Raw genomic sequence first — 57,671 nt, 5'->3', positions numbered from 1 at the left:
AAATTTAATCAAATAAAGGAAGGGAGTGATATAAGATGGAGGCGTGGTTAAGTGTAAGCATCCGGCGAACTCCATTTGGCGCAAGCGTCCGCTTGTGCCATCCATCTAAAAGCGTCCGCTTTCAGAGTTTTTTAATCCCGGATGCTATAAATTATAAGTCTATGCTATGCAAATATCTCTATCTTTAAGTTGTATAAGTATTTATCCTATGAGCCGAAAATATTAATTCCGGGATAATAGCAAGTTGTATTTCGTAAGCTTTGCTGTCATCAACTGGATTGATGTCTTTATTCGCAATGAGTATAAAGAAATTTTATTGGGTAGTTTACGGTATTGCCAGAAGCATAAAGAGTTGGAACTGTATGCCTGGTGCTTAATGACCAGCCATGTTCATTTGATCATGGGGAGCCGTGGAAATCCAATGCACAATATTCTGCGTGATTTTAAAAGTTATACCTCCACCCAATTGAGGGCAACGATTAGCCAGCATCAACAGGAAAGCCGAAAGGAATGGATGTTATGGATGATGGAAAGAGCCGGAAAGAAAAATCCGAATAACAGGGATTTTCAATTCTGGCAACAGAACAATGAACCGATAGAATTAAACACGAATGCGCTCTTAAATAATACGCTTCATTATACGCACTACAATCCTGTTGAATCCGGGTTTGTCAGTAAACCCGAAGATTGGATTTATAGCAGTGCAAGAGATTATGCCGGTGAAAAAGGACCGCTGGATCTTATTTTGTTGGATTATTATATTTCGTAAGCGGACGCTTACTGATAGCAGGCACAAGCGGACGCTTGCGCCAAACGGAGAACCTGCCTTCAGTACATTGATAAGGTGCAAAATTGAATTCTTTTTGAGAAATAAGATTACCATTTATGTCTAACTTCATTATCCAGGTAGTTTCATTGAATATATTCTGATCTTTTAATCCTGATGCAATAATATGGTTCTCTGCATCTTCAAAAATCTCAACACCCAAATCATAAAGCCCACCTCCGTATGTGATAGCAGGCACAAGCGGACGCTTGCGCCAAACGGAGAGATAATTTGAACAATTGGTTGCAAACGCATTAATAAATTGCCAAATAAGTCATTATCTTTCGAGATCGATATAGTTTACACCAAGTTCTTAGGATCTCAATTAAATATTTTCAAAATGAAAAAACTACTTCTACTAATTGTTAACAGCCTAATGCTGATTACTTACTCGAGTTTGGCCCAGCTTCCACCAAGATGTAGCACAATGGAATACTTACAAATGTTTATTGAAAAAGATCCATCACTTCAGCAGAAACTCGATGAAAATGAAAGTAAGCTTCAGCAATGGATATTTGATCATCAAAATATTACTACAAGAGATGTTATTACAATTCCAGTAGTTGTACATGTGGTATACAAGACTGAGGAGGAGAATATTACTGACGTACAAATTCAATCACAAATTGATGTTTTGAATGAAGATTTTTCACACACAAACTTAGACGCTTATAAAACTCCTTTAGTTTGGCAAACTATTGCTGCGAATACCAACATTCAATTTTGCTTAGCCAAGCGTGATCCTTTTGGTAACTCTACGTCGGGGATTACAAGATCTCAAACAACTTTGTCTGAATTTACAAAAGAATTGAATAATGTTAAGAGCTCAAGTGATGGAGGAAAAGATGCATGGCCAACTTCTGACTATTTAAACATTTGGGTTTGTAATTTAGAAGAACCACTTGCAGGATATGCTCAATTTCCTGATTTATTAGGCTCTCAACCTTTAACTGATGGTGTAGTAGTTGACTATAAATGTTTCGGCAGAACCGGCAATCTTTATGATTATACTAATAAGGGCAGAACTACAACACACGAAGTGGGGCATTGGTTAAATCTGATACACATTTGGGGGGATGATCAAGATTTATTCGTTAGTTGTGTGAAAGGAGATAAAGTGGGTGATACTCCAAATCAAGATACGATGACATACTTTTATCAAAGTTTCCCTCTTACCGATATTTGTTCCCCGGAATCTCCTGGCATAATGTTTATGAATTATATGGACTACACTCCAGACACTATACGGAACATGTTTACTAATAAACAAGCAGAAAGAATGACCGCAACCCTAAACACCACCCGTTTAAGTTTGCAAAGTTCAATGGGTTGTGTTGAAGTGCCACCCGTTAATTCTTCGATTGTTTGGCAGAAGAGTTACGGTGGTAGCAATGATGATTGGATTTCTTCTATTAAACAAACATCTGACGGGGGTTATGCTGGAGTAGGCTATTCTAATTCTGTTAATGGGGATATCTCTGACCACAGAGGCGGAACAGATCTTTGGATGTTAAGATTAAATATAAATGGAGAGTTGTTATGGCAAAAATCAGTAGGAGGATATGGAGATGAATATAGTGGATACGATAAAGCGATTGATCAAACTAGTGATGGTGGATTTATCATTGCGGGATCTTCAAACTCTAATGACAGTTACATTTCTGGCAATCATGGAGCAAGTGATTACTTGATTATTAAAATGGATGAGAGTGGTGAAATAGAGTGGCAGAAATGTCTTGGAGGATCAGGCTATGATGGAGCAAACGCCATTGTACAAACATCTGATGGTGGTTATATAGTTGCAGGATATTCAAACTCAAACGATGGTGATGTTTCTGGTAATCATTCGGGTTACGATTACTGGATTGTAAAATTAGATGCATTTGGCAATTTAGTATGGCAAAAATCCTTAGGAGGCTATGGAGAAGATATTGCAAGTTCAATTGATCAAACTTCTGATGGGGGATATATCGTTGCAGGACATTCCTGGTCGAATGCCGGAGGAGATATCACCGGAAATCATGGAGGAACAGATTATTGGATAGTAAAATTGAGTACGGACGGCAATCTCATATGGCAAAAGTCTTTAGGCGGCAGTGCTAATGATGTTTGTTTTTCGATTGAAGATGCAGACGATGGTGGATTTCTCATGGCGGGTTTCTCTGCATCAAACAATAATGATGTGTCAGGTAATCATGGGGGTGGAGATTATTGGATCGTAAAATTAAATATGGATGGTGCTTTAGTCTGGGAAAAAACTTTAGGAGGGAGTAGCCAAGAAAACGCTTTCTCAATAAAGAAGTCACATGATGGTATAGGCTATCTAGTTGGTGGAACAGCGTACTCAAATGATGGTGATGTTTCTGGAAACTTTAGCGAACCACCCAACTCTTGGATTATTAAAATAGATTTAAGTGGAAATTTAATATGGCAAAAGTCTTTTGGTGGTAACCTAGATGATGCAGTGTGGTCAATTGAGCCACTAAATGATGGTGGATTTGTTGTAGGGGGATACTCAAATTCAAATGACGGTGATGTTTCTGGAAATCATGGAGGCTACGATTATTGGATAGCAAACATTTCGGAAAGTGATTGTGAAAATAATTTCTTCATTAATATACTTGATGGTTCAGACACCTTTTGCACAGGAAGCAGTGCAATTTTAAAAATGCCTATACCTAATGTTTCATATCAATGGTTAAAGAACGGGGTGATTATTGCCGGAGCAACACAAGAAACGTACAATGTCACCAAAACCGGAGATTATTCCTGTATTGGTTCAAACTCAATTTGCTCAGGCACATCCAATATCATTCACATCACTGTCAATAAAAATCCCTCTGCCAGTATTTCTCCAAGCGGAACCGTAACAATGTGTGCAGGAAATTCAACTGTTCTAACTGCATCTTCAACTTCAACTGATGTTACCTACCAATGGTACAAGGGCAATAATCCAATTGCAGGAGCTACAAATGCTACCTACTCTGCTACCAAAGATGCAAAGTATAAGTGTAAGATCACAAAAACATCTACCGGCTGCAGTGCCTACACAAATAAAACAACTGTTAGCATTACCTGCCGAGTAGGAAACGAAAGTATTTTAGCTCTTTATCCCAATCCGGCTAAAGATAAAATTACAATGGAGCTCAACTATATTGAGAATGTCAGTATTCAGATTACCGATATTACTGGCAAACAACTCCAAAAAATTGAGGCAACAGATTTAACAATTGAGTTTTCCGTTGCGGATCTGGCTCAGGGTTTATATTTTGTAAATGTGATAGAAGATAATAAATTGCTTCAAGTGAAAAAGCTTGTGAAACAGTAAGGTTTCAGTAAAGGATTGCAATGAAAATATGAGTCATAAACTATTCGCTTGAACATTGAATTAATGGGTGTTCGGCTTACAATTATCAAGCCTTCACGAACACTATTGTCTTTTTCGCGGCAACCCTTATGAAATATGTAAATGTATTGATATCTTGTTGGTTACATACCAGTCATTTAAAACATCTTTTACATGAAAACATCAATTCTACTTGTAGGGAGCATTTTCGCGCTTTCTTATTCAGGTTTAGCACAAACTCACCATAGATGCGGTACTGCTGAATATATGCAAATGATGCTTGATCAAGATTCTTCGTAAGCATCCGGCCAACCACGTATTTTCCGATTAAAATAAGCTCATCAGATTTGCGCAAAACATTTTCATGCGCAATTTATCGGAAAAATATTTTCCCATTGTAGAAAGATTTCACCACAGCAATCTTAGTACGAAGGTTTTCAGTGAACGTAACGGGATCAAAAAAAGCACCCTGGAATACTGGAAGAATAAGTACCGCGACAAAGGAGCTTGAACTTTTAAATAAAATCCAATTGGTTGAAATGCTAGCTGAGAGGTTTTTGAATAAAGGAGCAAGGGGTTCTAATAAGAAAAGGAAAGGGAGTAAATAGAAAAAGCAATCGGATCATAACTCTGGATTCGGTTGTTTAATGTGTTACCATCACCTTCTCGCTCCATTTGGCGCAAGCGTCCGCTTGTGCCATCCATCTAAAAGCGTTCGCTTTCAGAGTTTTTTAATCCCGGATGCTATAAATTATAAGTCTATGCTATGCAAATATCTCTATCTTTAAGTTGTATAAGTATTTATCCTATGAGCCGAAAATATTAATTCCGGGATAATAGCAAGTTGTATTTCGTAAGCTTTGCTGTCATCAACTGGATTGATGTCTTTATTCGCAATGAGTATAAAGAAATTTTATTGGGTAGTTTACGGTATTGCCAGAAGCATAAAGAGTTGGAACTGTATGCCTGGTGCTTAATGACCAGCCATGTTCATTTGATCATGGGGAGCCGTGGAAATCCAATGCACAATATTCTGCGTGATTTTAAAAGTTATACCTCCACCCAATTGAGGGCAACGATTAGCCAGCATCAACAGGAAAGCCGAAAGGAATGGATGTTATGGATGATGGAAAGAGCCGGAAAGAAAAATCCGAATAACAGGGATTTTCAATTCTGGCAACAGAACAATGAACCGATAGAATTAAACACGAATGCGCTCTTAAATAATACGCTTCATTATACGCACTACAATCCTGTTGAATCCGGGTTTGTCAGTAAACCCGAAGATTGGATTTATAGCAGTGCAAGAGATTATGCCGGTGAAAAAGGACCGCTGGATCTTATTTTGTTGGATTATTATATTTCGTAAGCGGACGCTTACTGATAGCAGGCACAAGCGGACGCTTGCGCCAAACGGAGAAATAATTTTAATAGCGGCAGAGGAGTAAATTCAGGATTCCGGAACAGCGTGCATCGCAATTCTTCATGTGAGACATTAAATACCACAACGTCTCCATTACCTTACAATTATATTGATTTAGTCGTTGTGCGTAGTAATCTCCTTGCAACGCAAAATTCCCTAGTAAAATAACCTCCCGTCAATCCGGAAGCCCGAACCGGCAAGCCCTGCGACGTGGCACATTTCCATTCTATTTTTTTTCTATATTAGTTGCCCTGTAAGCTTCTGTTTGCACGGTGCGGATTCTTCTTTTCAAAACATCCTGCCCATTGTGAGAATAAAATGGCTCCTGCGCTTATTCATCTTTATGCTCTGCTGTTTCCACGCAGCGGCACAGGACCTCCTCTACCTCGATGGTAGCGGTGCAACGCCGAATCTTACGATACAAAACGGTGCGAAGGTGTATGTGCAGGGCGGCTTCACCGCCAATGCCGGCAATACGCAGGCCGATATCAGCGGTGAACTTCATCTTACCGACGGCATAAGCTCCTCATCCTCCGCATTCAAGGATAATACGGCTGCCGGCTGTATCATGGCAGGCAGCATGGGAACGGTTTTCCTGGAAAGCAGCCAGCTCCAGAATGTGAGCGCCGCCAACACCGTTTTTTATGATCTGTATGTCAACAACAGCAGTGTAAATACGGACGGTGTGCGCATGCTCAGCGATATCAGTGTTGCACATCAGTTGACCTTTCAGGATGGGCTGATGTATGCCAATGCGAAAACCCTGCTGATCACCGCCACAGCAGCAAGTGCCGTTACGTTTGCCGCGCCGAATAACAGCCACTATACGCAAAGCTGGCTGGCTGCGCTGTATCCTTCCGGCAGCCTGCATCGTGAAGTGGTAAACAGCAATACCGTCTATGCCTTCCCGGTAGGCAATACCACGCAGGCACAACTGCTGGAGGTGACGCCGGTTGCTGTGTTGGGCATATCACGCATTAGCGCTTCCTGGGAAAATACGGTGACGGGAACTTCCCCAGTATCTATTGCCGAATGTGGCACCTCGTATATGCTGGTAAGCAGTGGCGGCGAATGGCATCTGCGGCCGGCCAACGGAGGTGTACCCGGCACAGGCAGTTTCTCCGGCGGACAAATGACGGTCAGCGGCTACAACCTGTCGGCTTTCCCGGGCCTGATCGACAACCAGTTTGCATTGCTTTCCCGGCCGGAGGGCAGCACTTCGGCTGCGGCCTGGACGATACCATCGCCATCCTGCACATCGCTGGCACCGTATAATGCCGCCGGCAGAACCGTTGCCTCCGACTATGCCACACGCATCAATCTAACAGCATGGAACGACAACCTGAGCCAGTTGGGCATGGGAACCACCAATATTCCGTTGCCGATCGAACTGCTCTCCCTGCTTGCATGGAATGCAGGACCGGTGAACGAGCTTTCGTGGATCACTGCGTCAGAAATCAATAGTGATCAGTTTGGCATTGAGCGAAGCAGTGACGGGAAAAGTTTTGAGTGGATTGGCACGGAAAAAGCCGCGGGCACCTCGTTTAAATCACTGCAATATTTCTACACGGATCATTCTCCGCTTTCCGGCCTGAACTATTACCGGCTGAAGATGATGGATAAGGATGCATCCTTCACCTATTCAAATGTAGCAATCGTTGACCGGCAACCGGAAAGCGTTGCCGGAGTTATCATCTATCCAAATCCGGGCACTGGTGACATCACCCTGCAGGTTACATCGCAACAGGATGAAACAGCGGAAGTCAGGCTGACCGATGCACTCGGCCGCCTGCTGAATACGATGACGGTTCACCTGCACAGCGGCATCAACCGGTTGGTGTTGCCAACGGCACAGCTGTCAGCGGCTGTGTATTATGTGCAGGTGATTGACGGCAGGGATGATGCTTCCGGCATTATTAAGTTTTTGAAAGCAGATTGAAAAGACTGCTTACTATCATTGTCTGCTAAGCAACTCCAATAAATTTACCGTCAAACCTTATTTTTTCAAACTCCCTTGTATATCTTTGCACCGCCATTTGGCAAACCCCCTTAGTTTTCCCGTAATGTCACGTCGAGTTGTTCATAAGTTGCTGTTGTCCATCGTGTTAGTGATTGGTTTTACTGCCAGCCTGTTGGCTGAAGCGCCTGCAGCACCTGCTTCAGCATCACATGAAGAAGCCACCGTTGCAACATCCGCAACGGAAGGCCATGAAGCAGCTGAAAGCGCTGCTGAAGAAGGTTTTAATCCGGGAAAGGTTATCATCGAGCATATCAGCGACAGCCATGAGTGGCATTTCTTCTCGTTTAAAAAATCAGACGGTTCAGCGTTCGATGCCGTAATTAATCTGCCGGTGCTGCTTTTTTCTCCTTCCAAAGGGCTGAGCCTGTTTTCATACGCCCGTTTTGAGCATGGCCATGCCGCATACAAAGGGTATAAATCAGAAGAAGGTGTTATCACCGCTACGGACGGCAGCCCGGTTTATGATCTTTCCTTCACCAGGAATGTGATACAGATGATGATCGGCGTTGGGCTGATGCTTTTGATTTTCCTCTCCGTAGCCCGTAATTTCAGGAAATATGGAACGAAAGCACCGAGGGGCCTGCACTCTGTGGTAGAGGTCTTGGTGATATTCATCCGCGATCAGGTGGCCAAACCGCTGTTAGGTGAAAAGGCCGGTAAGTACCTGCCCTACCTACTTACCTTATTCTTCTTTATCTGGATCAACAACCTGCTGGGACTTTTCCCCGGCGCTGCGAATGTAACCGGCAACATAGCCGTAACCATGACGCTGGCGGTATTCACGTTCATACTGATGATGGTTGGCTCGAGTCGCAATTACTGGTCACACATGGCTGCACCTCCCGGCGTTCCCGGTGCCGTGTTGCCTATCCTGGTGCCGATTGAATTCATCAGCAATCTTGTGGTGAAGCCTTTCGCATTAATGATCCGGTTGTTCGCGAATATGCTGGCCGGCCACCTCATAGTGCTGTCTTTCCTGATGCTGATCTTCATCTTTTCGGCCATGAGCATCTTTGCCGGCCTTGGTGCCTCGGTTTTCTCGGTGGCCTTCGCCATATTCATTTACCTGCTCGAATTGCTGGTGTGTGCCCTGCAGGCATACATCTTTACCATATTAACTGCCCTGTTCATCAGCGAAGCCATTGCTACCGGCGGGCACGATCACAAAGAATCTCATCATTAACATTTTTTTCAACTCAATTAAACTCAATTAACTATGATGCATTTACTGAGCATTCTCTTTTTAGCGCTTGACGGATACGCACAAATGGGTGCCGGTATCGGAGCAGGTCTTGCTGCCATCGGCGCAGGTATTGGTGTAGGTTTGATCGGTGCCAACGCGCTGCAATCCATTGCCCGTCAACCGGAAGCCACCAACGACATCCGTACCAATATGTTTATCACCGCCGCTTTGGTGGAAGGGGTAGCATTGTTCGGTATCGTTGTGTGCGTTCTGATCCTTTTCCTCTAAGCTATCCGTTTAAATCCGGCATCACCGGAAAGCAACATGGCATCAGGCACAACCTGTTGTTTGACCTGTTGACGCTTTCCTTCACCGCCCGGATTTATGGTTGCTTACCGGTTAAGCAAATTATTTCAGCACAAACAGAAACAGCATACACATGCAACTCTTACAACCTTCCCTGGGACTGATCTTCTGGACAGCAGTCATTTTCCTGCTCGTACTTTTCATCCTTAAAAAATATGCGTGGAAACCGATCCTGCAAGCTCTCGACGACCGTGAACACACGATAGATGATGCCTTGAAAACGGCGGAGCGTACCAAGCAGGAAATGCTCGGCATGAAAAGCGAACATGAAGCCATGCTGCAACAGGCAAAACAGGAACGTATTCAGATTCTGAAAGAGGCCAAGGAGGTGAAGGAGCAGATTATCGGCGAAGCAAGGGAAAAAGCGAAGGAGGAAGCCGCCAAAATCATGGAGGAAACCCGCCGCGACATTGAAAACCGCCGCAAAGAGGCCATCATTGATGTGAAGAATCAGATTGGCAATATGGTGGTGGATGTTGCAGAGAAAGTGCTGCGCCGCGAGCTGAGTAATAAGAGTGAACAGGAAGCCTATGTGAGCCGCCTTGCCAATGACTTAACTTCCCCACAGAATAATTAACCTGTCTATGCGTAACCCACGAGTAGCATTCCGATACGCCAAAGCCCTGGTTGATTATGCCCTGGAAGGTAATCAGCTCGACCTCGTAAAAAAGGATGTCGACCTGCTGCGTGCCACCTCCACTCCTGAATTGAATGCGACCATCTCGTCGCCGGTGATCAGCGGAGACCGGAAAGCAAAAGTTTTCTCCGCCGTATTCCACGGCAGGGTGAGCAAGATCACGGAAGATTTTTTCTACCTGTTGTTCAAGAAAAACCGTGAATTCGTTTTGCGGGATATCGGCGAAGCATTCGACAAGCAATACAATATCATTAAGGGTATCGTGGTGGTTAAACTCACCTCCGCCATTGAACTCAGCCCTGCACTGCATGATGATATATTCAACCGGGTTTCAGCATTGCCGAGGTTCCACGATAAGACACTGCAGTTGCATGTGAAGATCGACCCGGAAATCATCGGCGGATTCATCCTCGAGTTAAATGATAATAAGTTTGATGCGAGCATCCGCCACGACCTGCATTTCATCAAGCAGGAGTTCATCAGTAACCTTTACGAAATGAAGTATTAACGATAATAAATTTTAAAGCATTATGACAGACATCAGACCGGAAGAAATCTCCGCCATTCTTCGTGAACAACTGAGCGGTTTTAATACTTCCGCACAGCTGGAAGAAGTGGGTACTGTATTGCAGATCGGCGACGGTATTGCCCGCGTGTACGGACTTACCAACGTGCAGGCAGGTGAGTTGGTGCAGTTTGAAGAAGGTACCCGCGCCATTGTATTGAACCTGGAAGAAGACAATGTAGGTATCGTATTGATGGGAAGCGGTGAAACAATCAAAGAAGGCGATACGGTTCGCCGTACGGGAAAAATCGCTTCCATCGGTGTTGGTGAGGGGATGGTGGGCCGCGTGGTAAATACCCTGGGCGATCCGCTGGACGGCAAGGGACCTATTGAGGGCACGCTGTATGAAATGCCGATTGAAAGAAAAGCACCGGGCGTTTTGTTCCGGCAGCCGGTGAAGGAACCACTGCAGACAGGTTTGAAAGCTATTGACGCCATGATACCGATTGGCCGCGGACAGCGTGAGCTTATCATCGGCGACCGGCAGACCGGTAAAACGGCCATTGCTATTGATACCATTATCAATCAGCGTGAGTTTTATGACCGCGGAGAACCGGTGTACTGCATCTATGTAGGAATCGGGCAGAAGGCCTCCACCGTAGCCAACGTGGCGAAAGTGCTCGAAGAAAGAGGCGCACTCGCCTATACAGTAATCGTTGCCGCATCCGCTTCAGATCCTGCACCGTTGCAGTTCTATGCACCGTTTGCAGGCTGTTGTATCGGTGAATATTTCCGTGATACGGGCAGGGCTGCTTTGATTATCTACGACGATTTAAGTAAACAGGCTGTTGCCTACCGTGAAGTTTCGCTGTTGCTGCGCCGTCCGCCGGGCCGCGAAGCATATCCGGGCGATATCTTCTACCTGCATTCCCGTTTGCTGGAACGTGCCGCTAAGATTATTGAGTCGGATGACGTGGCAAAAGACATGAATGACCTGCCGGAATCAATCCGCTCCATGGTAAAAGGTGGTGGCTCACTTACGGCATTGCCGATTATTGAGACACAGGCCGGTGACGTTTCCGCCTATATTCCAACCAACGTAATCTCTATCACTGACGGACAGATCTTCCTCGAGTCGAACCTCTTCAACTCCGGTGTGCGGCCTGCCATCAACGTAGGTATTTCAGTAAGCCGTGTGGGTGGTAATGCACAGATTAAATCAATGAAAAAAATTGCCGGTACGCTGAAGCTGGATCAGGCGCAATACCGTGAGCTGGAAGCATTCTCCAAATTCGGAGGCGACCTGGATGCCGCCACCAAGGCGGTTATTGACAAAGGCGCCCGCAACGTGGAAGTGCTGAAGCAAAAGCAGTTCGCACCGATGTCTGTTGAAAAACAAATTGCCATCATCTACCTCGGAACACAAGGCCTGCTCGGCAATATTCCGGTGAAGCGTGTGAAAGAATTTGAAGAAGCCTTCCTCGCGCTGCTCGAATCACATCATAAAGAAGTGCTGGAGGATTTCCGCAAAGGAAACCTGAGCGATACCAGCATTGCCACCATCAAGAAGGCAGCGAAGGATGTGGAAGTGGCCTATATCGAAAACAAACCCGGTACCATAAAAGCAAAATAACCCGCGAAAGGAAATTCATTTTCCGGCAGTCAACCATTTAACAAATGTCAGGTCAGCTTAAAGAAGTCAGGAACCGGATCAAAAGCGTACAGAATACGCAGCAGATCACCAAAGCCATGAAGATGGTGAGTGCTGCCAAACTGCGTAAGGCAACGGACCGCATCATTCAGATGCGCCCCTATGCCAACAAGCTCCAGGAGCTGATGAGTAACATCGCCTCTGATCCGGGTGTGATGATTGCCATGGCACAGGAACGCGAGATCAAAAATGTTTTACTGGTGGTGGTGACATCGGATCGGGGGCTTGCAGGCGGATTTAATTCATCCACGATCAAGCTGGCACTGCAGACTATTCATGAAAAATATGCGGAGCAGGCAAAGGCCGGTCGCATAACGGTGCTGCCGGTAGGTAAAAAAGCCAATGATGCCTTTAAGAAACAGCCCTACAAGATCAATTCAGATTATGCCCTGATGTTTTCAACGCTCGACTTTGAACATGCATCGGCGGCCGCTGAGTGGCTCATGGCGGCGTTTAAAAACAATGAATATGATATGATTGAGATTGTCTATTCTCAATTCAAGAATGCCGCTACACAGATTTTCCAGGTGGAACGTTTTCTGCCGGTGGCAAAAGCAACAAAAGGAAAAGGTACATCATCGGTTAACTTCATATTTGAACCTGACCAGGAAGAACTGGTGAATGAACTGATCCCGAAAATCCTGAAGACACAATTCTTTAAAGTATTGCTCGACAGCAATGCCTCTGAACACGGTGCCCGTATGACGGCGATGGATAAGGCAACAGACAATGCAAAAGAGCTGTTGAAAGACCTTGGCATCAAATACAACCGCGCGCGGCAGGCTGCCATCACTACAGAGCTCACGGAAATTGTCAGTGGCGCCGCAGCATTAACCGGCAATTAGAAGTTATCACAAAATACCTGGAGTCATCCTGTCTCGATTGATCGGGATCAGTATCTCTTTCATTCATTGACAGATGCCGAAATAAATCCGGCATGACCGCATTGATTGCCTGTTTTGAGATAGCTTCTGATTTTCACCACTTCATTTCGGAAAGATCTGGTAACCGGTAATATCACGATACGGATGCAATTATTCCTCTACCGTAAGGCTGATCACTTTCAACTCCTTTCCTTTCTGAATCCGGATAGCATTACTGCCGCATTGCGGGCAAGCACTGCTGTATCCCTCAATTGCAAAAACCAACGCGCATTGCAGGCAAGCTGCTTCGCCCGGAATAATTTCAATATTCAATACCGCATGCTTTAGCAACGTATCCTCCCGTATCACTGAAAAGGCAAATGTCAGTGCATCTGTTTCAATGCCGCTTAATGCACCTATCTGCAGGTTCACAGCCGAAACAGTACCGTCATTCGCAGCCGGCGCTGCCTTTTCAGCAATGGAGAGAACAGAGTTTGCTATGGATAGTTCATGCATAAAAGCTTTGTAAATTTTGCAGGGAAGGAAACAGTTGATGCTTCCCCTGCGGGTATTGTGCATCAAGCATTAAACCACGGTAAAAAAATGACCTCAGCATAATTACGTAATTCAAATTAATCCGTGGACTTGCTTTCATTTTCTTCCTTTGGTGCGGCAGTCTTTGTTGCAGCACGTCTTTTCTTTTCCGCTGCATAAGCGGCACGGCTTTCAATGGCTTCATCAAACAAGGCATTCCATCCGTTATTGATGTTCTCCTCTTTCACAGCCCATTTTGCCGGCTGCCCGGTTTGATATATGGCACCTTCTTTCGGACAGGCACGCACACATTCTCCGCAATAGATGCAGACGGCCCTGTTAAAATGATAGGTTTGTTTTCCCTCCAGGTCCTGTGAAAATACGATTGCGCCCGGCGGACAAACCATTTCGCAGCGGCGGCACCAGATGCAGAGATTTTCATCAAAACCAATCATGCCACGGTAATCATCAGGAATAAATGTTTTCTCCGCAGGATACCTGGTGGTTACCGGCTTTCTGAAGATGTTCATCAATGATTTAAAAAATGTGTTCATTTACCAGGTTCTTTTCAATCATTCACGATGCTTGTCGGGCAGCAGGTCATCTTGCAGTGCATGACAGGCAGGGATCATAAGATGCGATGATGGCAGGTGCACTGCCGTATTCATTTCCATTGAGAGCTTCCACCATGGCTGCCACATTGGAAAATGTTGGTGCTTTTATTTTCAGTCTTTCCAGGAACTGTGTCTTATTTCCTTTAGCGTAATAAAAAAGTTCGCCGCGCGGTGCTTCAATCCGCACGACTGCTTCACCGTCAGGAAATGCTTTCGTCTCCGTTACCAGCGCCGATTCCGGCAAGCCACGGATGATGTTTTCGATGATACGTTTTGAAATGTATATTTCGCGAAGCCTTACAATATTCCTTGCATACGCATCGCCGGATGATTCCGTTACCATTTCAAATCCCACTTCTTTCCAGGGCAACAACGCTTCCGTTTCATTGCGCACATCCACACCCAGGCCGGCAGCGCGTGCGAAGGGGCCAACCACATTCAGCCGCAAGGCATCTGCCTTTGTGATGGCTCCTGCATTCTTGTTTTTCAGTGAGAATGTCCAGCTATTCGAATAGATATCCAACAGTTCATCCAGTTGCGGGAGGAAGTTATTCAGCCGCTTTAAGATGATTTGTGCCACCTCCGGTTTCAGGTCGCGGGAGACACCACCCACAATGGAAAAGTCATATTGAATGCGGTTGCCGCAAACTGCTTCAAGCAATTCCATGGCAAACTCACGGTACTGCATTGTCTTCATGAACAGTGCTTCGTAGCCTGAATTCTCCGCCACATGACTCAGGCACAGCAGGTGAGAGTGAATGCGATCGAGTTCGATCACCAGCATACGGAGATATTTTGCACGCTTCGGCACCTCGATCTTTACCAGTTGTTCGGCCACCTGTGCATAGGCCGTTGAATGGGAGATGGAACACAAGCCACACACTCTTCCTACCACAAAGCTTACCTGCCTGAATTTGAATTTCGAACAACAGGCTGCCTCTATTCCACGGTGTACATAAAACAGGTTTGCTTCCGTGGCAATGATCTTTTCATTCTCGGTAGTGAATTTAAAATGCAGGGGCTCCAGCAACGAAACATGTTGTGCACCCAATGGTATTTCATATTGCCTGCCCATAATTATTTTTTCTTTCTTAATGGTCCGCTTTCACTATCCGGTTCCAGCACAAATCCCTGCTGCACCTGCTCAATCCTTATATTCATAAGATCTGCCAGCTCTGATTCCGCTACCCATGCAGAGGCAACGATGTCACGGACTGTTGGAATCGTACTATCCGCTGGAATGATGACATAAAAAACAGTAATGTCGCATGGTAAAGCATAATCGCAGAAGAACCACTGCACTTCAAGCTGCCCGCCAAGATCCACGGCATTCATTACCATAAAATGATGCAGTTCCGGCTGGTAAAATGTCCGGATATCGGTCTTTACAGTGTCGAGTGTGGTTACAATTTTTTTCATGGCTTAAGCCGTTTGCATGATTTTTCCAGCCACCTTTCTCCTGTTAAGCTGCGCGCCATCCATGACCGGTTGATTCCGCAATCGCACAGATGATTCCATGGCTGTTGTTTTTTGCTCAAGAATGGCCAGCGCCTGCACCACGCCGTCAATAATCTGTTCAGGTCTTGTGCCGCAACCACATACATACACATCCACAGGAATGAACTGATCTACGCCGCCTTCGCAGTTATACATGCCTCTGAACACACCACCAGTGCAGGCACAGGCACCGCAACTGATCACCACTTTAGGTTCCGGCATCTGCGCGTAAATTTCCACCAGCCGCTCGCGCGACCGTTTGGTAACGGGCCCGGTCACCAGCAGTATATCCGACTGTTTGGGATTGCCGGTATTGATGACGCCAAACCGTTCTATATCGTATTTAGGCGCAAGGCATGCAAGAATTTCAATATCACAGCCATTGCATCCGCCGGCATTGTAGTGCAGGATCCATGGAGATTTTTTTCTGAAGGCAGCAAGTTTCATGGTATCACAACGAGGATTAAATTAATGAAAGCAATGGAGAAAGCCACTGCCAGCGAGAAGCGAAGCATCTGCCGGTAATTCACTCTTGCTGTTGAATTGTCTAATGCATTGAGGTAAAGGAAAACGAAACTAATCAGGGTGATTCCCAACCATACATTATTCGCCGCAAAAAGATAAACCAATGTATAGCAGAAGACAGTGTCAAGCCATTTGGCAGTAAACACCGATTCATAGAACAGCCCCGAAAATTCAATGTCAACACCGCCGGTGATTTCCTGGTGCGCTTCGGCTACATCAAAGGGAGATTTTTTCAGCTTAACAGGCAGAATCAATAACAGTGCGATAAAGGCAAGCGGCATTTTAAACAGCAGCGGTTCCGGGTAACTGTAAACGGATGCAGCAGTAAAACTTCCTGTCAGCATAAAAACGGTGACGGCTATCACAATCAGCACCGGTTCATATGCGAGTACACTGACTGCCATGCGGCTGGCACCGAGATGACTGAAGATAGATCGTGTGCTGAAGCCTGCCATAATCAGTAAGGCCGTTGACAAGAGGTGAAGGAATATCACCAGGATCAAATCACCACCGAGCAGGAGGATGGCCACAGCGATCCATAAAGAAATAAAATGCATGATACCCAGAAAAGCATGCGCGGAATGCACTATCATTTGTCTTTTACCTGCCAGCTTAAGAAAATCATAGAAGGGTTGCAACAACGGCGGGCCTACCCTCCGCTGCATGCGAGCCCTGATGATCCGTTCCAGTCCATTGATCAGTCCGCCGATCAGCGGTGCCAGTGCGATAAGAAAAAACCGGATCAATAGATCATTCATGACAATGCATTTTTACATCAGCGCAACAATGATGAGCACGACAAAAAACATTATACCGGTAACGGAAAAGAATGCCGAAGCCTTTTCGGTGGTAAAATAGAAGGATGAGAAGGAATAGTTTACATCTTCGCCACACATGTATTCCTTCACCCTGTCTGCATGACGGAACCGGACAAAAAATGCAGCGGCAACAGAGCCGGGCAACAGCAAAAAGGTCAGCAGCAGCGGCAGCAACGGTAAGGTAATGTTACCCAGCTGCAGGTTCCATCCATGAAAGACAGCCACAACCGGTTGCCCGGAAATTTGTGCTGATGCCGGTACCAATCCATGCATCATAATCAGTGGAAGGCATACTGCACTGATGATCGTCAGTAACAGCAGGAACCATGTGGTAGAGCTGTAGATAAATCCTGTATGTTCGATCCTTATTTTATCCTTTTCACCGCTGCGCGCAATCAACAAACCCATCACTTTAAAATAAAGCAATGACAATACAGCGCCGCCACTGGCCACTGCCACGATGATGACAGCACCGAATATGCCGCTGTTTAAAGCAAAATCACCCAGCGTTTCAATACTCAGCCATTTGCCCATGAAGGCGCCAAACGGCGGCAACAACAACGACATAAAACCGATGGTAATAACCAGTGCTGTGAACGGGCCTGATTCAGCCAGCTTGTCCATGTCTGAAGACTGCCTGATGTGAAATACTCTTTCCAGGATGCCTGCATTCAGGAACAACATACTCTTGGAGATACCGTGAAACATCATGAGTGTTAATGCGGCTATGATGGTAACCGGTGAACCGACGGCAGCCATCATCATCATCAAGGCAAGTAAGGCGATGGTGGAATGCGCCAGTATTCTTTTGAAGTTATCCTGCGAGAGCGCTTCAATGCCGGCTGCCACAAATACGAATGCTGTCAGTGCCATAACAACCATCGCAACCGGCGTGTCTCTTAATACCGGCGAAAGCCTGAGTAACATGAACGGTGCAATCTTTACCATGGTGCTGGAATGCAGCAAAGCACTTACGGGAGTAGGTGCCACCATGGCACCGAGCAACCATTTGCTGAAAGGCATCTGTGCGCCTTTCACCAGCGCCGCAACCGTTAAGAGGGCAACGGGCAGCATGATGTCATCGTCCGCAGCATGGGCCAGCAGATTGGTGAAGGTGACGGCACCTATCGCATTTCGGGTCATGAAAAAGACCGATGCCAGGATCGCCAGTCCTCCCACCTGATTCATCCACAAGGCCGTGTAAGCATTGGTGACGGACACCTCATCCTTTCTGAATCCGATAAACAGGAAAGACGCCAGCGTGGTGAGTTCAAAAAACAAAAAGAAATATTCGAGGTTATCGGCTGCAACAGCCAGGTTCATGACTGCAATAAACCAGCACATCACCGAGAGAAAAAATTTCTTTCTGAATGGACTGCAATGCTCTCCGGCAATATACCGGATTGAATACACCGCAATCACGCCACTGATAATATTGATCAGCAGAAACATAAAGATGCTCAGCCGGTCTATCATAAACTGATCAGCGTTTTCAGCAGGTAAAATACCGATGAGATAAAGCAGTGTGGCCAGCTGCAGTAAGCTCAGCAGCAACACCCACAGGCTCTTTCTGCGCAGGCCCATCCACCCGAAATACAGTAACAGCAGCACATCGGCGGCAGTCACCATTTGATCAAACAACGCAGGCACAGAGAAGAAATAAGGTTCCCGCACATTTAAAAACAGGTACACTGCAAAAAATGCAAGCAGTAATGAGGTGAACACAACAAGCATCGAGGTGAAGCGGAGCGGAAGGATCAACAACAAACCGCTGACAAGCAAAGGAATCAGGAACAGACTATTTAGAACCGTTTGCATAACAAAGTTCTGTTGATTCAAAGCGAGGCAATACTATTGCAGGAATGAAGGTTGATAAATGATGGAGGTCACCACGAAACATGACATATATCATGTGATTATGTTATCCGTATTCCTGCAGAAAAGTAAGTTGCTGAATTGCTGCAACCACTATTGCAATACAGGATTTGGTTTTGGGAGCAATAGTATGCAACGCCCGGCGGATTGTTGAGCTGATGCGGTTGACAGTATTGTATTGAAGCTGTCCTGATTACAAATTACAACTGCGTTAGGCGAAGACCAAAAGCAACAAGGGGTTTGTTTCTTTCCGATGAAAAGGAAATGAATACAAACCCCTTGCATTGCTTTGGCTGCAAGCAGGACTTTGTACAATTAAATGACAGGCATTGGCTTTACAGTCCCTGATAACTTATTCTCCCAATGCCGTTTTCAATTTGGCGAGGTCAAGCTTTGTGGCAAAGGCAATCTCATCCTGTTCAGTGGCAAAGCCATCTGCCTTGATGGTAATCAATGTCTGGCTGAGCGGAATCTGAATTTCACTCGAGCGGATTTTTTTACTGTTACCGGCATCATCATACACATCATCCGTTTCAGATTTCAGGATGGCCCGCTGCGTACCGATTCGGATACTTTTATAATCCTGCCCCATCATGCTGGGATTGCTGAGGTACATGTTCATGCTGGCCAGCAAAGGTGAATTGGCAAGAATCTGCACTTCTGCATTATTGTCACGGTTCGACGGATGTTTATACTTCTGCGAAATCGTTAACCCGCCGCCGATTATTCCCATAGCGCCGGTACTGATGTCAGCATCTCCATCTTTTTTCAGTCCATTAACATCTTCCGGCAACGACTTCGCAATATCCTTCGCTATCAAAGTATTGAGGTCGTTAATAGCATCCTGGAGGCTGAGTTGTGCCTGTTTGTAATCCTTTTGGGCAAGATAACCCTGTGCTTCTTTGATAAATGTTTCCGCCTGGCTCTGGCCAAACAAGTTAAAGCTCAACAGGCATGCGAAAAGAAAAATAACATTTGCTTTCATTTTGATTGTTGATTTTTAATGCATGAAAAGAAATACAATTTTTAGACCTGACTATTGCTGACATTATTCATTACTGGTGAGTAACATCATTAACAGACATTTGCGTCAATCAAAATTACCAAATCAAATTTCCTAATTTGAAAAAAAATTATGACCGTGCCGGATGCTTCAGGCAATGCCTCCATCAAAGTGCATCACCTGATTTCCTCATGGGTCACCCAAATTTACAGATCAAACAGTTTTAGCAGCTGCTGCTGTACCTTTTTATCGATATAAAGTCTTGAGCTCAAGGTATTTGACAGATTGAATTGCAAAATGGAAATCATAGAAAAAGAGGCAAATCAGCATACTTTAATCATGTGCCGGCTTGATTTCCTTTTCACCTGGATTTTCTGGTTTAGTCTTTTATTATATTTTTCAATCTACACCAGTTTGAAGAAATAATAAAACTGGCAAGGCATACATTAAATAAATGAATTTTAATAGACGATAATTTTTTTGCAAAAGCATCTATTGCTCGCATAGAATGTACGATTCAGAATAATTCATCAAAACCCGAAGCTGTTATTCAAGATATACTGTACCGGCGTCTTTGTTGGTTCACTGAATTTTAACAACACTAAGCACGACAGCAAAACACTTCCCCGGGCACTCGGGCAATACGAACGGCTTACTGAAAACAAAGCAAAAAATATTTTGGTTGACCGCGGATATCGCGGACCAAAAACCACTAATGAAACCAACATCTGCGTACCGAAGCCGGATAACAAACTAACGAAAACAAAACGCAGACGAAACGGAAGAATAGCTGCCATTGAACCGGTGATCGGCCATTTAAAAAGTGATTACCGAACGGGAAAGAATTTTTTGAAGGGTGTGATGCACGATGAAATAAATGTGCTGCCTGCTGCGGCAGCCATGAATTTTAAGCGAGTCATGAACCTCTGGCTTAAAGAGGCAACCAACAGCTGGCAATTCGCTTGTAATTTTAATGCAACTGTTTACCGGTTTCAGATTACCCGACAATTAAAATCCACTTTTTGAGGGTAAACTAAATAATTTTTATTGAGGCACAAGGCGATACAAATAGGGGTTTCAATTTCAACAACTACTTTGTGTCATTCAAATTCTTAAGAAACAGAATTGATTGTGTCATGCCATTACCGGAAGTCGCTTTCAGTACATAGCTACCGGAAGAGAGGCCGGTCAAATGCAGCACCGTCTTATTACCAAATTCACCTTTGAATTCCATGACATTTCTTCCGGTACCATCGCTGATGCCGATATGGTTAAAAACCTGATCGGTGACTATCGTAATATATTCACCTGCAGGATTAGGATAGATCTGAAAATAAAAGGCGCTTACCATTTCTGCACTCACCACATCAGAGTATTTGAAATTGCCATTGAAATCTGTTTGCTTCAGTCGGTAATAATTCATGCCGTCCGCCGGATGCACATCGTATGCAACATAAGAATGGGGTACCAGGCTGCTTCCTGCACCATCCACGGTGTCAATCGGATTGAAAGAAATTTCCCGGGTTGATTTCTCTACCGTGAAATAGTCATTGTTGAATTCTGAATCAGTTGACCAATCCAGGACGACAACATTTTTTACCATATGTGCAGTAAAATAAAGCAAGGAAACAGGAAGCACATTGGTCACATTCACCGTTGTTGAACTCTGGCATCCGTTTGCATCCATAACGGTAATTGTATAAGTGCCTATGGCAAGGCAGTCGAAGGTATTGTTTGACTGGAAGTTGACTCCATCAATGCTGTATTCATACCCGGGTGTGCCTCCGGAGCCGGTTGCAGTAATAGCTCCGTCTCCGCAACCCGAACTTATTGCTACTGCAGCAATGGACGGACCCGCTAATGCACCAACCGTAACGTTTGCAGTACTTATGCAACCATTTGCATCTTTTGCATTGATCACATAAACACCGGAGGCCAAACCGGTGAATACATTACTTGACTGATAAGCACCTCCGTCTTTGTTGTAAGTAATGGCTACTGTGCCTCCTGTGGCGGTAGCGGTAATGGTGCCATCATTCGCATAGCAGGTAGAAGGTGATGTAGTAGTTGTCAATACCGGACCTTCCAGGTTGGGAATAGTAACGGTAATTGTTTTAGTGCAGCCATTGTTATCTTTTACCCAAAGGGTATAGGTGCCGGCAGCAAGCGGAGTAAAGACAGTTCCTGCCTGATATGTTGAACCATCAAGGCTATAGCTTAGTGCACCGGTACCTCCAGTGGCCGTTGCGGTTAGTTTGCCATTGTTATTTCCACAAGTAGCCGCTATGATGTTGGCCGTTAAAGTGGAAGGCCCTTCAATGTTTGCTACATCTACCAGTTTCGTGGTGATGCAACCATTACCGTCTTTCACAGTAACCGTATAGATACCTGCTGCCACTCCATTAAAGATACCGGAACTCTGGAAGTTGACGCCGTCAATACTGTATTGCAATGGTGGTGTACCACCTGATCCGGTGCCGGTAATGGTACCATTCGCATTTCCGCACTTTGATGAGGTGGCCGACGTGCTGAGCGTCGGCGCATTTAAATTAGGGACATTAACTATAGTCGTATTCTGACAATCGTTGAGGTCCTTTATGGTAAGCGTATAGGCTCCGGCTGCAAGTCCTGAAAAGGTACCACTGCTTTGAAAAGTGGAACCGTCAATACTGAACTGATAAGGCGATGTGCCTCCGGATCCGGTTCCTACAATGGAGCCAGTGGCATTTCCGCAAGAAGCTGGAATGCCATAGGCAGTAAGCAGAGGCGATGAAGTGGCAGGCACCGAAACAGCAGAATTTGCAAAGCAGCCTCCAGGATCAACTACCCAAACAGTATAGGATCCGGAAGCGAGTCCGGTAAATACCGTACTGGTTTGATAGGTAGTTCCATTCAGACTGTATTGCAAGGTTCCGCTGCCACCACTGCCGTTTGCCGTGATGGTACCATTTATTAATCCGCAGGAAGTTCCAGTGGCAACCGCATTTACGGAAGGAGCAGAAAAAGCTGAAATGCTAATGATTGCTGCACCTAAACATCCAATGGCATCCTTAATTAATACTGTGTAAGTGCCCGCATTAAGTCCGGAGAACACGTTACTGCTTTGAAAAGCTCCATTGTTAAGATTGTAGGTTAGTGGCGCATTGCCTACCCCTGTTGCCGTGATCGTGCCATTAATCAATCCACACATCGCATCTGTCTTTACCAGCGTAACAGTTGGTCCGCCAATGCTTAAAACGTTAACAGTGATGGACGGCTTACAGTCGCCTTCATCATCTTTGATAGTAATGGTATAGGTTCCGGGAGCAAGACCGGAGAATGTGCCGCTTGATTGATAAGGACCACCATTTAGACTGTATTTATAAGGAGGTTCTCCACCGCTTCCTGAAGCTACAATAATACCGGTGCTGCTGCCACAAACGGAATTCGTCACTGTTGCAGTCAATCCCGGAGCAACGTCAACACTTATAGTAATTTCTATGGTGGTTGTACAACCATTGGCATCCTTAATAGTAACGCTGTAGGTTCCGGCGGTATCAATGTCCCAGTTATTTGTATTACTGAATGGTCCACCTTCAAAACTAAATTGATAGGGACCTGTTCCACCGGTTCCTGAAACCTTTATTTCGCCGGGATCGCCAGAGCCATCGCAAGGAATATTATCGGCTTTGATAATTGTGATCGAAGGCGGCGGACCGGAACCTACATTGATAATAGTAACACTGGTTGTGCCGGTGCAACCTGCGGCATCCTTTATTGTTACAGTATAAGTTCCCGGTGCAAGAGCAGAAATGACATTGCTACTTTGAAAATTTACACCGTCAATGCTATAGGTATAGGGCGGTGTGCCACCTGAACCGGTAGCGGTAATAATTCCATTGCTGCTTGTGCAGTTGGCATTGGTTACCGCAGCCGTTATAGTTGGAGAAAAAATAATCGAAACGGTCACTGTTGCATTGGCTGAACAACCATTGGCATCCTGCACGGTAACCGTATAAATGCCGGCGGCCAGTCCGGTAAATATATTACTGCTTTGAAAAGTAGAACCGTCAATACTGTATTGCAATAATCCAACACCTCCTGCCGCTATTGCTGTCACAATGCCATCGCTTCCGCTACACGGTGTGGCAATGGAACTGGCTGTAAGTGATAAGCCTGATGCATTTGTCATAATTACCGTAATCGTGCTGATACATCCATTGGCATCTTTAACCGTAAGTGTATACGTGCCTGTTGAAAGTCCGGAGAAGATGCTGCTCACCTGATAAGTGCCATTATTCAAACTGTACTGTAATAAGCCGGTGCCGCCCGTTCCGTTTGCGGTAATAATACCATTGTTTGCGCCGCAGGCAGCAGGCGTCACCATTGCTGAAACAGACGGTCCTGATGTATTGGTCACCGCCACAATAGTTGCACCGATACAACCCAAAGCATCTTTTACCAATATGGTATAACTGCCTGGAGCAAGCCCGCTGAACAAGCCACTTGCCTGGAAGGTAAAGCCATTGATGCTGAATGTTAAAGGTGCAGTACCGCCGGAACCTGTAGCGGTAACCGAGCCATTACTGGTATTGCAGGTAGCAGAAACGGTAGTGGCAGTTACGGTAGGTGCATTGGAATTGCCGACAGTAGTACTAAATGTACTTGTGCACCCGTTCGCATCTTTAACAGTTACCGTATAAGATCCTGCAGTAAGTCCGCCAAAAAAACCACTGCTTTGAAAAGTAACACCGTTGATGCTGTATTGAAGCGGTGCTGTTCCGCTTAAGCCGGTAGCGGTGATAGTACCATTGCTGTTTCCACATGCCGCTGCTGTGGTGGTAGCGGTTACTGTTGGTCCGGCAGAATTGGCAATTGTTACTGCATAGGAACCGATGCAACCATTGGCATCCATCACGGTAACAGTATAAGATCCGGCAGCCAATCCGGTAAAGACATTGCTGACCTGGAAATTATTTCCATCAATACTGTATTGAAGAGGTGCTGTTCCGCCCGTTGCAAAGGCGGTTATTTTGCCATTGTTGCTGTTACAGTACGTAGCGGCCGGAGTGGCAGTAAGGACAGGACCGCCGGTATTGCTAATCAAAACAATAACTTCATTAAGGCAACCTGTTGCATCTTTTACCGTCAGGGTGTATGTACCTGCATTGAGTCCGGTGAAGAAATTATTGAGCTGAAAGGTCGAACCGTCTATGCTGTATTCGAGGGGAGGTGCACCACCGCTACCGTTAGCAGTAATGGTTCCGTTATTACTGCTGCACAAGGCATCTGTTTTGGTAAATGACAGTGAAGGCCCGTTTGAATTGATAATGGTTATTGTGTCTGTTGTACTGCAGCCACCGGCATCTTTTATAGTGACGGTGTACACACCAGCACCCAAATTGGTAAAAGAACCACTGACCTGGAATAGTACGCCATCAATACTAAAGGTATATGGTAAAGAGCCGCCAGCCCCGGACGCAGAAATGGTTCCGGTATTGCTTCCACATAAGGTGTTGGTGCTGTTCAAAGTAAGTGCGGGACCGGGTAAAAAGAAATCAGCGGTGGTAGAGGTACCGCTGCATGTTTGATTGATGAATGCAATGATCGTGTAGGTAACGCCTGGTGTCAGTCCGGTAAAAGTACCGGTAGAATTCGTAGCTACAAGAGTGCTTCCTGTATACAGGTAGTAATTTATTACAGAGCCTGACGGTGGTGCCGGACTCAGCGTTGTGGATACAGATGCAGTTGCGCAGTTTGGTGAAGGTGTTATCGTATAGGAAGTGTTTGCACATCCGTATGCCGTTACATCAAACGAGGCAACAAATCCATCCCCGCTGGCATAGAGCAGGGTATTCGCTTCATCATATGCCAGATCATAGACTGATTTTGTTGTGTAGCCGGTAATAGTAATGTCAGGTTTAGCAGCATCATCAAAAGCAGCGCCGTTAAAGTGGTATACTTTAATGGTTCCATTGACTGAGCCCACAAATACATTGTTACATTCATCGGCAATGATTCCGCCACTCCACAAAGCAGTATTCGCCGCTATTGTCAGTGATGCTCCTACCCCTGCGCCGGTTGCTTTGTTAATGGCTTTAAGATTTTTCCCATCCCAGTAAAACAAGTAGGAAGAATTGATGGCGAAAACATTGCAGGAATTTTCAATGATGCCACCCGTCATGTAGGGCCGGTTGGCAATTTCCTGTATTACAGTAAAGCCTGAGTTAACACTCCATGAAACCGTTGCGCCACTATAAGGCGACGTGTTTTTATAGATCATATTGCACAAGGAAGGCGTACCTATCAGGGAACCATAAATCGTGTACATGTCATTGGTAACCGGGTCAATGATGATGTCAGCGATATCCTGCGCCCATCCTGAGGAAGTGCTGTAGGCTATATTGGTTACATTCAAAGATGACAGCACTGTGGAGGGCGGAGAACAGATTCCGAAATTGATATTGGAATTGGTACCGCCGCCGGCAATCAGGATTTTAGGTACTCCGCTGTTACAACTCCAGTACATCTTCCAGTCTTCCCTGAAATTTACATTAGTAGCCGTGATGTAGTTGTCGTACAGTCCCGCGGTATTAATTCTGACAATCGCAAATCCTGTTGCGTAATTAAACCCTTGCCCGAGGTAGATGCTGCCCGTATTTTTCTCCACCACCCATCCGCCGTAATAGGTGCCAAACGTCCAGTAGGGAATCGAAAGTGATCCGTTAAATGTCCATTGCCAGGCACCGGAAGCATTGTATTTAGCCAGTTGATAAACATTACCGTCACCTCCGCCGGTGACATAAATATTTCCCGCATAATCAAAATCCACGTCTTTTGCTTTGCCGGCATTGGTGCCGGTAAGGTTAGTGGCGGCGCTGATGAAAGGATCAATGATGAGCGTGCGATGCCTGTCATAATCAGCAGGTGCAGTAAAACGAAGCACATTGTTTTCCAGTCTGGAAGACAGCATCACCCGGCTCCCGGCATCCTCGGCATAATAGGTAACAGGTGCAGTCTCATTAATCTTTCCAATGCCTGTCTTCACGGTTACACCGCCATTCTGATCTTGCCTTACACTCACAACATCACCGCCATATTCCAGTTGTAACACACTGAGATCGGCACCCGGCCTTACTACAATTTTGTATTCAAATCCTCTTTTGCTGCTTGCCGTAAAACTGTACTCAATATCAATTCCGGGATATAATTCTTTGTAGGTAATCTTCTTATACGACAGCGCTTTTTCAGGAAGCCTGCCGTAGGTGAAATAGCCGGTGCCCGGTGCTGACGCCACAATTTCAGGATGAGGATTTGCATTGAGCCAACGCATGGTAACCGTTCTTTCCTTAACCACGCCTGAAAGCATAATCTCCTCTTCAGAAAATCCTTTGCGCTCCATCTCCTCCCTTGCCTCTTCCGATGGTTGTTTAACGGTTCGTTGTAAATAGATCAGCCCCCGCGGCGTAAAAAGAACCGGCATGTCAAAACCTTCATATCCGTATATGATCTGCTGCATGCCTGCAATGCCGGAAAGGGTATCGCCATATTGCCCGACATTGCGGATAAAAACTGCTGCTGTAGAGGACAGGTTTGTGCCTGCCGCAATATTTTCACCGTTAATAAACTGCGTATTGACAGCCTTTGAAGTAACACGTGAGGTTAGTTCCTGAGCAGTTACCTGTAGTATAGAAATCGTCAGCCATATGATTACGCCCACGACAATTCTTGTCGCACTAAGGTCAGCCGCTTTCCGGTAGTTAGATTTGCCCGGGTAAAAAATAATCATGGCTAAGGTGGCATTAACGCTTTGGCTGAAAAGGCGAATTGTAGTTCTACTGCCATAAATCTCAATATGTTTCACTAAGCAGGCAAAAAATGTCTGCTCAAACGGGCAAAAGAAGGCTTGAAACCGTCATCAACATGTTTAAGAAGAATACGATACATAAACACTTTGTCTTTGTGCCTTTGTCAAATAGAGATATGCTGCCATCTTTATTGTATGATTGCAGAATGCAAGAGAAAGGCAGCAACGGTTATTTCAATACAGCAAACTATCCGCATTCTTTTCTACTTGCTGCTTGTTACTTTTCCGTATTCATGCGTTATTATTACCGGAATATCTGCCCATGAAAAAAAGATACTTGCTCTTCCTGTTATTGGTTTTGCCTGTGCAGGTCATCTTCGCACAGGAAGAACCACAGGGAAGGTTAGGCATTAATCCTCCGTCGGTGCAGTGGTACCAGTTGCAATCCCCCACCGGACGGATCATTTTCCCGGAAAGCTTAGATACGATGGCTTTTCACACAGCAAGTATCATGAACTATGTGCGTCAGCACGATGAAAGTATTTCCGGCACCGGCCATACAAAAGAAGTGGCTGCTATTCTGCAACACCTCTCCACCCTGCCAGGCGGATTCAGCACACCGGCGCCGTGGCGCAACGAATATTATCTTACACCACCGCAAAATTCCTTTTTGGGGCCGGTAGTATGGAGTGATGCGCTTATTGCCCATGAATACCGGCATACGCAGCAGTTTTCTGAAGCCAATGAAGGATTTACCCTTCCCTACAAAATATTGATGGGGCAAACAGGATGGCTGCTGAATACCCTTTTTACACAACCACTCTGGTTTCGCGAAGGCGATGCCGTCGTTAATGAAACACTGCTGACGAAAGGCGGCCGCGGCAGGCTTCCGTCATTCAATATGGAATACCGCGCGTTAATCCTATCCGGAAAACATTATCGCTATGATGTGGGAACATGGTCGTCGTACAAGGACTACATTCCCAATCCTTACCGTATCGGTTACTACATGGTTTCGAATGCCCGCGCACACTTCGGTGATGAAACCTGGAGAAAAGTGCTGGATGATATTTACAACAAAAAGGGATTCTTTTATCCGTTTGGAAGAAGCCTCCAACAGGTTACAGGATGGACGCCCCGGAAATTATATGCGGCAACACTGCATGACCTCGACAGCGTTTTCAAGTCAACCGATCAATCAATCGGGTTAACCGTTTCCTCCACCATTACCCCTGTTCCATCCGGCATATATACCAATTACCGTTTCCCGCATTACTTACAGGATGGATCAGTACTCGTATTGAAAAATGCGTTTAATGAAATCAACACGTACTACCGGCTGCTCCCGGATGGTGGTGAAGAAAAATTATTTTCACCCGGCATCTATACCGATGACCATCTGACGACCACCGTCACCGGCCACCTGATGACATGGGCCGAATCATCCTTTGATGCGCGCTGGTTCAACCGCGATTACTCCGTGATTATGTTGTATGATTTTGCTACCGGAAAGAAGCAGCAGTTATCCGGTCATTCCCGTTATTTCTCACCTGCACCATCCAACGACGGGAAGAAGGTGGTTGCCGTTTCAATAGACCTTACTGGAAAATTCAACATCGTCCTGCTTGATGCAGCGTCAGGAAAAGAATTGCGGCGCTTTGACAATCCTGAAAACATTAATTTTTCACAACCACGCTTCACCGATAATGACCGGCAGATTGTAGCACTTGCTCTGACAAAATATGGGAATGCCATCATCGCCATGGATGTTGAATCAGGTGCATCCAGTCAATTACTCGAATATACCGATGTTCCTGTCAGCCGCCCATTCCCATCAGGCGATTATGTTTATTATTCCGGTGGCTATTCAGGCATTGATAATATCTACGCCATTCAGCTTTCCACCCGTCAGATTTTCCAGGTTACGACTGTACGGTTTGGTGCGATGGAGCCAGCGGTTTCAGCAGACGGAAAAAAACTTTTATACAGCGAATATTCGGCCGATGGCCGGCGGATTCATGAAATGGCACTGCAACCGGAACAGTGGAAACCTGTTACCCGACCGGTTTCATCCGATATTCAGTTTCATGTACCATTGATGCAGTCACAAGGTTTCGACCTTTCCGAAGCACTGAAGGATACAACTTATGCTGTAAAAAAATACCATGCACTCACGGACGGCTTGTTTAATTTTTACGGCTGGTTTCCGATTCCCAATGTGCCGGAGTATGGCGCCGAATTCTATACACAAAACATCATGAGTACCCTCAGGGGCACCGTGGGCATACTTTACAACACCAATGAACAAAACCTGCATTCCTACCTGCGTTTCACGTATGCTGCTTTTTACCCGCTGCTTGACGCACAGTATGAATACGGGTTAAACAGGAATGGAAAAATTATTGATTCCGTTTCCCTGGCAGTGCAGAAAATCCGGTGGACGGAAAATGTGGTGTCCGGTGGCATAACATTGCCATTCAGGCTTACGCGGGGAACTTACCGCACACAGTTGAATATTTCCGGCTGGTATCATTACTATGACATACAAGCCGCAGACAGTACCGGCGACCCGGCTTTAAACGGCCATACATTCTTTCATGCGGCAGAACCCGCAGTTACGTTCAGCCGGTTGCAGATACAGGCAAGGCAACAGGTAAAGCCAAGGTGGGGCCAGCAAGTCAACTTTTCTTATCTGAAATCATTCAACGCTGAACCGGAGAGAATGCTGGTGGTTGCACAATTGTATTTCCCCGGAATGTTCAAGACACATTCTTTCAATATAAATCTAAACTATAAATCAGAAAAAGTAATCGGCACCTATCGGTTTCAGGACAAGTATATCATGCCAAGAGGTTACCAGTCCACTCCTTTTGAAACGCAATACGGCATATATGGCAACTATGAATTTCCACTCTGGTATCCTGACATAGCGATCAGTCCGGTTGCCCTGCTGCAAAGGATCAGGTTGAATATCTTTTGCGACTATTCCATCGGAAAAGTGGAAGGCATCAGCAACACGCTTTCCTCCACGGGTGCTGAATTATTCATTGATCTGCGGTTGTTTCGGCTCTTCAATATGTCGGCGGGATTCCGGTACAGCTATGCCTTCAATCAGTCGATTCAGCAAACCTCACCGGTACAATTCCTCGTGACACGCTTCGAACTGGCCAACTGACCCCTGGTAAGAAGTGCGGCTATATTGTTTTGAACGGATTAGGAATGATTTCCATATTCTCTCTATTTTACCTCGCCACAACAGTAAAAACTGCTATGAAAAAGTATTTGATTGCACTGAACATTTTATTTTTCGCGACAGGTAGTTCCTTCTCACAGTCAAATGAAGTAGGTGCCGGCATCAGCCTTCTTTTTGACGGTAATGCCGGTAGCTACGTTGATTTAGGAGATGTGTACAACACCGTCACTTTTCCATTTTTATTCGAGGCCTGGATAAAACCGGCAGACTATACTTCGGGTGCGATTATCTCCACCGACAACGATGCAAATGCCGAAAACGGAATAAGAATTATGCTGAATACGTCGGGCAATCTGCAGTTGGAATTTGGCAACGGACTTGGAAACGGATCAGCATTTAAAAGAGGTTATATTACGATTGCATCCATTCCACTTGACAGCTGGACGCATATTGCCGTTTCCTGCAAGTCGGTGACCGATGTAACGATTTATATCAATGGCCTTTCACAATCATTTATCGCAACGGACGGCACATCCTCTTCGGTTACCATCAGTCATTCTGCCGCAAGGGCCACTATTGGAAAAATTGTATCACCGTCCGGCACTGTTTCCTATAAAGGGGAAATGGATGAGATCCGGCTCTGGAAGAAATCACGTTCACAGTTTCAGATCCGTAACAATGTGTGCGTGAAGTATGTCACACCTTCAACAGATATGCTTGGCTACTGGACGGCAGATGAATCATACAGCAGCAATATACTGGCCGATAAAGCTGCCGCACCGGAGGATGGTATCATCAACGGGAATGTGACAAGGGTGACTTCCGGCGCTGCTTTGGGCAATGAGGCAAAGATTAAATTCACAAACAATTGGTTTGAAGTAAAAGTCACGTTGCTATCTCCTTCCGGTGACAAAATGCTCACACAGGACATCACCGGCGAAGGCATTTTCGTTTACAGGATTGATGCACCACCTGTTGTGGCCAGCGGACTGGGTAATCATCCTGCCTATTACTACGGCGTCTATTGTGTAAAAGGTAACGGGCCTGCAGGATACAATGTGCGGTATAAATATTCAGGCAACAATGGAGTAACCGTTCCATCGAATGAGCTGCAGATCCGGTTTATGGGAAGAAAAGATGATACCGATTCCCCCTGGAATGATCTGGATGGCATCATTGATACTGCCACCAACTGGATCACCAAACACGATGGCAACAGCCTGCGGGGAGAGTATACTTTTGATATTCCCAATCCGGAAAAAACGGCAGGTAAATCATTGAAGTCGCACAATACCGGTCTTTCACTTTTCCCCAATCCGGCTGCGCAACAAATACAGCTTGAGCTATCCGGTGCCCTATCGACAATAAAATCGGTAAGCATATGGAATGCAGCAGGAAAAATGGTAAGTGAAATCAATCATCCGCAATTACCTTCTCTTTCCATCAACGTAAGCGGTTATGACAATGGAACGTACTTTGTGAATGTGATCACCACTACCGGCAAGGTAACCGGTAAGTTTACCGTGCAGCATTAGAATTTTACTGACGCACTAAAACTACAGCAACCCATTCTTCAGCTACCATACATTAATGCGCGGAAGTAATTGCTTAAAAACCTGTTTTCCGGATCCGCCTGTTCCCGGCTTTTTTTGAATTGTTCCCACTTATCACCAAAGGCTTTTTCCACCTGCGATTTCGTAAGCACTTTTGTTTGATTGAACGTGCATTTGCCGCCATGTTGTACGGCAAACTCATTGTAAGCATGGCAGAATTCATCCCAGTCTTTCATCAACTGCTGATCGGTAGTAACAGGCCGCAATGGATCGAGCGTCATGCGTTCTTCATCAAAGGAAGGTGAGAGCAACGCCTTCTTCTCCACCCTGATCCTGTAACAGGCCATGAGTCCTTTCTCATCAAACCGCGGATGTTCCTTTTTATAGTTCCTGAGGAATTGTATAAATGCCGGCAACACCACCGTGGGAAAAGTGGCAGTTGGATAAGCCCAGAAATGAAAATCCCAGCGCCATTTGTATTTGTATGAGTAATCAATGGGCTTCAGGTTTTTAAAGGTCCTCCTGCCTCTGCGGAATGAAATCTTCATGAATCCAAACCCGGCCATGGCCACCTTACGCACATTCACCGACCACCAGTTGGTTTCCACCGCACCCATGATCGGATTGAAATACTTGAATACATTCTGATCAAGCTTGTTGTAGATATTTTCAATGTATCCCGGCACTTCCTGTTTTGTGCTGAAGTTGCGGGTCTCAAAGATGAACTTGCCATTCGTGGCATTGACTAATCCAAAGATGCCATCATTCTCAGCAAGCGTTTTGCGGTAGGCAGCCTCCCAGTTCTTATCATGCACATTGCTGCTGACGTAATTCTGTATCACGAGCTTCATTGGCAGCACGTCGAGCGTAACTTCGTAGATGATGCAAAATAAACCGTGGCCTGAAGTCATTACTTCCCATCCTGCATCACCGCGCTGCATGCTGCGGTTATTGCCTGCTGCATCAATAAAACGTATGCCTTTGATCATACCCGTTGCAATACCGGAACTCTGCCCGATTGCGGCATCCTTTAAGCAGCAACATGCTACGCTGCCAATAGTAGCATTCCCGATCTCCGGCGTAAAGGGCAACTGCAGTTTCCTTTCTGCAAGAAACCGGTGAATCTCATACAACTGCCGGCCTGCACCTACGGTAATTTCATTGCCTGACGGCTCAGGCAGCTGGAGAAACTTTTTCATGTAGACAGCAGTGCCGCCATTCACCACATTACAGCCGCTGTTGGAATGGCCGGAACCGATTGCCACCACGGGGGAAGGGAATTTTTCCTTGTTACGGATTATTTCCTGGATGTCTTCTGCACTTTCAGGGATGGCATATACGGCAGGCGTGCTTTTATATTGCCGCGACCAATTGGTAAATTCAATTTGCCTGGTTTCCATGGGAACGGATTAGTGACTGACAAGATATAGAATTTTACGCATGTTTCAATCAGGGAAACGCGGCTCATCAGCGAATGAAGCGGTACTGTTCGTTTATAAGCTGTAATGCGCATGATTACTATTTTCTTTCCGACGGCCTCCTGTTTACCGGCGAAAAAATCAGCCGCAGTGTTGAATCATTGGAAAAATAGGATATCAGCCAATCCACAAATACAAAAATTTTATTCTTCATGCCCATGAGCAACAAGAGGTGCAGGCCCATCCATACAAACCAGGCAAAGAAACCCTGGAAGCGGATGAAGGAAAGATCTACCACGGCTTTGTGCTTTCCGATTGTTGCCATAGAGCCCTTGTCCTTATACTCAAATGCAACCATGGGTTTGCTGAGCAGCATATTCCTGAAATTTTTCGACAACAATTTGGCCTGGCCGATGGCCACATTCGCTACCTGTGGATGAGCCTGCGGATATTTTTCAGTGATCATGTATGCGATGTCGCCAATCGCATAAATATTACGGAATCCGTCAACGAGGTTGAACCTGTTCACCTTCAATCGGTTTCCCCGCATGACAACAGCCGGTGGAATGCCTTCAATCACATTGCCGCGGATACCGGCTGCCCAGATCACCGTGTTGGAAGCAATACTGTTGCCGTCTTCCAGCAATACATGCTTTCCATCATAGTCTTTCACCCTGGCGTTAATCATCACCTGCACTCCCAGCGCTTCGAGATACTCCTTTGATTTGGCAGATGATTGCTCACTCATGGTACCGAGTGTCTTACCGGAACCTTCCAGCAGTATCACATTCATCTTGCTGAAATCCAGTTCAGGGTAGTCACGCGGAAAAACATGGCGCTTCATCTCGGCAAATGCGCCTGCCAGTTCAACACCTGTTGGTCCTCCTCCCACAATTACCACATTCATTAATCCCTGCCGCTCCGTTTCATCCCTTGACAGCGCATCTTCAAAATTATGTAATACATGCTGACGGATATTGATGGCTTCCGTGGTGGATTTCATTGGATAGGTCCAGGCCTCGAGGTTCTTGTTACCAAAAAAATTAGTGGTTACGCCCGTTGCCATCACTAGAAAATCGTAGCGGAACTCACCAAAGGTGGTGAGGATAACATTTGTTTCCGGCAACACTTTTAATACCTCAGCATAACGGATACGCACATTTTTTGAATGATGAAAGATGCCTCTTAAAGGAAATGAAATGCTGGAGGGCTCAAGGCCGGCAGTGGCAACCTGGTAAAACAACGGCTGAAACTGGTGGTGATTCAGCTTATCAATCAAAAGAATTTCGAATGATGTGTTGTTTAGGCATTCGGCCAGCTTCAGTCCGCCAAAACCACCACCGATGATAATGATACGTTTCATTTGATGCAATGAAATGCAGGCCGCACCACGAAGCACAACCCATGAAAATAAAAATGAAAGGGTAAAAGTAGTTCCGGCAAATCACAGCTCGGTGAAAAATGGTTTGCAAACATTGTCTTCAACGGTTCCGCCCGCATTTTAAAATTTGATGGTATATGCCGGACTGTAAACATATTCAAATGGATGATGCCTGTTCTAAAAATGGAAACTGCCGAAAATTCATAAGGCTCAATCTTACCTTGAAAATGATTCCATACCGACTCTCATCCTGCATTAACAACCATACTGTATTGTTGTTTACGGATAGTCTCATTTATTGCAAAGCCAGAAATCCTTTCAATAAATGATAATCAGTGGTTATTGGATATTGAATATTGATTATTGGTTATTGGATATTGAATATTGGTTATTGGATATTGGATATTGGATATTGGATATTGGATATTGGATATTGGATATTGAATATTGAATATTGAATATTGGATATTGGATATTGGATATTGAATATTGAATATTGAACTTTAAATTTTCAACACTCAATATAGGATACTGAATATTCAACGCTCAATATTCAACACTCAATATCCGATACTCAATATTTAACACTCAATATTTAACACTCAATATCCAACACTCAATATTCAACACTCAATATCCAACACTCACTACTCACTATTCACCTTAAAACTTATACCCCACCAACAAGTACAATGTACTGAAAGCACTCTTCACATCGGAGTAACCTGACATGCCATTGGAGAACTCTAGTTGTACCTCACCGGAGATTGCCTTCCATTGCAAACCCGCTCCGAACAACAACCCTTGTTCATAATTGCGGAAGTACTGCAGGAAGTTGCTGGTGATGCCGGCAGTGTCTGTTTCAAGGTTTTCTGATTTTATCGCGATGCTGTTGGTGATACCCGCAGCAAGGAATGGCTGAACGACAGACCTGGTAAACCGGTATCTTGCCATTGTTCCCAGCTTAACATAGATAAGATCCATTTGCACAGGCCGTTGTTCTTTGAATGGTGTTGTTCCCGAAACGCCTGTTGAATTAAAATTGCGGATCAGTACTTCATTATAAATCCCCCAGCTGTTGTCAGTGCGGGGCAACACCGCATTAAAGGACAGCCCGGACGCATACCCAAGACTGTTGTCAAACTGTGAATTACCAACATACGTATTGCCTGAACTTTTAAACTTCAATCCGGAATAGTTGATACCAAGATGTGCGCGTACTTCCAGCTTCCAGGGTTCCTTTTCTTCCGTATAACCTTTCCTCGAACCCTTGCAATGATTGTATTCGATCACCAGCTTCATGATATCGTTCTTTGAATAGGACAGCGGCCTGGAAACAATTCCCGTGGCAACGGCCGGACAATCCGCCATCAGGTTGGTAAGCTGTTCTTTGTAAATCTGGTTGGCCATGATGGCGCGCCTGGTAATCTCGTTGCGGTAGTCTGCCACCACTCTTTCATCCAGGTAATACTTTTTATATTTCAGCTCTGCTATCACGCCGCCATCTTTCTGAATGAACAGATGCAAACGGTCATTCATATCGCGGGCATAATAGAGGCTGATTTTACCCATTACGATGGAACGGATAAACATGTAAACACGCATCGTATCCGGAAACGGGTTATAATCCAGCTGATCGTCAAGTAAGGAAGAAGGATCAATATCGCCCACAAAACTGAAATACCAGTCGCCATCTTTGATGCGAAAAGAATGAATGAGGAGCGGAGAATATGCGTGTACCCTTTCCGCTGCCGACTTCTTAAATAAAACCTTCACCGGCGCTTTCACCCAGTTCTCTTCACCAATCAATCCCTGTAGTGTATCACCGTTGTTGAGCAATACATAGCCGGGCACAAATTTCTGGGCAATGGCATCAGGTGACAGCAAAAACATCATGCATGTGAAAAAGGCAATGCGCAGTAATACCTGCCGTGCTGTGACAACTGCGGGCCATCCATTTGACCTGGAAGGTGTCGCCACGCATACGGAATTGTCCGCTGCCGGATAATGAATCAGTCGGATAGTCATGATAAGAATATATATCGCAAAATAAAAAATATCCCCGACAGTGAATGCAGTTCACTTTTGCCCGTATAATTTTCCCGGCACAAGTTCTATTTCAGCGGCAAACAGCATCGTGCGGTCATTGTCAAGCTGATTCCATTTTAACAACGACTGCACCTGCGGCTGTAAAACTCCTTCAAATGACAACATATTATTGGTGATGATCTTAAAGGGTGCTGAAAAATCAAACTGCCCCGCAGACAGCAACAAAGTATACTTCGTAACATTCCTGGTAAGCACTTCTATTGTATTGCCGGTTGCCGTCACATCAATAATTGCTGCTAAGCTGTCGCGCCGGAATGCCGGCACATACTGCCCGCCAGTTATCACTTCATTATAATCGATCAGTGAAAGTGCATTACTTGGCGATTTGCCAATGCCATTGATCAGCACCCAATGATTCCTGTTAAAAATGGCTGCACTCTCCGTTTGCCATACCAGGTGTTTGGGATAAGGATTGCGCGGATGGTATGAAATAAAATGATTGATGGTGTCAGCATATTGCGGTATCCAGCGGAGCGTGTGATCACAACTGTCAATCATCATAAAGGAAGCAGCATTGTTCAACTGAAGAATTGCATTGACATAGGGAAGCACAACGGATGGCGGAAAGGTCTGATCGAGCTTTCCGTTTTCAATAAACATGGGTTTGTTGCGGAAGTTGTTAAAGTACACCTGCCTGGTTCCAAGCACTTTTAATGAACCACAACTTCCTATATAACTTAAAAAACAGCTGTAAGGGGTGACGTCATAATTCGAAAAAGCATAAACTCCGGTGCCGCCATCGGAGAAACCGCCAAGCGACACCCTGTTCTCATCCATATTGTATTGTTGCTTAACGCGGTTAAGCAGGTACATCATATTCTCGTATTGAATCTTATAGTACCACCTTGCGGCAAAATACCCTGACGGGTAAATCCGGATTTCTTCCACCTTATTGTAAGCCTCCAAAGTGGTATCAATAAACCGGAATACATTGAATGCATCCTTGTGAGAGATGTCGCCGTGCAACATCACCCTCACCGGCCATTTTTTCTCCGGCGTATAATCATAAGGAATAAAAATCAGTGCGAATAACTGTATGCCTTCCGGTGTACTGCGGTCCCACTTAAGAAATCCCCGCTGCACGCTTGTGGAATAGGTTCTGCCTTGCTTAATAAACTGCACTGCTTCCGCAAATGGCAGTCCTGATTTCAATATTGCTTTGGCTGCCTTATGCTGTATGTTTGGATTGGTGCTCCAATATTCGTTCTGTAACGGAAGAGGGAGTTGTGCAATCACACAATTAGTTGCAAGAAAAATCAACAGGCACAATATCCATATGAATACTGACGCATTGCAGGAACAGTGTCTGAGGTATCCGGCCATAAAAAACTTTACAAGGCAGACTGAAAAATACAACGGAATAAGCAATCAAAGAGATGGTGGCTGCTCAGATTCATTTTGCAGCCGGAAATCATCAGACGGAGATAACTGCATAACGAATGATGACTGAATATGAAAAAGTATTGGTAAAAAGGAGCCGCCAAAACTTACAAACATCAATGCCGTATCAGAACTCGACACGGCATTGATTGAATCATGCATACTGTTAATCAGTTGATCTGCTGCTGCGGGTACAAGAATCTTCTGGTGAATTATTGCACCATCCAATCACATGACAGTTTTGTGTGGCAAAACAAATTGGTCTTGTATTCATGTGGTGTGCTAACCACCAACTGTACAATCCGCAACTCAAGCTTTTTATTGCCGGCATTTACTTTATCTCAGTTCTTTTACGACCGGAAAATGTAAGCAGCAATAACAAGACACCTATTCCAATCATCATCCATTGTCCTGACCTGCCTGCATTGTTATCATCATCAGGTCCGTCAGTAAATGGCACATTAAAAGCACCCTGGCCGATCTGATCAGGATCCTTTTGTGGCACCTTGTTGCTGGCGCTGTCAACCGGAATCTTCTTCAAAGGAGGATCAACCGATTTACGATATACCGGCGTACCTTCGGGCGAAAAATCAAAATTACTGATGTAGGAACGGTAAGATGAAGTTTCCCAACCTGTCAGCATGGCCAGTTGCTGCAACTCCCTCGTACGGCGCTGATAAACATCCTGCAGGTATTTCTTGCCTTCATCACAACTGAAATCACCATAAGCCGGATGCGTGATGATGTAACGTGCCTGGAAATTTTCCTTATTGGGTGTTTCCTGGAATTGCAGATCCTGCGGAAAACTGCTGCGATCATACGTAACATGCAGCCGTGTAAAAAACACGTTGCCATTATAACCGTAATGGTACTGTTGCACCCAATCCACTCCTGCCGTAAGGAAATCCTGCAACATAGGTGGCGCACCGGTACACGGATCGCAAAATTGTGTTACGCTGCTGCTCACATCCCACGCATATTCAAGATATACATTGGATGAACCCTGTTCACGGCGGTTCTTCCGATAGGTATCGACATAAAACTGTCCGAAATAATTTTGCACAAACACCGGAACATTTTTATCTGTTGGCACCTTCACCGTCCGGTAATTAGTGGTTTCCACCCTGCCATTATGCGTGAACGCATAGATGATCATATCCTGTGAACCTTTTGCATTCGCCATACCCAGCCTGATGGGCAACATGAACTTGGGAGAATTAAATGATATCTGCAAAGGGCTTAAAAAGGTAGTGCCCTTCTTCTTCAGCTCTTCCATATTCACTTTCACCACGAAAAACTTCATGCCGCTGCTGATATAAGGCTGTAGCACTTCCCTTGCACCTTCAGGAATTTTATATCCATTGTCAGTAAGCCATCTTTCAAGGCCTGAAGATTCCTTTGCCGACAATAACAATATATCGTATTCATCTACGGTGTAACGCGCTTCAATTGTTACATGATAGCTGTCGCCTGCAGCTTTACTCACTGCTTCAACGCGCTTTTCCGACATCGGTATCATCGCCTGCACTTCATCTTCTTCAATCACAACACCACAGGGATTAGCATCATAGTATTCCACGAGGCGCGGGCCGGAATAGGCATCCAGTGTGGCAAAGATCTGCGAAGACACCGTTCTGATCTCATCACGTTGCAATACCACCGGCACCGGAACCACCATGGCAAAATCTTTCACGTTCCCTTCGAAATCGCTTGACATGGTGATGGTAGAGCGGTCACCTTCCCGCACCAGGATGACCTGTGACGTTTTGTTAAACAAAGCAGCATCTGCCTTGGCGACATAAAACCCGCAGAACGCCGCTGCACCATGCTGTTGAAAAAATAACAATGCGGTTAAAAGCAGGGCCAGCGCACTGCTATTGGTGAGTGTTGATTTCCTGTTTGCAGCATCTGCAAGATGATACTTAGTCTGCTTTTTCATAACCATGAGAATTTAGTGTGAGGAAAAAATTTATTAAATAGAATGGTAAGCGGGGAAAGCATGAATAAAGCCCAAAGTGGTGCACCATTCACAAACTGAAAGGCGCTGAGATAGAATGACAACATTGCAACCATCGAAGCCCAAACAATGCGTGCGGCAGGATGCGAGGGTGTGGAAACCGGATCCGTGATCATGAAGAAGGTGAAAAGCAGCAAGGTGCCGCTGCTGAACTGATGGATAAACACATCAGCGGTCCAGCCCAGCTGCATAACACTTCTGAAAAAATTTAAGAGGCTGAATACGCTGAAAAAGGTGATAGCGATATCCAATCTTTTAACACTGAGCAATACCGTGAAACCAAGCATGCCAATGCAAAAAACCAGCAGACCGTCGCTACCCCATTGTCCCGGTGAGATCCACGCTCCACCCGTCAGCAGGATGGTGGTGATGATACCGAAGTTGGTGGGATTGAAAAAGTGTTTGCCGCCGTATCTGAAAATAAATTTGCCGCCAATGCTGAGTACACCGGCAAGCGCCATAATCAGCGGATCGTTTGTTTTCAGCAAAAGGCATAAACTCAGCGCAGAGATGACGGCACTCTTTAATGAATTCAGGTCCTTCGATTTGAAGGTGACAAACAGGAATTGCGTGATTAAACAGGCACTGAAAGCGGCTGCAAAAACCGATGGCGCAATCTCCCATTGCAGCACCGCGATTCCATAGGTAAGAAAACTACTGAGGAAAACAATCTGGTAATGACGCGCATCGCGATTAAACCAATTACTGAATGCCCGGAACCTTTGCTGGAAGGCATTTTCTTTTGTGTTGATGATAACCGGTAGTTCCATTGGCAGCAGATTAAGTATGCGTTACTGTCCATAGATGCATGGCTTCCGCCCGATTCCATAAACTGCCGTTTATTTTTTTTGATCAATCAGTCGTGCCGGCGTAATGCGCCGCTTGCATCACAGGTAATACTATTGATGCTGCCTTAGGGTTTATAATTACAGCTATCTCATAATACCCGGAGTCATCCTGTCCCGATTGATTGGGATCGGGATCAGGATCCTTTCCATTCATTGACAGATGCCGGAAAAAATCCGGCATAACAGCATTCATTGCCTGTTTTAAGATAGCTTCTGCATTTTTAGAGGTTGTTACCTTACTACCAACAACTTTTGAGTAGCTGATTGCGTGGACGTTTCCAGCCGCAACAGGTAAATTCCATTGCTGACTGCAACATGCCGGCCATCGTCAATATTCCAGTTAATCTGATAGGTGCCGGCATCCATTGCTCCTTCAGCAAGAGTCGTAATCCATCTGCCGGAAACATCATAAATCTTAAGACTGCAGTTACCCGGTGTTGACACATTCCATTGTATCGTGGCTGAATGGGATACGGGATTGGGATATTCAATCAGTAATGTCTTCTGTGCAATACCGGTTAAATACGAAGAATCATTGGTCACTGTCAGGCGGATACTGTCTTTGTAAACATAGACTTCCGGAATGGACATCAGGCCGCCCTGATACAACAGGCTGCCGGATTGAATAACGGAATTATCATGCACCACATTCCACCACAGTTTTTCACCGGCAGTAGGATTGAAATGTTGTCTTCTTCTCATCGTAACATCCACCATGCAATTGGGTGGAGCCGCATACACCGACTTATCCTGCCTGTTCAGATCTTTCATAAATAGAGTTATGCCAAGCAGAGAAGTGTCGTCGGTAATATCGTTGCTCCAGTCGAGGAAGCCATTCACGGTTCCGAAATCTGCTCCGCTGTATGCATGGCCATCACCATAATCTTCATTCACGCTGCAATGCGCAAAGGCAGGATACACAACATTGTTGCGGTACCTGAACAAATCAAAGTTGTCATCACTCCACACCAACCCCTCTCCACCACCATGTTTACGGCCATCCCAGAAGTAGTAACCACCGGCATGATTGGCATTCACTGAATCATAATAAATTGTTTTCTCAGTCCAGCCAACGATAGTGTCATGCTTGCCATTCACACTGTAAATGACAGGGTAATCCCGCTCATTAAAATTATGCATGATCCAGTTACCGTTTACTACGTCATAAAAGTTGTAGCCCAGGTTGCTTGCAAGGTTAGTGCTTACTTTACCAAACCTGTTGTCGCCGCTGATGCGATTGATCTTTCCTTCGTTAAGTGTGCAGGATGGATTATAATCATGGTTAAAAGACAGATCAAAAACACTTCCGCTCAGTTTGACCGCCGCAATACGTTCAGGATACAGCAGTGCATAAAAATAGGCGCCTACAGAACCAAGTGAAGTGCCTTCAAGGCAGATACGATTGCTGTCAACAGGAAGATGCCGGATCGCCCAGTTGATCAGCTGCGTGATCCGCTGATGACAAAAATTATAATTGATGCCTGAAACCGGCGGCACCTGACTGCCGTTGGATGCGTAGATGTTAAAGTGTTCATTGGCTCCCCACCAGCCGGAGTTATCCCCGCCGGGTAAAAAATCCTCAGGATTGAGGTTAATCTCATCCTGATCAACATTGATCACGTTATAGAAAAAGTCAGCGCCGCCTCCATGAAAACGAATCCTGAGTGGATGCCTTCCTGATGTCGCACCATTTCTATACAGTATGAAATCATTAGTCATAAATCCTGCTTCATTCATCAGCGGCTGGCCTGCTGCATATTTGCTGCTTGCAAAAGTGGCATAGATATCCACTGCCTTTTCACCGATGAATCGTTGCTGCTGAAAAACAGGTTGCGGTGCTTCCACCCTTTCCGCAATGGGATCCTGCAGCGAATTGACACCTGTCACGATGTTCAACAGTTCCATTCCACCGATGTACGTAGTTACAGCATAATAGTAATTTCCATCTGCAAGCGTTGTAGCCACAAATAATCCGGTGGCCTTATTCAGCGGTGCAGCGCCCGAATCAATCACCAGGTAACGTGCTGCACCATCATGCCTGGATAGATTATGATCTTTAGAAGATGCCGCATTCGTCCAACCGAGGTATTCGCAACCCGCAAGCTGACTACTATCGGTGATGGGAACGACGGACCGGTACACTTTATAGAAGGCCAGTGAATCTGTCGTATTCTGCCACGTAAGGAATACCTGCCCGCTATGGTAAAATCCGCTAAGATTGTTAACCGATGATGGTTGCGCGGAAAGCTCGAAAGTGAAGAGCATGAAGAGCAAGACCAGGGAAGTAACAATCCATCGATTAAATGTCAGACCACTATAATTCAAACTTGCTGCTCCAAACATAAAGTGATACAATCATCAAATGTGAAAGATATTATTGCAGCCAAAAATATGCCACAGTAAGGCAGGAAAATCATGATCGTGTTTCTTCAGGTAAATGCCGGAATGTTCAACTGTTTGCCTTTCCTGCTTTGTATACACTGACTTCACAACATATTTAAATCTCGAAAGCGGCCCGCGCTGATGGCTTATATCTCATAAAAGCAACTGTCAACCACCAAAGGTTATCATTCAAAAAACCTTTCGTCAACGAATAGTAAATCATTGCATCCGGAAGTTATTCTATAAAAATTACGATGAAAAAAAATGTAGCTGCATCATCGATACAGACACGATGTGGCAAACAGATCCAAACAAATCGGATAGCAGGCGGTGAAAAAAAATGGACGGCCAGCCGACCGTCCATCTTCCTTCACAAATTCCGGTGCTTAATTGACCAGCTTAATCTCGACCCTCCTGTTTTTTGCGCGGCCGGCAGCAGTGGCATTGGTTGCTACGGGCTTTTCGATGCCATATCCTTCAGACGTCAGCCTGTCAGGACTGATCCCTTTGGAGATGAAGTAATCCTTTACTGCGGTAGCGCGTTTTTTAGATAGTGCCAGGTTAGCCGATGCGCTTCCGGTGTTGTCCGTGTAGCCTTCAATGCTCCACCTTGTATAACTGTATTGTTGCATTATTTCCGCAATCACATCAAGCACTTCCGTGGAGGCGCCTTTGATCTTGTCGCTTCCCGTTTCAAACATGATGGATTTTGAACTGAGCCTGATCTTCGTCAATTCATCTTCTCGCAGGCCCGGACAACCTTCTTTGTCAATCGTACCGGCTACATCAGGACAGTTGTCCTTACGGTCAGGCACAAGGTCACCGTCACGGTCGGGGCAACCATTCGTGGAGATCGGACCTGCCAGGTTAGCGCAGGAATCGATCTTATCAGGAATGCCGTCAGCATCAGTATCAGGGCAGCCATGAAACTGTATGGTACCTGCCAAATACGGACATTCATCTTCAAAATCAGGAATGCCATCGGTATCCGTATCCGGGCAGCCATCAAACTGCGGAAGGCCGGCCTGTTCCGGGCATTTATCTTTTGTATCGGTGATGCCGTCAGCGTCTTTATCCGGGCAACCATTGAGGGCGGCAACACCGGCAGCATCAGGGCAATTATCTTTCGCATCTTCCACACCATCGCGGTCACGGTCAGGACAGCCAAACAGAGCGACAGGACCCGGCACTTCAGGACAATGATCTTTCTTGTCGGACATCATATCCTTATCCAAGTCGTGCAATTTGTTTCCCGGGATATTCACCTTTATTCCGCCATAAATGTCGGCACCTTCCATATCATTTAAAGTGAGCAGCGACCCAATCTCATCAGTACCCACAAATACCGGCCCTGCACGCAGCATCATGCCGATACGGGTTTTGGTGTGTCCGTAATATTCCACCGACAGCGGCACAGCCACTTCAAACCACTTGTGCTCATAACGCGGCGTAATGGAATAGATATCAGGCCGCACTATGCCCTGATCACTTTTATGATGTAATGATTGTATGATCGTGGCATTCACGAAAAAGTTCTGGTAAACATTCCAGTCAACCTGCAGGCTGAATGCCGATGGCAACGCCATCTTGAAATTATCCGACACGAATGATGCCGTTGAATCACCATAAAAAATATAACTGAGTGTCTTGTCGAAGTCAATATTATCTTCATAATGCTCACCCCGCCATTCAGGGTAATCCGCACCAACCGTTTCGAGGTGATAGTTGCCGGAAGCTTCATTGAACTTAATGCTTCCCATATCAATCAATGATGCACCAATGCGTAATCTGTACTGATTCTTATCCGGATCAGCCCATCTGCGCTGATCCATCTCATAGGTCCATTCGGAAGAATCGCGCAGCCATTCATAGGTGAAACCAAGATCCCAGCCGAATCCTCCGCCATGTTTTAAATCGCTGTAACTATTGATGGGATCAAAGGAATTGAAATCAGTGCGGCCGTAATCGAGTGCGGTGGGGCCAAAGAGAATGGTATCAGGGCCGGTGATGTTGTAGCTTACATTCGCATTCTTCATGTAACCGCCGCCGATGCCGTCAACAACCTTCAGTGTAACGCCTCCTTTCACTTCATGCGTTTTGTCTTTGTAAAGAATAATGCCGTAGTTCAAGCCGTACTCAGCCCAGCCGAGTATATTCTGTTGCATATTGTCTGTGGTCCAGTTGATGTTGTATAACGATTCATCCCGCAATTCCTGGTAAGCATTTTCAGCCACATGCGCAGCGATGTTGTTGTCAGTCATGAAAAATTTTGCGCCCGTGGTAAAACCAATGCTGTGGCGATTCGCAAAGTTGATCATGAAGGATGGCCCGATGCCTTCCATGGATGCCGTTAAGTTTTGCTTTGCATTCGGATTATCAGGATCCCACCGTGAAAGAAACTCTTTGTTCTTTACGATATCCACAATATTCCCGAAACCAAAAAATGTCAGATCTTCCCTGGGAATGTATAAAAACGTATTGTCGAAAGATGCGCCCCCGCTGATGAGATTGATGTCAAACTGCAGCTTCGAATCTACAAAGGAACTTGGGTTTAACTGTGTGCCGATGGTGCCTGCATAATTGCTGTTCATGATACCAAGGTATTCCTGCGCATGAAGCGGCAGGTAAAGCCAGCAAAAAAGCAGCACTAAGTATGTTTTTTTCATATATATCAGCGTGATTCTGAAAGGTGGTGTTTTCAGTGATGGCTAAAGATGACCAATAAATGGCCACAGCTTCAAATTTCAGGGACTGTTTTATTCACACCCACTCCGAAAAGTGTACACAAAGGCGAATAGCGGTAATATAACCCGTCGTATAGAACGCAATCAAGCTGCTGCCGATGCTTCCATTTTATGTTGATCATGATCGTTTTGTTGCGTCCAATGAATTGGTGATAATGGCAGACGCCGGTTACCCGTAACCGGTGATCACATCAGCTAAACAAGTCCTTTATCGACCTAATGCCTACGTGATCTGGTTCCTTTTGCTATTGAACATCGGCTGCTAAGGGAGTGGCAGCGGAAAGCAGTAAAAGGTTGTTGGGAATGAATGAAGGCAATTCGGAAGTAGCGGTTGCATTGCCCCATCGTTTGTGAATGACTACTTTTCTGTCGGGACTGTACATGAATACATAAGGCTGTTCATCATATATGATACGTTGTAATCTTTTCACCATCGGTATCCGCTTCGTATCATCGAGCATTCCTGCTATGGAATCAATAAGTGCATCGCTTGCGGCATTGCCAAAGCCGGTGAAATTGCTGCCCCTGGTAGCCCATGCATTAGTTGACCACAGCTGGCTGAAATCTTCAGGCAGCGAGGATACGGCCCAACTCGAAAGTGCCATATCAAAATCATGATCTGTAATCTGTTGCCGTAAAACAGCGCCGTCTACCGGCCGCGGAACAATCTTCACACCGGCCGGCCAGGCACCTTCTGCAATAATGTTGGTCATCTCCTTCACCATATTTCCCTGCACCATGCAAAGCAACTCCAGCTGCAGAGGAATGCGTTCACCGTCAACTACCTTATCGCGGATATTGTCGCCATCGGTATCTTTCCATCCCGCTTTATCCAGTAACTGCGAAGCAGCAGCAACATCATACGGTAACAGGGCAAGGTCTTCATTGAATTCCGGTTTAAGAGGTGAAACCATACTGGGCCAGCGCCGCGCTCTGCCCATGGCCACCACATCAATAATTCTGTCAACAGGCGTAAGCAGGGCAATGGCATGCCGCACATTCACATCATCGAGTATACGTTTATGCCGGAGACCGTCAGGCCGCATGTTCAAACCGATGAAGGTAAATGCATAACTGTTGAGGAACACCGAATGATAGTTACGGTTAAACAAACTGTCGCGCTGCAGGTCGAGCAATATCCTGCTCGTGATGAATGTGGAAGCGTCTAAGGTTTGTGATTTAAACTCCAGCATGCTTGCATTTTCATCTTTGATCGCCTTAAATATTATCTGCTGAGGATAGGCATGCAGGTAGATATCATCTTCCGGCAGATGGTCGGTCCAGTGACCGGATTTTTTTTCCAGCACTACCGATTGTCCGCGTTCCCATGCTGTTACTTTATAAGCGCCGCATCCATAGAAAAACTGCACATCATTTCCATACTTGCCGTCATTAAATGTGGCTTCCCATTGCTTTAGTGCAGGATAACGGCCGGCATCAAAGGCGGGATCATCCAGTTGTTCCATCGTCATTGATCCCATTACATTTTCAGGATCAAAAAATTTGCGGCACAAAATCGGAAAGTCCGTCACCATGCTGATAGCCTGCACATATCTCCTCTTCATCACCATCGTAAACCGTTTCGGGTTGCCTGCATCCGGAATAATCGTTTTAAGATTGTTACAGATTGATTTATGTAAAGGGTTATCGGTTAACGGGCACTTACTGGTCTTGAAAGTGAATATCACATCTTCGCTTGTAACAGGGCTGCCATCGTCCCAGACTGCTTCATCGCGCAGCGTGTATGTAAACTGGAGCTCATCGGCATCTACCACAGGCAATGATTTTGCAAGGCAGGGTGATAACTTAAGTTGCACCTGGTCCACGGTCAGCAATGCAGGATGTGTGAAGCTGAGGATGAGCCGCGCATTCTGAAATGAATAGTTGGTGGGATGAAGGTAACCGGCATCGGAGAGCGTATGCACAATGAGCGTGTTTTCCCGCGACCAGTCGTCCATCAGCTTTGGTGCATCCGGGAAAATGACGAAGGCCTCATTCTTCCGCACATTACCTGTCTCCTCCTCTGCCCTGTTATTTTCCCTGCAACCTTGCATCAGAACAGGCAGCAGCAAGAGTAAATATTTGCAGATGCTTTTCATGTTCAGTCCGGTTCGTTTCAAGAATTGAATTTACACATTATAAATGATATAATGTATTATTATGCAGAAAGCGTTCCGTTACCACGATTTGTAGAAAGCAAAAACAGTCATTCAGCGGCTATATCAATCTTCGCTGCACTGAGCATGGATAACCGGATCACTCAAAAATCGCCGGAGTTCGCAGCATCAATCATGATTGGTTAACACAACAGGCTTTTAGCGTAAAAGGGAAGAAGGTGTGCCCTGCCTGGCAGATCAGTAACGTGATGGTTTAAACTTCCTGCTGTTTCAATTGTATATTTCAAGAATGATTGTGCTCTCTGCATGAAGAACATACTAATCAGCGGCGGTTCGGGTCTAATCGGCAGCCATCTTACCAAACTCTTGCAGCAGCGTGGCCATAAGGTTGCACACCTGAGCAGGCAAAAAGCACAGGGCAGCATCACTGCTTATCACTGGGATCCGGCGCGGGATGAAATTGATGATGCATGCATCAGCGAGGCAGATTATATCATCCACATGGCGGGCGCTAATGTTGGTAACCACCGCTGGACCAATAGCTACAAAGCAGAAATTCTGCAAAGCCGCATCCGCAGCACTGAATTGCTTTATACCGCTCTTCAACGTACTCCCAATAAGGTGAAGGCCATCATCGCCTCCTCCGCTACAGGTTATTACGGCAGCCGCGGAGATGAATGGCTCAAGGAAGACGCGCAAGCGGGCGATGATTTTTTGGCCACCACCTGCCTGCAGTGGGAACAGGCAGTGAACAGGATTGCATCGCTGAACAAAAGAGTGGTAAGCCTACGTACCGGCATTGTGCTCGCCGTTGAAGGTGGCGCACTTCCCAGGCTGGTAATGCCTGTCAGGTTTGGCATAGCACCGGTATTCGGCAACGGCCTGCCGTTTTATCCCTGGATTCACATAGCCGATCTTTGCGGCATCTACCTGCATGCATTGGATGATGAAACCATGCAGGGTGCATTCAATGCCGTATCACCTTCGCCTGAACGATACATGATTTTGTTGAACAGCATAGCCAAAGCACTGAAGCGGAAAAAGCTGAACATTCCGGTTCCGTCATTTGCCTTACAGCTGGCATTGGGCGGGTTTGCACAAACACTGACGATGAGCACAAGATGTTCGGCGGAAAAGATTGCCGGCCGGGGATTTGTATTTCATTTCCCCTCACTGGAGGCCGCCTTGCAGGATCTGATTGGTAAAAAATAAAAACAGCAATCAGTGCTGACATGCCGAATCTATTTGGCCATCTGTCAATGAATTGAAGAGCTACTGATCCCTATCAATCGGGACAGGATGACTCAGGGTATTTTGAGATAACTTCCGTTAACATGTATGGGTAACTGTGGCGCAGGTTGTTGGTCTGCGCCTCGCGCAAGCTTTGTTAAGCCCAACAACGGCAAAGGCAGGCATCATCCCTTCTTCTCCATTTAATAAGTATCCAGATAATTTTCAACTGCTGAACCTATAGTGGGAAAGAAAATATCAGTGCCAAGCACTTGCAGCAATTCAAATCGCTTAAGCTTGTCTTTTACCGGATCTTTCATTTCGGCAAAATGCAATGCTATCTGCCTTGCATCCAGTTCCTTTTTCAGGTCAGTAAGCATGTCTGCCGAAGTGATGTCAACGCTTGTAACAGGTTCTGCAGCTACTACAATGCGTTTGACGGGTGTTGGTGAATCCGAAACCTGCTTCAGGATTTCTTCCTGGAACAAAGCGGCATTGGCAAAAAATAAAGGCGCATCCCAACGGAACAGCAACAGCCCGGGTATTAATTCCGCATCAGGATACCGCATGATATCATGATAACCGCGAATGCCTTCTACACGGCCAAGCACTGCAAAATGAGGACGCCATCCGTCCCATAAAAATTCAATCACTGCCAGCACAATGGCCAGCCCTATTCCGGGTATGGCACCAAATACTGCCACCCCTGCGAAGCAGACGATGGATAACCAGAATTCCCAACGCTGTATGCGAAAAATTCTTCCAAGGTCACCCAGTTCAAACAATCCGATCGCGGAAGCAATCACCACCGCTGCCAATGCACTGTTGGGCAGACTCTTCAATAAGTCGGCTCCGAAAAATAAAAGCAAGGCCACTGCCAGCGCGCCCACCACACCGGTGAGTTGTGTTTTGGCGCCTGATGCTTCCGCTACGGGTGTGCGTGATGAACTGCTGCTGATGGGAAAGCCTTGGAAAAAACCGGCTGCCAGGTTAGCTGCACCAAGGCCAATCATTTCCTGGTTGGGATCAACAGGTGTTTTTGTTTTCGCAGCGTAGATACGTGATAACACACTGGTATCGGCAAAAGAAACAAGGGCTACCGTGCATCCGCCGATAATCACCGTTTGCAGGTCGTCTATATCTATTAACGGTAACCTGAATGCCGGTAAACCTTGCGGCAGCGAACCCAGAACTTTCAATCCATGTGTTAAGTCAAGCTGCCAGATGGCCGTTACGATGGTTGCACCCACCACAGCGATGAGGATGCCGGGCACGCGTTTGTAACGTTTCAGAAACATAATCACGATCAGCGTGCTGAGACCAATCAGGAGGCTGGCATAGTTGGTCTTTCCATCCGCGACGGTTTCAATGATACGCACCATGTTGCGCAACGGTCCCGTGCTCTCAATGCTGAACCCCAGCATCTTGGGAAGCTGACTGATCAACACGGTGAGTGCAATACCATTCATGTAGCCATACCGGATTGGTTTGGAGAGCAACTCAGTAATAAACCCCAGCTTAAACACACCGGCCAGTATGCAGACGATACCTGAAACCAGCGCCATCATCCCTGCCAGTGCGATTGCATTTTCAGGGTTACCCATCGACAGTGGCAGTAATACAGCAAGAATGATAGGAGCTAATGATGAGTCGGGGCCCAGCACCATGATACGGCTCGGGCCAAATAAGGCATACGCCAACAGTGGCAGCACCGTTGCATAAAGGCCATAGATGCCGGGCACGCCCGATGCTTCAGCGTATGCGATGCCCACCGGCACCAGCATGGTCGTTAGCACGAGGCCGGCCATCAGGTCATTGGCTAACCAATGCAGTTTATAATTGGCAATCATCTGCAAGCCGGGCACCCATTTCCTCCAGCCGGTCGCGGCATTGGATCTTACAGGTGCTTCTCCCGCTGCTTTCTTTAAAGGATCGCTTACTTCATGCTCCATAAAACAGGATCAGGTTAAATGCAATGGTTTTGTAATGAATCAGGCAGCATGCGTAATACATGCAGCCATCAGTCTCAAGGCATTTCAAAATTATTCTTTTATCAGTGCAGTTGTTTTCTCGTCCAACTTACCATTGAAAAACTTATCCAGCACTTTTTTATAAAGTCCATCCTCCTGCTCACCTGTTAGTCCGGATTTATTTCCAATCCGGGCTGATGGATAAGCAGATTTTTTAATCCGCGTCCACCTTCTGCCACCAGCGTCCACTGAGACCCTTCACCATCAGGTGTCCGCTTACCTTTTATTAAATCAAGCCTTGTGCTGCTATCAAACTTTCTGGTTCGCTGACAGTGAAGTGCCCCTGAATCTCCACCTTCCGGTAGGTGCAATACGGTTGCGGTCATTGGAACTGACGACACCGCTAAAAGAGAACATTCGACAAAAATATTTTGATATTAAATCATTATTTATTGTTTATCAATAATTTTTAATTACCTTTGCGGCATAACTTTAAACTTTAACAACCATGTCGAAAACAAACAACTTCGTATTCTGGGGTCTATACATTGTGGCTTGGCTCATTTTTGTAGGCTTGTCTATTGAAGCAGGAGGCTTAATTGTAAATTTCTTTTTCAGTCTTTACAAGCCTGAATTCGTCCAAAATCTTTATCAAAAGCTGGACTTAACGCAAATGTATAAAGACAGCAGACTCGCATTTTTCGGTATCTATAGCTTTATCCTGATCATTTCAATTTTAAAAGCTTGCTTGTTTTACATAGTTATCAGGCTGATGCACAAAATGGAATTGTCTAAACCGTTCAACAGTTTCGTTTCAAGACAAATTTCACAAATCAGTTATTACACGCTTTCAATCGGACTGTTAAGCTACATCGCCAGACAGTCAGCTAAAACTTTAATGCATCACGGTTTTGTCCCGGACAACTTAGATCAATTTTGGGCAGACAGCCAAGCATTCATTATGATGGGGGCTGTAATCTATATCATAGCGACTATTTTCCAAAAAGGCGTAGATATTCAAAACGAAAATGATTTAACTGTATAATCTATGCCAATCATTGTAAACTTAGATGTGATGATGGCCAAAAGGAAGATCTCACTCAACAGGCTTTCTGAAAAAGTGGATCTGACCTTATCGAACCTTTCGATCTTAAAGACCGGAAAGGCCAAAGCCATCCGCTTCAGTACCCTCGAAGCCATTTGCAAAGCCCTGGAATGCCAGCCCGGCGATATCCTGGAATATGTTGATGACGGTAAAGTCTCCACCAATCAATGACCGTTCATCATTCAGGCACCATTTTCACCGCCTCCGTGTCTCCCGAGGGGACATGGAGGAATTTAATGCCACTAATTTACTATCAGCTGTTAGTGCTGATTTATCTCCAATCCGGACTGATGGAGAAGCAGATTTTAAGCCGCAGCCTGCGTGGAATCCTTCTCCGGTTGTTGGTCTATTTATCTCTCAGCGTTTTGCAAAAAACAATTCCCGAGCAAAGAACTTTAACGAAATCTTAAATCATGTCAAAAAGTAAACTAATGGAAATGAACAATGTCGGCATTGTGGTGGAATCTCTTGACAATGCCATTTCATTTTTCACAGAAATCGGACTGTCACTCGAAGGTCGAATGAAGGTGGAAGGGGAGTGGGCCGGACGGGTAACAGGCCTTGAGAATCAACAAGTGGAAATTGCCATGATGGTAACTCCGGATGGGCACAGCAGGCTTGAACTTTCACAATTTCACAACCCAAAGACTATAGCTGACCATAGAAAAGCACCGGTGAATGCTCTTGGCTATTTGAGAGTCATGTTTAGGGTCGACAATCTTGACGAATTGCTAACCAGGCTTTTAAAACATGGTGCAAAACTCGTTGGAGAAGTGGTTCGGTTTGGAGACATGTACAAGCTCTGCTACATTCGTGGTACCGAAGGACTACTTATAGGACTGGCTGAACAACTTGGTGATAAAACTGCTACAAACATGTTAGAAAATAAGTAAGCTGTTCTGATGCGCTTGCACAGAAATCTATGACCAACGAAGAAGAAGCACAAACCTCCAGTCAGTCCGGATTTATTTTAAACCAGGACGTACGGAGAAAAGGATTTTTGTTCCTCCGTCTTTCAGTAATCTTTAACAGGTTATTGATCAATGCCTCCTTCAACGTGAGGCAAAGACCAATATCGGCGTACAAATGTGTATAGTAAAACAGAACTGAAGCCTATGAAGAAGTTTGTGATTCCGAAACTAATCGGACTGGTGTTATTGACAATGATAACTCTGGTGCTTATTTCATTCGCTGAAGTTGCTGTGTATTCCTATCTTATAAACCCGGGACAGCAAGAAAGTGTGTATGAGGCACATGCCAATGATTCTGCCCCTTATATCTCCGGTATTTTCGGATTTATCATTTTTTTCCTGGTTGCACGATACTGGAAGAAAAAAGAATACCGGGATGTGTTCAAACTGGTAATTCTTTTCCCGCTCCTGTACCTGTTGCTGGACGTCATCATCATTACAGCAGCGGGCGTGAAATGGTCTGATTACATTTTAATTTTTGCACTTGCCAATACGGCAAAATTTCTGGGCAGCTATATGGGATATAAACTTACTAAATGACACCAATTAGAACAACAGCAGATAAAACTCCCGCCAGCCGGCCTTTGTTTTAATCCCGGATTGATTGAGAAAAGGAATTCTAATCCTCATTTGCCCGGAGACTTTAACAGGTTGTTGGTCTGACCCTCCAGCAAGTTCTGTTAAGACCAACAACGGCACCAAGTACTTTGCAAAGACCAACAACTGCAGCAATACCCTTCACTTAGGCCGCAATAAAAATCCATCGACAAAAAAATAGCGATAAGCTGGTAGCAACATCCGGCAGCGCCGGAGTATTGAGAATCTCCGCTCAACCGGATCTGTTTCCCAACAGTTTTCAATCGGTTAAGATGCTCATGAGCTTCCGATAAGATTAGTATTATATTTAACAGAAACAGATACACTATGCAAGATGCACCTGATAAAAGCATAAGAGCAATCCTCACATTCCTGCTGATCACTTTTTCATTGAGTGCCGCTTTCTATCTGCTCATAATTCATACGGGAAAAATCGGCAGTGGGTTTGGACTTTATGTTACCGGCCTGATGTGGTGTCCCGGACTCTCTGCGCTGATTACATCAAGGATACTGAACAGGAAAATATCATTGTTGGGATGGCAATGGGGCAACACCCGTTTGCAGGTTTGGAGTTATCTTGTTCCTTTCCTGTATGCACTCATTGCCTATTCAGTAATCTGGGCAGTTGGATGGGGCGGCTTTTACAACCATGACTATGTTAAAGCAGTTACTGACAATTTCGGTTTCGGAACTTTACCAACCGCAGTTACGATTGCTTTCTTTTTTATCCTCGGTGCGCTCTATGGACTTCCCAGCAGTTGCGCCACCGCTTTAGGTGAAGAAATAGGTTGGCGCGGTTTCCTGGTACCGGAGTTGTACAAAAAACTGGGCTATACTAAAACAGCAATCGTAGCAGCAATCATCTGGGCGCTTTGGCATTATCCCATTTTACTTTTTGCAGATTACAACAGCGGCACGTCTGCCTGTTATGCACTGAGTTGTTTCACCGCGATGGTGATTGGACTCAGTTTCATTTTTACATGGTTTCGCCTGCGGTCAGGGAGTCTTTGGACAGGAGTATTGCTTCACGGCAGTCATAACCTGTTTATTCAAATGATATTTACACCACTTACCGCTGATACCGGCAACACAAAATATTACGTCGATGAGTTTGGCGCAGTGCTGCCAGTCGTTTGCCTCCTTTTTGCTGTTTATTTCTGGACGAAACGCCATCAACTCTCACCACCTCAACAGGCCATTGATACTGAAACACAATAACGCTGGTTCATTTCGCTTTACAGCAGCAGTAAATTGCAATGTTAGTCCTGATTTTTTGGTCGGAACAGATAGAGAATCGGATGTCCAATCCGCATTCTGCCTTGTATCTTTAACAGCTTGTTGGTCTCTGCTTCCCTCAACGCTTTGCAAAGACCAACGGCATCAATGCAAGGCTGGCAACCGTTGGCAGCAAAACGCTTTTTACAGAGACCCGTCGATAGTTAAGAGATAGCAATTAAAGGACAATGCAGAAACTAAAAACCATTCTATTAATATTTGGCGGACTGGTCATTACCTGCTTCGGTATGAAGACCTTTCGAAGTTTTACGGTCGTGGACAAATTAACAGAATGCAGAACTGATCATTTTATCATTTCATATCAGGGGATTTACACAGAAGAAGCACAAGACCTTGCTGACAACCTGGAAGAAAATTACAACAGCATCAGGACAGATTTGAATGATCCGGACCACGATACAATCCGGGTATTTGTTCATCCGGCACAGGCCGACTTTAATAAAGCTACAGGACTTTTAAACAGTAATGCAAACGGTGTAAGCCGCGGCCCCAACGAATTTCATTTACTTTGGACAAACTGGTATAACAGCATTCTTCCCGATGATCCGGTAAAGACAGCGATTCATGAATTTACGCATTGCATTCAGCTGAACATTCTTATAAAAGAAGAACAGGGAAGATGGGGCAATGAGGACACCGGAGATTTTGACAAAATGTTTGAAGAGAAGTTTAGCAAGGAATATCCCCAATGGTTTTGGGAGGCAATCTGCGACTACGAAGCGCATATCGTAAATAACATCAGTGTGAAGTATGGGATGAGAAAAAATCTTACCCTGAATGAATTGAACCAAAGCAATCAAATTTATAATGTTGGTTACACTATTATCGAATATATAGTTGAGACATGGGGCAAAGACAAATTGCCCGTTTTGATTACATCCTACGTTGACATCCAAACTGTTTTAGGTGTAAGCGAATCTGACTTTGAGAAAGGCTGGGTGGACTTTGCTGAAGAAAAATATTAATGCTGCAAGAAGATAGGTGCGATTTATGAATCCTTATCCTGCCCTGAAACTTTAATAGGTTTTTGGCCAGTGCTTCCTATAGCGCTTTTCAAAGTACAGCAATGGCATCAATAACTCAAGACAGATAAATAAAAAAGAGGCACCCTTCCGGATGCCTCTTTCCCTGAAATCTGACCAGGCACATTATCGGCTTACGATCAGTTTCGAAACCTGCTCGTCAGTACCGGCAACAATCTTGCTGATGTAAAGTCCTTCCGGAAGTTGATTTACATTCAGTGTAGTGCTATGGGTTCCCGACGATTTCATTCCTAAATTTTGCGTCAGCATCCTTGAACCCAGTACATTGAACACTTCCAACCGCACCTCACCCGGCAAGTCAAGGTCGAATTGCAGATTAACTGCATCACGGGCAGGATTAGGAAACATGCTTACTGCTGAAAGGGTGGATGCAACTTCCTCAATTCCGGTAGCTAAGGGAAGCGCAAGCAATTCACCACCGGCTGCCAATGCCACATACAAACCAAATGCAGGGCCATTACTGTTACTGGCCGGATTCAGAAATCCTGAAGCCAGCACGGTGAGTGCCTCATCCTGTAAGGAAAGAGCAGCCAGCGGTACCTCATATGATGCTACAGTAGTGGTACCTGTTTCATCACGCACGTCAAGTTTATAATCTGCTGTTGGCAGTTCGAGGTATCCGGCAAACTGTTTATAGGCAATATCATTAACAATCGTGCCCGCACCTGCACCAGTTTCCACGATGTCAACCACAGGAGCATCGGTTGAGCCATGGTATACCAAAACATCGGTGTTCACAGCTTCGGTAGCGCGTTCACGGCCGGCTGCAAATACATCCAGGTTAA

General features: G+C 45.4%; 41 protein-coding genes (1 of these 41 cut by a window edge). 20 read left to right on the top strand and 21 right to left on the bottom strand.

Features of this window, described 5'->3' with window-relative positions; translation table 11 throughout:
• Nucleotides 1–244 precede the first annotated feature (244 nt).
• Complete coding sequence (locus K1X61_10430; protein ID MBX7109051.1) at nucleotides 245–769, top strand: transposase; 525 nt, start codon at nucleotides 245–247, stop codon at nucleotides 767–769.
• Here K1X61_10430 and K1X61_10425 read toward each other — a convergent pair.
• Nucleotides 741–1,025, bottom strand: a complete 285-nt coding sequence (locus tag K1X61_10425) for a hypothetical protein (GenBank protein ID MBX7109050.1) — start codon at nucleotides 1,023–1,025, stop codon at nucleotides 741–743. The two genes, K1X61_10430 and K1X61_10425, sit on opposite strands and share 29 nt — an antisense overlap.
• Nucleotides 1,026–1,166: 141 nt before the next feature.
• Between K1X61_10425 and K1X61_10420 the strand changes: the two genes are divergently transcribed.
• From K1X61_10420 to atpG, 9 genes are all read left to right on the top strand, one after another.
• Nucleotides 1,167–4,154, top strand: a complete 2,988-nt coding sequence (locus K1X61_10420) for a T9SS type A sorting domain-containing protein (GenBank protein MBX7109049.1) — start codon at nucleotides 1,167–1,169, stop codon at nucleotides 4,152–4,154.
• A gap of 862 nt (nucleotides 4,155–5,016) precedes the next feature.
• Nucleotides 5,017–5,541 (top strand): transposase, encoded by a 525-nt coding sequence (locus tag K1X61_10415; protein ID MBX7109048.1) that lies wholly within the window; start codon nucleotides 5,017–5,019, stop codon nucleotides 5,539–5,541.
• A gap of 397 nt (nucleotides 5,542–5,938) precedes the next feature.
• Nucleotides 5,939–7,534 (top strand): T9SS type A sorting domain-containing protein, encoded by a 1,596-nt coding sequence (locus tag K1X61_10410; GenBank protein MBX7109047.1) that lies wholly within the window; start codon nucleotides 5,939–5,941, stop codon nucleotides 7,532–7,534.
• Between the two features lie 124 nt (nucleotides 7,535–7,658).
• The gene (atpB, locus tag K1X61_10405) at nucleotides 7,659–8,798 is read left to right on the top strand and encodes a F0F1 ATP synthase subunit A (protein MBX7109046.1); all 1,140 of its coding nucleotides are present in this window, start codon (nucleotides 7,659–7,661) and stop codon (nucleotides 8,796–8,798) included.
• Between the two features lie 84 nt (nucleotides 8,799–8,882).
• On the top strand, nucleotides 8,883–9,086 hold the full coding sequence (atpE, locus tag K1X61_10400) for a F0F1 ATP synthase subunit C (GenBank protein MBX7109045.1): 204 nt from the start codon (nucleotides 8,883–8,885) through the stop codon (nucleotides 9,084–9,086).
• A 151-nt stretch (nucleotides 9,087–9,237) separates the two neighbouring features.
• Complete coding sequence (gene atpF / locus K1X61_10395; protein MBX7109044.1) at nucleotides 9,238–9,741, top strand: F0F1 ATP synthase subunit B; 504 nt, start codon at nucleotides 9,238–9,240, stop codon at nucleotides 9,739–9,741.
• A gap of 7 nt (nucleotides 9,742–9,748) precedes the next feature.
• A complete protein-coding gene (atpH, locus tag K1X61_10390; protein MBX7109043.1) occupies nucleotides 9,749–10,309 on the top strand; it encodes an ATP synthase F1 subunit delta in 561 nt (186 codons plus the stop codon).
• A gap of 22 nt (nucleotides 10,310–10,331) precedes the next feature.
• Complete coding sequence (atpA, locus tag K1X61_10385) at nucleotides 10,332–11,939, top strand: F0F1 ATP synthase subunit alpha (GenBank protein MBX7109042.1); 1,608 nt, start codon at nucleotides 10,332–10,334, stop codon at nucleotides 11,937–11,939.
• Between the two features lie 44 nt (nucleotides 11,940–11,983).
• Nucleotides 11,984–12,862, top strand: coding sequence for an ATP synthase F1 subunit gamma (gene atpG, locus K1X61_10380; protein MBX7109041.1), 879 nt, complete (start codon nucleotides 11,984–11,986; stop codon nucleotides 12,860–12,862).
• Between the two features lie 189 nt (nucleotides 12,863–13,051).
• On the opposite strand, the gene hypA is transcribed toward atpG, so the two are convergent.
• From hypA to K1X61_10340, 8 genes are all read right to left on the bottom strand, one after another.
• On the bottom strand, nucleotides 13,052–13,396 hold the full coding sequence (gene hypA, locus K1X61_10375) for a hydrogenase maturation nickel metallochaperone HypA (GenBank protein ID MBX7109040.1): 345 nt from the start codon (nucleotides 13,394–13,396) through the stop codon (nucleotides 13,052–13,054).
• 116 nt (nucleotides 13,397–13,512) lie between these two features.
• Nucleotides 13,513–13,968, bottom strand: coding sequence for a 4Fe-4S binding protein (locus tag K1X61_10370; protein ID MBX7109039.1), 456 nt, complete (start codon nucleotides 13,966–13,968; stop codon nucleotides 13,513–13,515).
• Between the two features lie 46 nt (nucleotides 13,969–14,014).
• Nucleotides 14,015–15,103, bottom strand: coding sequence for a nickel-dependent hydrogenase large subunit (locus K1X61_10365; GenBank protein ID MBX7109038.1), 1,089 nt, complete (start codon nucleotides 15,101–15,103; stop codon nucleotides 14,015–14,017).
• 2 nt (nucleotides 15,104–15,105) lie between these two features.
• On the bottom strand, nucleotides 15,106–15,447 hold the full coding sequence (locus K1X61_10360; GenBank protein MBX7109037.1) for an NADH-quinone oxidoreductase subunit C: 342 nt from the start codon (nucleotides 15,445–15,447) through the stop codon (nucleotides 15,106–15,108).
• A gap of 3 nt (nucleotides 15,448–15,450) precedes the next feature.
• Complete coding sequence (locus K1X61_10355; GenBank protein MBX7109036.1) at nucleotides 15,451–15,972, bottom strand: NADH-quinone oxidoreductase subunit B family protein; 522 nt, start codon at nucleotides 15,970–15,972, stop codon at nucleotides 15,451–15,453.
• Entirely contained in the window at nucleotides 15,969–16,808 is an 840-nt protein-coding gene (locus tag K1X61_10350) for an NADH-quinone oxidoreductase subunit H (GenBank protein ID MBX7109035.1), read from the bottom strand. Before K1X61_10350 ends, K1X61_10355 begins: the two co-directional genes overlap by 4 nt.
• A 12-nt stretch (nucleotides 16,809–16,820) precedes the next feature.
• Nucleotides 16,821–18,686 (bottom strand): hypothetical protein, encoded by a 1,866-nt coding sequence (locus K1X61_10345; protein MBX7109034.1) that lies wholly within the window; start codon nucleotides 18,684–18,686, stop codon nucleotides 16,821–16,823.
• A 409-nt stretch (nucleotides 18,687–19,095) separates the two neighbouring features.
• Nucleotides 19,096–19,728, bottom strand: coding sequence for a hypothetical protein (locus K1X61_10340; GenBank protein MBX7109033.1), 633 nt, complete (start codon nucleotides 19,726–19,728; stop codon nucleotides 19,096–19,098).
• Between the two features lie 696 nt (nucleotides 19,729–20,424).
• Here K1X61_10340 and K1X61_10335 point away from each other — a divergent pair.
• Nucleotides 20,425–20,772 carry a hypothetical protein gene (locus K1X61_10335; protein ID MBX7109032.1) on the top strand — a complete coding sequence of 116 codons (348 nt, stop codon included), beginning with the start codon at nucleotides 20,425–20,427 and terminating at the stop codon, nucleotides 20,770–20,772.
• A 64-nt stretch (nucleotides 20,773–20,836) separates the two neighbouring features.
• Here the strand turns inward: K1X61_10335 and K1X61_10330 are convergent, their stop codons facing one another.
• Nucleotides 20,837–27,514: a T9SS type A sorting domain-containing protein gene (locus tag K1X61_10330; protein MBX7109031.1), complete on the bottom strand. Its 6,678-nt coding sequence runs from the start codon at nucleotides 27,512–27,514 to the stop codon at nucleotides 20,837–20,839.
• 340 nt (nucleotides 27,515–27,854) lie between these two features.
• Here K1X61_10330 and K1X61_10325 point away from each other — a divergent pair, with 340 nt between their 5' ends.
• Together K1X61_10325 and K1X61_10320 are read left to right on the top strand one after the other, a co-directional pair.
• Complete coding sequence (locus K1X61_10325; protein MBX7109030.1) at nucleotides 27,855–30,707, top strand: hypothetical protein; 2,853 nt, start codon at nucleotides 27,855–27,857, stop codon at nucleotides 30,705–30,707.
• Between the two features lie 95 nt (nucleotides 30,708–30,802).
• On the top strand, nucleotides 30,803–32,260 hold the full coding sequence (locus tag K1X61_10320; protein MBX7109029.1) for a T9SS type A sorting domain-containing protein: 1,458 nt from the start codon (nucleotides 30,803–30,805) through the stop codon (nucleotides 32,258–32,260).
• A gap of 38 nt (nucleotides 32,261–32,298) precedes the next feature.
• On the opposite strand, the gene K1X61_10315 is transcribed toward K1X61_10320, so the two are convergent.
• The 9 genes from K1X61_10315 to K1X61_10275 all read right to left on the bottom strand — a co-directional run bounded on the left by K1X61_10315 (nucleotide 32,299) and on the right by K1X61_10275 (nucleotide 48,656).
• Nucleotides 32,299–33,678, bottom strand: coding sequence for an FAD-binding oxidoreductase (locus K1X61_10315; GenBank protein MBX7109028.1), 1,380 nt, complete (start codon nucleotides 33,676–33,678; stop codon nucleotides 32,299–32,301).
• A gap of 118 nt (nucleotides 33,679–33,796) precedes the next feature.
• The gene (locus tag K1X61_10310) at nucleotides 33,797–35,059 is read right to left on the bottom strand and encodes an NAD(P)/FAD-dependent oxidoreductase (GenBank protein ID MBX7109027.1); all 1,263 of its coding nucleotides are present in this window, start codon (nucleotides 35,057–35,059) and stop codon (nucleotides 33,797–33,799) included.
• 681 nt (nucleotides 35,060–35,740) lie between these two features.
• Nucleotides 35,741–37,105, bottom strand: a complete 1,365-nt coding sequence (locus K1X61_10305) for a PorT family protein (GenBank protein ID MBX7109026.1) — start codon at nucleotides 37,103–37,105, stop codon at nucleotides 35,741–35,743.
• A gap of 51 nt (nucleotides 37,106–37,156) precedes the next feature.
• Complete coding sequence (locus K1X61_10300) at nucleotides 37,157–38,422, bottom strand: hypothetical protein (protein MBX7109025.1); 1,266 nt, start codon at nucleotides 38,420–38,422, stop codon at nucleotides 37,157–37,159.
• 475 nt (nucleotides 38,423–38,897) lie between these two features.
• Entirely contained in the window at nucleotides 38,898–40,505 is a 1,608-nt protein-coding gene (locus K1X61_10295; protein MBX7109024.1) for a DUF2330 domain-containing protein, read from the bottom strand.
• The gene (locus tag K1X61_10290; protein ID MBX7109023.1) at nucleotides 40,502–41,353 is read right to left on the bottom strand and encodes an RnfABCDGE type electron transport complex subunit D; all 852 of its coding nucleotides are present in this window, start codon (nucleotides 41,351–41,353) and stop codon (nucleotides 40,502–40,504) included. Before K1X61_10290 ends, K1X61_10295 begins: the two co-directional genes overlap by 4 nt.
• Nucleotides 41,354–41,662: 309 nt before the next feature.
• Nucleotides 41,663–43,774 carry a T9SS type A sorting domain-containing protein gene (locus K1X61_10285; protein MBX7109022.1) on the bottom strand — a complete coding sequence of 704 codons (2,112 nt, stop codon included), beginning with the start codon at nucleotides 43,772–43,774 and terminating at the stop codon, nucleotides 41,663–41,665.
• Between the two features lie 425 nt (nucleotides 43,775–44,199).
• Nucleotides 44,200–46,479, bottom strand: a complete 2,280-nt coding sequence (locus tag K1X61_10280; GenBank protein MBX7109021.1) for an OmpA family protein — start codon at nucleotides 46,477–46,479, stop codon at nucleotides 44,200–44,202.
• Nucleotides 46,480–46,802: 323 nt separating this feature from the next.
• Nucleotides 46,803–48,656, bottom strand: coding sequence for a hypothetical protein (locus tag K1X61_10275; protein MBX7109020.1), 1,854 nt, complete (start codon nucleotides 48,654–48,656; stop codon nucleotides 46,803–46,805).
• 324 nt (nucleotides 48,657–48,980) lie between these two features.
• Here K1X61_10275 and K1X61_10270 point away from each other — a divergent pair, with 324 nt between their 5' ends.
• The gene (locus K1X61_10270; GenBank protein ID MBX7109019.1) at nucleotides 48,981–49,886 is read left to right on the top strand and encodes a TIGR01777 family oxidoreductase; all 906 of its coding nucleotides are present in this window, start codon (nucleotides 48,981–48,983) and stop codon (nucleotides 49,884–49,886) included.
• 221 nt (nucleotides 49,887–50,107) lie between these two features.
• On the opposite strand, the gene sulP is transcribed toward K1X61_10270, so the two are convergent.
• A complete protein-coding gene (gene sulP, locus K1X61_10265) occupies nucleotides 50,108–51,856 on the bottom strand; it encodes a sulfate permease (GenBank protein MBX7109018.1) in 1,749 nt (582 codons plus the stop codon).
• A 526-nt stretch (nucleotides 51,857–52,382) separates the two neighbouring features.
• On the opposite strand from sulP, the gene K1X61_10260 reads away from it, so the two are divergent.
• The 6 genes from K1X61_10260 (at nucleotide 52,383) to K1X61_10235 (ending at nucleotide 56,808) form a co-directional block, all read left to right on the top strand.
• Nucleotides 52,383–52,919 carry a DUF2975 domain-containing protein gene (locus K1X61_10260; GenBank protein MBX7109017.1) on the top strand — a complete coding sequence of 179 codons (537 nt, stop codon included), beginning with the start codon at nucleotides 52,383–52,385 and terminating at the stop codon, nucleotides 52,917–52,919.
• Between the two features lie 3 nt (nucleotides 52,920–52,922).
• Nucleotides 52,923–53,150 (top strand): helix-turn-helix transcriptional regulator, encoded by a 228-nt coding sequence (locus K1X61_10255; protein ID MBX7109016.1) that lies wholly within the window; start codon nucleotides 52,923–52,925, stop codon nucleotides 53,148–53,150.
• 242 nt (nucleotides 53,151–53,392) lie between these two features.
• A complete protein-coding gene (locus K1X61_10250) occupies nucleotides 53,393–53,872 on the top strand; it encodes a VOC family protein (GenBank protein MBX7109015.1) in 480 nt (159 codons plus the stop codon).
• A gap of 222 nt (nucleotides 53,873–54,094) precedes the next feature.
• A complete protein-coding gene (locus tag K1X61_10245; protein ID MBX7109014.1) occupies nucleotides 54,095–54,490 on the top strand; it encodes a hypothetical protein in 396 nt (131 codons plus the stop codon).
• 384 nt (nucleotides 54,491–54,874) lie between these two features.
• Nucleotides 54,875–55,765, top strand: coding sequence for a CPBP family intramembrane metalloprotease (locus tag K1X61_10240; GenBank protein MBX7109013.1), 891 nt, complete (start codon nucleotides 54,875–54,877; stop codon nucleotides 55,763–55,765).
• Nucleotides 55,766–56,010: 245 nt separating this feature from the next.
• Nucleotides 56,011–56,808, top strand: a complete 798-nt coding sequence (locus tag K1X61_10235; protein MBX7109012.1) for a hypothetical protein — start codon at nucleotides 56,011–56,013, stop codon at nucleotides 56,806–56,808.
• Nucleotides 56,809–56,991: 183 nt separating this feature from the next.
• On the opposite strand, the gene K1X61_10230 is transcribed toward K1X61_10235, so the two are convergent.
• On the bottom strand, nucleotides 56,992–57,671 hold the 3' end of the coding sequence (locus K1X61_10230; GenBank protein ID MBX7109011.1) for a DUF4397 domain-containing protein. 1,039 nt of this gene lie beyond the right edge of the window; the window shows 680 of its 1,719 coding nt (coding positions 1,040–1,719); the start codon falls outside the window, past its right edge — the gene reads right to left on this strand; its stop codon occupies nucleotides 56,992–56,994.

This window comes from Chitinophagales bacterium (assembly GCA_019694975.1).
In the GTDB taxonomy this organism is placed as follows: Bacteria; Bacteroidota; Bacteroidia; order Chitinophagales; family UBA10324; genus JACCZZ01.
The sequence above is the reverse complement of the archived record's forward strand: the minus strand, read 5'-3'. Positions and strand labels throughout refer to the sequence as shown.

Excerpts from the sequence above, each read along its gene's own strand:
- K1X61_10420 (MBX7109049.1), top strand. The coding sequence starts at position 1,167 with ATGAAAAAACTACTTCTACTAATTGTTAACAGCCTAATGCTGATTACT.
- K1X61_10410 (MBX7109047.1), top strand. The coding sequence starts at position 5,939 with ATGCTCTGCTGTTTCCACGCAGCGGCACAGGACCTCCTCTACCTCGAT.
- atpB (MBX7109046.1), top strand. The coding sequence starts at position 7,659 with ATGTCACGTCGAGTTGTTCATAAGTTGCTGTTGTCCATCGTGTTAGTG.
- atpE (MBX7109045.1), top strand. The coding sequence starts at position 8,883 with ATGGGTGCCGGTATCGGAGCAGGTCTTGCTGCCATCGGCGCAGGTATT.
- atpF (MBX7109044.1), top strand. The coding sequence starts at position 9,238 with ATGCAACTCTTACAACCTTCCCTGGGACTGATCTTCTGGACAGCAGTC.
- atpH (MBX7109043.1), top strand. The coding sequence starts at position 9,749 with ATGCGTAACCCACGAGTAGCATTCCGATACGCCAAAGCCCTGGTTGAT.
- atpA (MBX7109042.1), top strand. The coding sequence starts at position 10,332 with ATGACAGACATCAGACCGGAAGAAATCTCCGCCATTCTTCGTGAACAA.
- atpG (MBX7109041.1), top strand. The coding sequence starts at position 11,984 with ATGTCAGGTCAGCTTAAAGAAGTCAGGAACCGGATCAAAAGCGTACAG.
- hypA (MBX7109040.1), bottom strand. The coding sequence starts at position 13,396 with ATGCATGAACTATCCATAGCAAACTCTGTTCTCTCCATTGCTGAAAAG.
- K1X61_10370 (MBX7109039.1), bottom strand. The coding sequence starts at position 13,968 with ATGAACACATTTTTTAAATCATTGATGAACATCTTCAGAAAGCCGGTA.
- K1X61_10365 (MBX7109038.1), bottom strand. The coding sequence starts at position 15,103 with ATGGGCAGGCAATATGAAATACCATTGGGTGCACAACATGTTTCGTTG.
- K1X61_10360 (MBX7109037.1), bottom strand. The coding sequence starts at position 15,447 with ATGAAAAAAATTGTAACCACACTCGACACTGTAAAGACCGATATCCGG.
- K1X61_10355 (MBX7109036.1), bottom strand. The coding sequence starts at position 15,972 with ATGAAACTTGCTGCCTTCAGAAAAAAATCTCCATGGATCCTGCACTAC.
- K1X61_10350 (MBX7109035.1), bottom strand. The coding sequence starts at position 16,808 with ATGAATGATCTATTGATCCGGTTTTTTCTTATCGCACTGGCACCGCTG.
- K1X61_10345 (MBX7109034.1), bottom strand. The coding sequence starts at position 18,686 with ATGCAAACGGTTCTAAATAGTCTGTTCCTGATTCCTTTGCTTGTCAGC.
- K1X61_10340 (MBX7109033.1), bottom strand. The coding sequence starts at position 19,728 with ATGAAAGCAAATGTTATTTTTCTTTTCGCATGCCTGTTGAGCTTTAAC.
- K1X61_10330 (MBX7109031.1), bottom strand. The coding sequence starts at position 27,514 with ATGATTATTTTTTACCCGGGCAAATCTAACTACCGGAAAGCGGCTGAC.
- K1X61_10325 (MBX7109030.1), top strand. The coding sequence starts at position 27,855 with ATGAAAAAAAGATACTTGCTCTTCCTGTTATTGGTTTTGCCTGTGCAG.
- K1X61_10320 (MBX7109029.1), top strand. The coding sequence starts at position 30,803 with ATGAAAAAGTATTTGATTGCACTGAACATTTTATTTTTCGCGACAGGT.
- K1X61_10315 (MBX7109028.1), bottom strand. The coding sequence starts at position 33,678 with ATGGAAACCAGGCAAATTGAATTTACCAATTGGTCGCGGCAATATAAA.
- K1X61_10310 (MBX7109027.1), bottom strand. The coding sequence starts at position 35,059 with ATGAAACGTATCATTATCATCGGTGGTGGTTTTGGCGGACTGAAGCTG.
- K1X61_10305 (MBX7109026.1), bottom strand. The coding sequence starts at position 37,105 with ATGACTATCCGACTGATTCATTATCCGGCAGCGGACAATTCCGTATGC.
- K1X61_10295 (MBX7109024.1), bottom strand. The coding sequence starts at position 40,505 with ATGAAAAAGCAGACTAAGTATCATCTTGCAGATGCTGCAAACAGGAAA.
- K1X61_10290 (MBX7109023.1), bottom strand. The coding sequence starts at position 41,353 with ATGGAACTACCGGTTATCATCAACACAAAAGAAAATGCCTTCCAGCAA.
- K1X61_10285 (MBX7109022.1), bottom strand. The coding sequence starts at position 43,774 with ATGTTTGGAGCAGCAAGTTTGAATTATAGTGGTCTGACATTTAATCGA.
- K1X61_10280 (MBX7109021.1), bottom strand. The coding sequence starts at position 46,479 with ATGAAAAAAACATACTTAGTGCTGCTTTTTTGCTGGCTTTACCTGCCG.
- K1X61_10275 (MBX7109020.1), bottom strand. The coding sequence starts at position 48,656 with ATGAAAAGCATCTGCAAATATTTACTCTTGCTGCTGCCTGTTCTGATG.
- K1X61_10270 (MBX7109019.1), top strand. The coding sequence starts at position 48,981 with ATGAAGAACATACTAATCAGCGGCGGTTCGGGTCTAATCGGCAGCCAT.
- sulP (MBX7109018.1), bottom strand. The coding sequence starts at position 51,856 with ATGGAGCATGAAGTAAGCGATCCTTTAAAGAAAGCAGCGGGAGAAGCA.
- K1X61_10260 (MBX7109017.1), top strand. The coding sequence starts at position 52,383 with ATGTCGAAAACAAACAACTTCGTATTCTGGGGTCTATACATTGTGGCT.
- K1X61_10255 (MBX7109016.1), top strand. The coding sequence starts at position 52,923 with ATGCCAATCATTGTAAACTTAGATGTGATGATGGCCAAAAGGAAGATC.
- K1X61_10250 (MBX7109015.1), top strand. The coding sequence starts at position 53,393 with ATGTCAAAAAGTAAACTAATGGAAATGAACAATGTCGGCATTGTGGTG.
- K1X61_10245 (MBX7109014.1), top strand. The coding sequence starts at position 54,095 with ATGAAGAAGTTTGTGATTCCGAAACTAATCGGACTGGTGTTATTGACA.
- K1X61_10240 (MBX7109013.1), top strand. The coding sequence starts at position 54,875 with ATGCAAGATGCACCTGATAAAAGCATAAGAGCAATCCTCACATTCCTG.
- K1X61_10235 (MBX7109012.1), top strand. The coding sequence starts at position 56,011 with ATGCAGAAACTAAAAACCATTCTATTAATATTTGGCGGACTGGTCATT.